General features: G+C 33.3%; 62 protein-coding genes and 1 pseudogene (2 of these 63 running past the window's edge). 42 read left to right on the top strand and 21 right to left on the bottom strand.

The window, feature by feature from the left end; genetic code table 11:
• Positions 1 to 35, top strand: partial view of a helix-turn-helix domain-containing protein gene (locus tag JK636_RS01145; RefSeq protein ID WP_202746997.1) — the final stretch only. The gene continues 826 nt to the left of window position 1, outside the view; 35 of the gene's 861 nt are visible here — the last part of the coding sequence; its start codon lies off the left edge, out of view; the stop codon is at positions 33 to 35.
• Positions 36 to 69: 34 nt separating this feature from the next.
• Here JK636_RS01145 and JK636_RS01140 read toward each other — a convergent pair whose 3' ends face one another.
• From JK636_RS01140 to JK636_RS01120, 5 genes are all read right to left on the bottom strand, one after another.
• On the bottom strand, positions 70 to 768 hold the full coding sequence (locus JK636_RS01140) for a DinB family protein (RefSeq protein ID WP_202746996.1): 699 nt from the start codon (positions 766 to 768) through the stop codon (positions 70 to 72).
• Between the two features lie 58 nt (positions 769 to 826).
• On the bottom strand, positions 827 to 1,582 hold the full coding sequence (locus JK636_RS01135; protein ID WP_202746995.1) for a Nif3-like dinuclear metal center hexameric protein: 756 nt from the start codon (positions 1,580 to 1,582) through the stop codon (positions 827 to 829).
• A 160-nt stretch (positions 1,583 to 1,742) separates the two neighbouring features.
• Positions 1,743 to 2,213 (bottom strand): NUDIX hydrolase, encoded by a 471-nt coding sequence (locus JK636_RS01130; protein WP_202746994.1) that lies wholly within the window; start codon positions 2,211 to 2,213, stop codon positions 1,743 to 1,745.
• Between the two features lie 65 nt (positions 2,214 to 2,278).
• On the bottom strand, positions 2,279 to 2,923 hold the full coding sequence (locus JK636_RS01125) for an NUDIX domain-containing protein (protein ID WP_202746993.1): 645 nt from the start codon (positions 2,921 to 2,923) through the stop codon (positions 2,279 to 2,281).
• 32 nt (positions 2,924 to 2,955) lie between these two features.
• Complete coding sequence (locus JK636_RS01120; RefSeq protein ID WP_202746992.1) at positions 2,956 to 3,600, bottom strand: HAD family hydrolase; 645 nt, start codon at positions 3,598 to 3,600, stop codon at positions 2,956 to 2,958.
• Positions 3,601 to 3,837: 237 nt separating this feature from the next.
• Here JK636_RS01120 and JK636_RS01115 point away from each other — a divergent pair, with 237 nt between their 5' ends.
• Positions 3,838 to 4,281 (top strand): NUDIX domain-containing protein, encoded by a 444-nt coding sequence (locus tag JK636_RS01115; RefSeq protein WP_202746991.1) that lies wholly within the window; start codon positions 3,838 to 3,840, stop codon positions 4,279 to 4,281.
• A 425-nt stretch (positions 4,282 to 4,706) separates the two neighbouring features.
• Here the strand turns inward: JK636_RS01115 and JK636_RS01110 are convergent, their stop codons facing one another.
• Positions 4,707 to 5,816 (bottom strand): acyltransferase family protein, encoded by a 1,110-nt coding sequence (locus JK636_RS01110; protein WP_243428084.1) that lies wholly within the window; start codon positions 5,814 to 5,816, stop codon positions 4,707 to 4,709.
• A complete protein-coding gene (locus tag JK636_RS01105; RefSeq protein WP_202746990.1) occupies positions 5,786 to 6,283 on the bottom strand; it encodes an HD domain-containing protein in 498 nt (165 codons plus the stop codon). Before JK636_RS01105 ends, JK636_RS01110 begins: the two co-directional genes overlap by 31 nt.
• 279 nt (positions 6,284 to 6,562) lie before the next feature.
• On the opposite strand from JK636_RS01105, the gene JK636_RS01100 reads away from it, so the two are divergent.
• The 7 genes from JK636_RS01100 (at position 6,563) to JK636_RS01070 (ending at position 14,309) form a co-directional block, all read left to right on the top strand.
• A complete protein-coding gene (locus JK636_RS01100; RefSeq protein WP_202746989.1) occupies positions 6,563 to 7,390 on the top strand; it encodes a GNAT family N-acetyltransferase in 828 nt (275 codons plus the stop codon).
• 579 nt (positions 7,391 to 7,969) lie between these two features.
• Positions 7,970 to 9,898, top strand: coding sequence for a ribosomal protection-like ABC-F family protein (abc-f, locus tag JK636_RS01095; RefSeq protein WP_202746988.1), 1,929 nt, complete (start codon positions 7,970 to 7,972; stop codon positions 9,896 to 9,898).
• 23 nt (positions 9,899 to 9,921) lie between these two features.
• Positions 9,922 to 10,647 carry a GNAT family N-acetyltransferase gene (locus JK636_RS01090; protein ID WP_202746987.1) on the top strand — a complete coding sequence of 242 codons (726 nt, stop codon included), beginning with the start codon at positions 9,922 to 9,924 and terminating at the stop codon, positions 10,645 to 10,647.
• 196 nt (positions 10,648 to 10,843) lie between these two features.
• Positions 10,844 to 11,566 (top strand): 4Fe-4S binding protein, encoded by a 723-nt coding sequence (locus tag JK636_RS01085; RefSeq protein WP_202746986.1) that lies wholly within the window; start codon positions 10,844 to 10,846, stop codon positions 11,564 to 11,566.
• Between the two features lie 14 nt (positions 11,567 to 11,580).
• A complete protein-coding gene (locus tag JK636_RS01080) occupies positions 11,581 to 12,117 on the top strand; it encodes a helix-turn-helix transcriptional regulator (protein WP_202746985.1) in 537 nt (178 codons plus the stop codon).
• 196 nt (positions 12,118 to 12,313) lie between these two features.
• Positions 12,314 to 12,835, top strand: coding sequence for a sigma-70 family RNA polymerase sigma factor (locus JK636_RS01075; RefSeq protein WP_202746984.1), 522 nt, complete (start codon positions 12,314 to 12,316; stop codon positions 12,833 to 12,835).
• Position 12,836: 1 nt separating this feature from the next.
• On the top strand, positions 12,837 to 14,309 hold the full coding sequence (locus JK636_RS01070) for a DUF4179 domain-containing protein (protein ID WP_202746983.1): 1,473 nt from the start codon (positions 12,837 to 12,839) through the stop codon (positions 14,307 to 14,309).
• Positions 14,310 to 14,370: 61 nt separating this feature from the next.
• Here the strand turns inward: JK636_RS01070 and JK636_RS01065 are convergent, their stop codons facing one another.
• Positions 14,371 to 15,255, bottom strand: a complete 885-nt coding sequence (locus JK636_RS01065; protein WP_202746982.1) for an AraC family transcriptional regulator — start codon at positions 15,253 to 15,255, stop codon at positions 14,371 to 14,373.
• A gap of 152 nt (positions 15,256 to 15,407) precedes the next feature.
• Positions 15,408 to 15,962, bottom strand: coding sequence for a DUF1697 domain-containing protein (locus JK636_RS01060; RefSeq protein WP_202746981.1), 555 nt, complete (start codon positions 15,960 to 15,962; stop codon positions 15,408 to 15,410).
• A 448-nt stretch (positions 15,963 to 16,410) separates the two neighbouring features.
• Between JK636_RS01060 and abc-f (JK636_RS01055) the strand changes: the two genes are divergently transcribed.
• From abc-f (JK636_RS01055) to JK636_RS01030, 6 genes are all read left to right on the top strand, one after another.
• Positions 16,411 to 18,051, top strand: coding sequence for a ribosomal protection-like ABC-F family protein (abc-f, locus tag JK636_RS01055; protein WP_202746980.1), 1,641 nt, complete (start codon positions 16,411 to 16,413; stop codon positions 18,049 to 18,051).
• Between the two features lie 156 nt (positions 18,052 to 18,207).
• Positions 18,208 to 19,590, top strand: a complete 1,383-nt coding sequence (locus JK636_RS01050) for a L,D-transpeptidase family protein (RefSeq protein WP_338025709.1) — start codon at positions 18,208 to 18,210, stop codon at positions 19,588 to 19,590.
• Between the two features lie 94 nt (positions 19,591 to 19,684).
• A complete protein-coding gene (locus tag JK636_RS01045; RefSeq protein ID WP_202746979.1) occupies positions 19,685 to 20,380 on the top strand; it encodes a 5'-methylthioadenosine/adenosylhomocysteine nucleosidase in 696 nt (231 codons plus the stop codon).
• 28 nt (positions 20,381 to 20,408) lie between these two features.
• Entirely contained in the window at positions 20,409 to 21,140 is a 732-nt protein-coding gene (locus JK636_RS01040) for an HAD-IA family hydrolase (RefSeq protein ID WP_202746978.1), read from the top strand.
• A 10-nt stretch (positions 21,141 to 21,150) separates the two neighbouring features.
• Positions 21,151 to 22,008, top strand: coding sequence for an aminoglycoside 6-adenylyltransferase (locus JK636_RS01035; protein ID WP_202746977.1), 858 nt, complete (start codon positions 21,151 to 21,153; stop codon positions 22,006 to 22,008).
• 262 nt (positions 22,009 to 22,270) lie between these two features.
• Complete coding sequence (locus JK636_RS01030; RefSeq protein WP_202746976.1) at positions 22,271 to 23,179, top strand: helix-turn-helix transcriptional regulator; 909 nt, start codon at positions 22,271 to 22,273, stop codon at positions 23,177 to 23,179.
• 48 nt (positions 23,180 to 23,227) lie between these two features.
• On the opposite strand, the gene JK636_RS01025 is transcribed toward JK636_RS01030, so the two are convergent.
• Positions 23,228 to 23,614 (bottom strand): DUF1523 domain-containing protein, encoded by a 387-nt coding sequence (locus JK636_RS01025; RefSeq protein WP_202746975.1) that lies wholly within the window; start codon positions 23,612 to 23,614, stop codon positions 23,228 to 23,230.
• Between the two features lie 233 nt (positions 23,615 to 23,847).
• Here JK636_RS01025 and JK636_RS01020 point away from each other — a divergent pair, with 233 nt between their 5' ends.
• Positions 23,848 to 24,828, top strand: a complete 981-nt coding sequence (locus JK636_RS01020) for a serine hydrolase (protein WP_243428083.1) — start codon at positions 23,848 to 23,850, stop codon at positions 24,826 to 24,828.
• Positions 24,829 to 24,935: 107 nt separating this feature from the next.
• On the opposite strand, the gene JK636_RS01015 is transcribed toward JK636_RS01020, so the two are convergent.
• Genes JK636_RS01015 through JK636_RS01005 form a run of 3 tightly spaced genes read right to left on the bottom strand, consistent with a single transcriptional unit; the run spans position 24,936 to position 26,357 of the window.
• Entirely contained in the window at positions 24,936 to 25,229 is a 294-nt protein-coding gene (locus tag JK636_RS01015) for a DUF4318 domain-containing protein (RefSeq protein WP_202746974.1), read from the bottom strand.
• Between the two features lie 14 nt (positions 25,230 to 25,243).
• Positions 25,244 to 25,909, bottom strand: coding sequence for a DUF4318 domain-containing protein (locus JK636_RS01010; protein ID WP_202746973.1), 666 nt, complete (start codon positions 25,907 to 25,909; stop codon positions 25,244 to 25,246).
• Positions 25,893 to 26,357, bottom strand: a complete 465-nt coding sequence (locus JK636_RS01005) for a LytTR family DNA-binding domain-containing protein (RefSeq protein WP_202746972.1) — start codon at positions 26,355 to 26,357, stop codon at positions 25,893 to 25,895. Before JK636_RS01005 ends, JK636_RS01010 begins: the two co-directional genes overlap by 17 nt.
• 402 nt (positions 26,358 to 26,759) lie before the next feature.
• Here JK636_RS01005 and JK636_RS01000 point away from each other — a divergent pair, with 402 nt between their 5' ends.
• The 6 genes from JK636_RS01000 (at position 26,760) to JK636_RS00975 (ending at position 31,837) form a co-directional block, all read left to right on the top strand.
• Positions 26,760 to 27,521 (top strand): DeoR/GlpR family DNA-binding transcription regulator, encoded by a 762-nt coding sequence (locus tag JK636_RS01000; protein ID WP_202746971.1) that lies wholly within the window; start codon positions 26,760 to 26,762, stop codon positions 27,519 to 27,521.
• A 245-nt stretch (positions 27,522 to 27,766) separates the two neighbouring features.
• Complete coding sequence (locus tag JK636_RS00995) at positions 27,767 to 29,626, top strand: FtsX-like permease family protein (protein WP_202746970.1); 1,860 nt, start codon at positions 27,767 to 27,769, stop codon at positions 29,624 to 29,626.
• Between the two features lie 376 nt (positions 29,627 to 30,002).
• Positions 30,003 to 30,548, top strand: coding sequence for a GNAT family N-acetyltransferase (locus JK636_RS00990; RefSeq protein WP_202746969.1), 546 nt, complete (start codon positions 30,003 to 30,005; stop codon positions 30,546 to 30,548).
• 58 nt (positions 30,549 to 30,606) lie between these two features.
• Positions 30,607 to 31,071, top strand: coding sequence for a GNAT family N-acetyltransferase (locus JK636_RS00985; RefSeq protein WP_202746968.1), 465 nt, complete (start codon positions 30,607 to 30,609; stop codon positions 31,069 to 31,071).
• Positions 31,072 to 31,218: 147 nt separating this feature from the next.
• Positions 31,219 to 31,653, top strand: a complete 435-nt coding sequence (locus JK636_RS00980; protein WP_202746967.1) for a hypothetical protein — start codon at positions 31,219 to 31,221, stop codon at positions 31,651 to 31,653.
• Positions 31,634 to 31,837, top strand: coding sequence for a helix-turn-helix transcriptional regulator (locus tag JK636_RS00975; protein WP_202746966.1), 204 nt, complete (start codon positions 31,634 to 31,636; stop codon positions 31,835 to 31,837). Before JK636_RS00980 ends, JK636_RS00975 begins: the two co-directional genes overlap by 20 nt.
• A 68-nt stretch (positions 31,838 to 31,905) precedes the next feature.
• Here the strand turns inward: JK636_RS00975 and JK636_RS00970 are convergent, their stop codons facing one another.
• A complete protein-coding gene (locus tag JK636_RS00970) occupies positions 31,906 to 32,727 on the bottom strand; it encodes a class I SAM-dependent methyltransferase (RefSeq protein WP_202746965.1) in 822 nt (273 codons plus the stop codon).
• 274 nt (positions 32,728 to 33,001) lie between these two features.
• Between JK636_RS00970 and JK636_RS00965 the strand changes: the two genes are divergently transcribed.
• From JK636_RS00965 to JK636_RS00955, 3 genes are all read left to right on the top strand, one after another.
• The gene (locus tag JK636_RS00965) at positions 33,002 to 33,730 is read left to right on the top strand and encodes an MBL fold metallo-hydrolase (RefSeq protein ID WP_202746964.1); all 729 of its coding nucleotides are present in this window, start codon (positions 33,002 to 33,004) and stop codon (positions 33,728 to 33,730) included.
• Positions 33,731 to 34,684: 954 nt separating this feature from the next.
• Positions 34,685 to 36,592, top strand: coding sequence for an acyl-CoA dehydrogenase family protein (locus JK636_RS00960; RefSeq protein WP_202746963.1), 1,908 nt, complete (start codon positions 34,685 to 34,687; stop codon positions 36,590 to 36,592).
• Between the two features lie 132 nt (positions 36,593 to 36,724).
• Complete coding sequence (locus JK636_RS00955; RefSeq protein WP_202746962.1) at positions 36,725 to 37,921, top strand: FprA family A-type flavoprotein; 1,197 nt, start codon at positions 36,725 to 36,727, stop codon at positions 37,919 to 37,921.
• 76 nt (positions 37,922 to 37,997) lie between these two features.
• Here the strand turns inward: JK636_RS00955 and JK636_RS00950 are convergent, their stop codons facing one another.
• Genes JK636_RS00950 through JK636_RS00940 form a run of 3 tightly spaced genes read right to left on the bottom strand, consistent with a single transcriptional unit; the run spans position 37,998 to position 38,890 of the window.
• Complete coding sequence (locus JK636_RS00950) at positions 37,998 to 38,195, bottom strand: hypothetical protein (protein ID WP_202746961.1); 198 nt, start codon at positions 38,193 to 38,195, stop codon at positions 37,998 to 38,000.
• A gap of 9 nt (positions 38,196 to 38,204) precedes the next feature.
• Positions 38,205 to 38,684, bottom strand: coding sequence for a DUF6442 family protein (locus JK636_RS00945; protein WP_202746960.1), 480 nt, complete (start codon positions 38,682 to 38,684; stop codon positions 38,205 to 38,207).
• The gene (locus tag JK636_RS00940; protein ID WP_202746959.1) at positions 38,681 to 38,890 is read right to left on the bottom strand and encodes a helix-turn-helix transcriptional regulator; all 210 of its coding nucleotides are present in this window, start codon (positions 38,888 to 38,890) and stop codon (positions 38,681 to 38,683) included. Before JK636_RS00940 ends, JK636_RS00945 begins: the two co-directional genes overlap by 4 nt.
• 350 nt (positions 38,891 to 39,240) lie before the next feature.
• Between JK636_RS00940 and JK636_RS00935 the strand changes: the two genes are divergently transcribed.
• Positions 39,241 to 40,161, top strand: coding sequence for a TraB/GumN family protein (locus tag JK636_RS00935; RefSeq protein WP_202746958.1), 921 nt, complete (start codon positions 39,241 to 39,243; stop codon positions 40,159 to 40,161).
• An 87-nt stretch (positions 40,162 to 40,248) separates the two neighbouring features.
• Here JK636_RS00935 and JK636_RS00930 read toward each other — a convergent pair whose 3' ends face one another.
• Positions 40,249 to 41,007 carry a DUF975 family protein gene (locus tag JK636_RS00930; protein WP_202746957.1) on the bottom strand — a complete coding sequence of 253 codons (759 nt, stop codon included), beginning with the start codon at positions 41,005 to 41,007 and terminating at the stop codon, positions 40,249 to 40,251.
• Between the two features lie 613 nt (positions 41,008 to 41,620).
• Between JK636_RS00930 and JK636_RS00925 the strand changes: the two genes are divergently transcribed.
• The 16 genes and pseudogenes from JK636_RS00925 to JK636_RS00850 all read left to right on the top strand — a co-directional run bounded on the left by JK636_RS00925 (position 41,621) and on the right by JK636_RS00850 (position 54,978).
• Positions 41,621 to 42,058 (top strand): hypothetical protein, encoded by a 438-nt coding sequence (locus tag JK636_RS00925; protein WP_202746956.1) that lies wholly within the window; start codon positions 41,621 to 41,623, stop codon positions 42,056 to 42,058.
• Positions 42,059 to 42,280: 222 nt separating this feature from the next.
• Positions 42,281 to 43,135 (top strand): nitroreductase family protein, encoded by an 855-nt coding sequence (locus JK636_RS00920; protein WP_202746955.1) that lies wholly within the window; start codon positions 42,281 to 42,283, stop codon positions 43,133 to 43,135.
• A gap of 55 nt (positions 43,136 to 43,190) precedes the next feature.
• Positions 43,191 to 43,499, top strand: a complete 309-nt coding sequence (locus JK636_RS00915) for a hypothetical protein (RefSeq protein WP_202746954.1) — start codon at positions 43,191 to 43,193, stop codon at positions 43,497 to 43,499.
• Between the two features lie 80 nt (positions 43,500 to 43,579).
• Entirely contained in the window at positions 43,580 to 43,807 is a 228-nt protein-coding gene (locus JK636_RS00910; protein ID WP_202746953.1) for a hypothetical protein, read from the top strand.
• Between the two features lie 119 nt (positions 43,808 to 43,926).
• Positions 43,927 to 44,073, top strand: a complete 147-nt coding sequence (locus JK636_RS00905; protein WP_202747405.1) for a hypothetical protein — start codon at positions 43,927 to 43,929, stop codon at positions 44,071 to 44,073.
• Positions 44,064 to 44,162 (top strand): annotated as a pseudogene (locus tag JK636_RS00900) (winged helix-turn-helix domain-containing protein); the annotation flags it as partial. The gene JK636_RS00905 and the pseudogene JK636_RS00900, both read left to right, overlap by 10 nt.
• Positions 44,163 to 44,465: 303 nt before the next feature.
• Positions 44,466 to 46,061 carry a serine hydrolase gene (locus tag JK636_RS00895; protein WP_202746952.1) on the top strand — a complete coding sequence of 532 codons (1,596 nt, stop codon included), beginning with the start codon at positions 44,466 to 44,468 and terminating at the stop codon, positions 46,059 to 46,061.
• A gap of 173 nt (positions 46,062 to 46,234) precedes the next feature.
• The gene (gene yhfZ / locus JK636_RS00890; RefSeq protein WP_202746951.1) at positions 46,235 to 47,161 is read left to right on the top strand and encodes a GntR family transcriptional regulator YhfZ; all 927 of its coding nucleotides are present in this window, start codon (positions 46,235 to 46,237) and stop codon (positions 47,159 to 47,161) included.
• 36 nt (positions 47,162 to 47,197) lie between these two features.
• On the top strand, positions 47,198 to 47,566 hold the full coding sequence (locus tag JK636_RS00885; protein ID WP_202746950.1) for a PRD domain-containing protein: 369 nt from the start codon (positions 47,198 to 47,200) through the stop codon (positions 47,564 to 47,566).
• 25 nt (positions 47,567 to 47,591) lie between these two features.
• Positions 47,592 to 47,951 (top strand): DUF2620 domain-containing protein, encoded by a 360-nt coding sequence (locus tag JK636_RS00880; RefSeq protein ID WP_202746949.1) that lies wholly within the window; start codon positions 47,592 to 47,594, stop codon positions 47,949 to 47,951.
• Between the two features lie 17 nt (positions 47,952 to 47,968).
• Entirely contained in the window at positions 47,969 to 49,261 is a 1,293-nt protein-coding gene (locus tag JK636_RS00875) for a YhfT family protein (protein WP_202746948.1), read from the top strand.
• Positions 49,262 to 49,337: 76 nt separating this feature from the next.
• Positions 49,338 to 50,453, top strand: a complete 1,116-nt coding sequence (locus JK636_RS00870) for an amidase (protein ID WP_202746947.1) — start codon at positions 49,338 to 49,340, stop codon at positions 50,451 to 50,453.
• A 2-nt stretch (positions 50,454 to 50,455) separates the two neighbouring features.
• Positions 50,456 to 51,334 carry a phosphotriesterase family protein gene (locus JK636_RS00865; RefSeq protein WP_202746946.1) on the top strand — a complete coding sequence of 293 codons (879 nt, stop codon included), beginning with the start codon at positions 50,456 to 50,458 and terminating at the stop codon, positions 51,332 to 51,334.
• A 170-nt stretch (positions 51,335 to 51,504) separates the two neighbouring features.
• Positions 51,505 to 52,596: an aminotransferase class V-fold PLP-dependent enzyme gene (locus JK636_RS00860; RefSeq protein ID WP_202746945.1), complete on the top strand. Its 1,092-nt coding sequence runs from the start codon at positions 51,505 to 51,507 to the stop codon at positions 52,594 to 52,596.
• Positions 52,597 to 52,615: 19 nt separating this feature from the next.
• Positions 52,616 to 53,800, top strand: coding sequence for a YhfX family PLP-dependent enzyme (locus tag JK636_RS00855; RefSeq protein WP_202746944.1), 1,185 nt, complete (start codon positions 52,616 to 52,618; stop codon positions 53,798 to 53,800).
• The gene (locus tag JK636_RS00850) at positions 53,785 to 54,978 is read left to right on the top strand and encodes a phosphopentomutase (protein WP_202746943.1); all 1,194 of its coding nucleotides are present in this window, start codon (positions 53,785 to 53,787) and stop codon (positions 54,976 to 54,978) included. The genes JK636_RS00855 and JK636_RS00850 overlap by 16 nt, the downstream gene beginning before the upstream one ends.
• 277 nt (positions 54,979 to 55,255) lie before the next feature.
• Here JK636_RS00850 and JK636_RS24090 read toward each other — a convergent pair whose 3' ends face one another.
• The 3 genes in view from JK636_RS24090 to JK636_RS00835 are tightly spaced (at most 1 nt apart) and all read right to left on the bottom strand, a layout consistent with a single transcriptional unit that may run on beyond the window.
• On the bottom strand, positions 55,256 to 55,528 hold the full coding sequence (locus JK636_RS24090) for a leucine-rich repeat protein (RefSeq protein WP_420839254.1): 273 nt from the start codon (positions 55,526 to 55,528) through the stop codon (positions 55,256 to 55,258).
• A complete protein-coding gene (locus JK636_RS00840; RefSeq protein ID WP_202746941.1) occupies positions 55,495 to 56,790 on the bottom strand; it encodes a TldD/PmbA family protein in 1,296 nt (431 codons plus the stop codon). The genes JK636_RS24090 and JK636_RS00840 overlap by 34 nt, the downstream gene beginning before the upstream one ends.
• A gap of 1 nt (position 56,791) precedes the next feature.
• On the bottom strand, positions 56,792 to 57,671 hold the 3' portion of the coding sequence (locus tag JK636_RS00835) for a TldD/PmbA family protein (protein WP_202746940.1). Its footprint extends 500 nt past the window's final position; 880 of the gene's 1,380 nt are visible here — the last part of the coding sequence; the start codon falls outside the window, past its right edge; its stop codon occupies positions 56,792 to 56,794.

Genomic DNA, 57,671 nt, shown 5'->3' with positions numbered 1-57,671 from the left:
AAACTGCCTATAATTTTTTGCAAAAGCTTATATAACTTTAAGTACTGAACAATAGGCAGTTTTTAATAATTACTTAGATAGTTTTCTGCATTTTTCCTTAAGCTGCATTGCTTCGTTAAGATGGACAATATTATGGCGTGTTATAGGCATTAGTAAAATACCGGCAGTATTTTTTCTGCCCCAAAAATCAATTAGCCATTTCGAAGCCTCAACATCTAATACTGCACCTTCATCTAAGATTCGCTGCAATCTAGATGCCTCCATTTTCTTTTTTATATCGGAAGGATTGAGGTTTTTGATAATTTCTCTGGTTTTTCTTCCTACAGCTTTTCTGTAATTTTTCAGCTCCTGCATGTCTATCTTTAGGCTGAAATCAATAATCTCTTCATTAGTCATGGCATTGCCCGTGTCGCAAATCCTTACTTTCATTTTTTCAAGCCATTTATCACTGTTTATAACTTGGATATCATCAGCTATTAATATGCTCATTGTTATATCTTCGATTCTGGATAAATGCCATAAACACCAAGCTATAGTAGACTCATCCTTTGGTGAGGGCATAGTTCTAAAAGCTGCATCGCTTAAATTATCCCATAAATCATCCTCAAAGGTTGTCTCATCAATTTGCGATACCTCAGAAAGGTGAACCATAGCATGCTGCTTTAAGCATAAATCAATTGCTTCATCAAACTTATCCTTCTTTGTTATTATACTTTTTAATAGATTTTGATTTGAATTCCATAATTGTTTTCTGTCATCTGTATTCATATTTATCACCTACTATCTTTACTATAATTTTAAATACCAATAGACTTCTATGAAATGCTTACTCAACGTGTTCTTCATGGATTCTTATAATCTCTAGCTCAGAATATTTTTCCTTTATCATTTTTCCTAAGCTTTCTAATCCAAATATCTCAGTAAAGGTATGACTGCCAACTATGAGATTAATTTTACTGAACTGAGCATATTGAACAGTGTAAAGTATCTTTTCACCGGTAAAATATGCATCGCAATCAAGGTTAACTGCGTCTTTTATGTCAATTGCAGAAAAACCTGCTCCTGTTACAACTGCGATTCTCTTTATTAATTTATCATTGTTCTTCCATTTTCGTACGGGTTCCTCTAATAGCACTTCTATTTTATTTACAAGCTCTTCGAACTTAATTGGTTCTTCAAGTTCACCTATCCTTCCGCAATACATTCCCTCTTCATTTGAAAATTTATCTACGGTCTTAAAGTTAAGTTTTTTTAATATTGAGCAATTATTGCCAAATTCAGCATCATCTAAAGGTAAATGAACAAAGAAGTGGGTTATGTTAGCCTGCTTTAGAATTTCTGTAACTTCTTCTTTTATTCCGCTCATCCATTCCCAGGCATCGTGATGTGTTATCAGCAAATCAACATTATTTTTAACTGCTTCTTGCACAGATTCTATGGTTAGATTTGTACAATATCCAAGCTTTGAAATATTATTTTTGCCTATATTAGTGAAGCCGTATTCGTTCTTGTTTTTAACAATTTCTAACTTTTCCTTTGTGAAAGCATCCATAATAAAGTTTTCAAAATCACTAATTAGCATGATTTCCTCCTTTTTGTCGGAACACTGGGTAGTCTAAAGCACTCGTTCCCTTTTGGGCACTGGGTAACTTAAAACATTCGCTTCGCTCATAAGTTACCTGCTAAAGTCCATTTAGGACTTCAACCTCCTTATTAAACTATTGGATATTTAATGACTTCTGCTATCTATATACGCCGCCATGATAATAGTTATCTATCATTATCCTATGGCTGTTAGGTATATTAGCAGGCAATTCTTCATAAGTGAAAAAATTCAATTCTTTAGTTTCAAAATTATCTATTTTTAATAAACCCTTAAAGTTTTTAGTAAAATACCCAACAGTTATAAAGTACACCTTATCACCATTTGGATGCTCCATGTAACATTTTTCTCCTGAGGTAGTCCCTAATAATGTTAGTTCTTTAATATCTAACCCTGTTTCTTCCTTAGCTTCTCTAACAGCAGTTTGTTCTAAGGATTCTCCCAATTCAGTGATTCCACCTATTAACCCCCATTTGTATGGAAAGGTGCCGCGTTTTTGGAGAAGGACTTGATTATTTTCATTTATTATTAATACGTTAACTCCTGTCAGATTTATTTCATCATGACCAACTCTGTCGCGTATGTATTTTACGTAATTAACTTCCTTCATTTGCTCCTCCTTATTTAGTCTTTAATTTGCAAGCCTATCATTGGAATCTACAAATTTATATATAATTAATCTGTTGTACTCTTCAAATTATAACCTAATTCATTAGCTATATATTCCAGCCACTGGTTTTGCGGAGCTACTATATTAGGCAACTTAGAAATTGGAGCCCAAAATAGTTTGAAATTATGGTTATCCGTAAACTGCGTCCACTCTGCTTGTGTATCGCTATTGAAAGAAAAGTGATAGAAATGTCGTACTAATTCCTGAGATAGGCACTCTTTAGGAACCCAGCCCATAATTTTATAGGTTACATAATTAGGATTAGGATATCTATCATCTTCTTTATATTCGACCTGAAAAAATTCATCCTCAGCTCTATTACATGAATTTACCCATATTCCTCTCCTGAATTGCGCCCAATCAAAGCTGGTTACATCTGGTCTTGAGAATACTTTTGTTCTATTTATGACAACAAATCTATCTTTAGGTAAGCTTGTCTTCATTAAACCGATATATGTTTTATTTTCAAATTCCTGTAGTCCTGTTTCTTCTTTTGCTTCTCTTAAAGCTGCTTCAAGTGGAGTTTCGCCTATCTCTACAGTTCCTGCAGGAATTTGTATACCTGCATTAGGATGTTTAAATAGAAGCAGCTCAGTTACTCCATTTCTAGTCCTAGTTATGAATATTGTTACTTTTTCTAAAGCATTCATTTTTTACCTCGCTTGATTTTAACTTTTAAGTATTAGTATGCTGACAATATATACTTAAGAATATCTGTTAGATCGTCTGTATCAATTGAATATAGTGCATTTTCTTGAACTTTAGGTGAACTGTTTATTGCTATAGATTTTCCACAGTATTTAAAAATTGGGATATCTGTTGAACCGTCACCTACAGCAGCACATTCCGTAGGTTTAATATGGTTGTTTTTACAAAAATCCTGAAGGCACTCTATTTTTTGTTCCGCTCCGACGTAATTGAGAATTTTTCCTGTAAACTTCCCTTCAACAACTTCGTAATCACTGCCGTAGTAATCATCAAAGCCCCAAATATCGCTTACAACTTTAGCTACCTGTTTTGGTCCGACGGTAATAACAATGCATTTAATATTGTTCTTGTGTAAGGCTTCAACAACATTTTTTATGTTCTTTAATGGTTTTGCAATCTCTAAAAAAGATTGAGCAATTTTGCATTCCTCAAGACCTAGAAGAAGTTTTGCTCTAAGATAGTCTGCTGATATATAGTCGATAAGACCAATATCCTCTTGGCTTTGAATAATTGAGTGCTCTTTTTCTTTTCCATTTAATATACATGGCAGCATAACCGAATGAATTTCTCTGATTAGAGTATCATCAAGATCAAAACAAACAAGTTTTAAACTTTCCATTTTATATATTCTCCTATTGAAAAAATTGGCTTAGTAAGATGAATATCCCAGTTCTAAAAGTTCAATATGTTTTATTAAATTATACCATAAAGGTATAAGTATGGAAGTTTTACTTTCAGTTATTGAGAAATGTATGTTATATAAAAGATTGTTAAAAAAGCCAATGAACTTAGATTATGCTATAATTGTAAGTAGTTAAAGTTGCTCTGTGAGCAAGCAAAGAGAGGTTAATAAGCTATGAATAGATATCCTGAACCAACAGTTAGTGCAATTATTTTTAATCCAGATGGAAAAGTGTTATTGTGTAAATCTCATAAATGGGATAATAAATATGTAATTCCCGGCGGCCATGTAGAGCTAGGGGAAAAGCTAGAGGAAGCTTTAAAGAGAGAGGTACGTGAGGAAACAGGCTTAGAAATATATGATATAAAATTGATTAGTTTAAAAGAAAGCATATATAGTGATACCTTCGTAGAAAAGAAGCATTTTATTTTTATTGACTATGTTTGCAAAACTTCATCAAGTGAAGTGTGTTTAAATGATGAAGCTGAAGAATATGAGTGGGCTGATTTAGAAGAAATTGAGCTATATGATTTAGGTGGATTTACGAAGGAATTATTAGTTGAGCTGAGAGATAGAAATGAATCTCAGCATAGCGTAAATATATTCTATAACTACTAGACTTATTGTTTAAAGATGGATTTTCTTTTGAGAATATAAATGAAAATGATTAATTGAGTAACTGTAACAAAAGGGGTTGAATATGTATTTAGCCCTCCCCTAATAGAGGAGTACAAACAAGTTATAATTCCATATATAGTCAGGATGATGGAGGCATAAAGGGTAAGGGCAATTCCGAAATGTTTCTTTAGGAATAGTCCTACAGATGATAGTATCATAAGTACTGATAACAGAATAAAAGCATAATTTGTATATATGCTTACCTCTATATCTAGCCAAAATGAAGCACTTTTAGTGTAAAGTGTAAATAATGCTTGTATTAAAATTATAAGACCTTGCAGGAAGTTAAACACGCTAATGAACTTCACAGGATACGCCTCCAAAATTAATGTTAATATACTTAAAATATTGTATATATTTTTTTACTAGCCATTTGTATTTTTTTTCTTAATTCCAAACATAAAGCAGGTTACTGAAAATCTTCTTAAAATTTCATAACAAAGCAATGTAATAATAAAGCTTAATAAAAGGATTAAAGCAAACTGCGTGGAAACTAGTTTTGTATACCTTACTGCATAGAAAGCAACAATAACTAATATAGACTGATGAAAGAAGTATATTGGAAATGCTGCTGGAGAGAAATACTGAGTAAATTTATTATTAAAATTGAGATATGTTTTACCGAGACCGAGTATTGCAAGTATACCGATCCAGGTAAGCATACGCTGTTCAATATCCCATATAAGTCCATGTCCTATATTATTCAGCTGCATAAAGCTTCTTATAGCCATAAGGATTATCCATGAAACTCCAAGTATCCAGCGATATTTTGCAAGTTTGTCCTGAACTTCCTCAAGACTGAGCAGAAAAAATCCAAGCAGGAAACATGCAAGGAACTCGCCAACACTTTTTCCGCTAAGTTCAATAATTGGAGTCATTAGCAATATAACAAGAAACATAGAAAGAAGCGTAGGCATTTTAATTTTGCCGCCATCGATTTTTTTATTTCTCTTGTTATACCACAGCATGAGTGGAAGTGCAATTATAGAAATCACAAATAGATACAGCACAAACCATGTATGTGCAGGGGTAAAGCCTCCATCATAGCCTGTTAAATCTGTAAGTTTCGTGAAAAATACAATATAATGCTCAAAATATCCTCCTGAGTAGCCATTATGAAACATATCAGCTAAGTAACTTTGCACAGGAATGATTAATACAATTCCGAATAAAAGTGGAATTAACAGCTTAAAAACTCTTTCTTTTAAATATTCCTTGCCGCTGCGCTTTTTAAGTGCGTAGGAAGAAGAAATTCCTGCAATAGCAAAGAGAAGTGCCATCCACCACGGATATATGATTATATTAAACTGTGAGAGAACGGTAACAGGTGTACTAAACACGTAAAAGGGCTCATTAAAGGTATTGAAAACCATACATGTATGAAATGGAAAAAGCAAAAAAATACATAGAATTCTTATGTTATCAATGTAATATTTCCTCATTTTTAATCCTTTATCATAAACATTTGTCTGCAAAGCTTTCTTCCTGACTCTGTTTTAAAGATTTTATTATAAACAGCCTGTATATTTTCTTTACCTTCTTGGTTTTCAAATAGATTTACAAGAAAATCAGCTTCCACTAAAATCTGATAATCAATTCCATCGATATTGGAGTAAGTATGATGATGTGCAACCAGGTAGCTTACTCTCTCAACAAGTTCTTTTCTAAATCCCAGCCTATTTAATAGCTCTTCTGCATAAGCAGGGCCTTCTTGTTCTTGAAGCTTTCCATTACACTCTCCGTACTTCTCCATGCAAACTTTGATGCCAATATCATGAACTATTGCTGCTGCTTCTATAACTTCTATGATATTATACGGAACACTCTCCATACTTCCAATAAGAAGTGCAAACTCATGAACTTTTATAAAGTGCTGAATAAGCTCTGGTTCTCCAGCGTCAAAATTAATCATTTCTAAAGTGAATTCACATATTTTAGTCATAATGGTTCTCCTTGAGTATTAAACTTAATCTAAAAACATTGCAGAATTCCTGAATATAAATGAATTATGTAGTGTTTAAAACAATTCTATTTTCAAAATAACTATATATTAAATTATATCATGAGTGTATAAATATGGAAGTATAAATATAGGAATAGAGCAATAAACTTAGGAAAGTTTTTTTATAATAAAACTTTCCCTTGAATTGCATAAAAAGTAGAGTAACAATAAAATAAGAGATGTATTATCTGGAAAATGTGATTTTATTGGGGGGATATAATGCATATAAAAGTAGTGAATCCAAAGGAAGATCAATACGGCAACAGCAAAGAAAATATTTTTTTAGCCTTTAATGACGATGGTGAGTTTTTGGGCAGCAGTTACGCGTATCCTTCTATAAATTATCACCAGACTTATGAAACACCTTACATAATATTTATTAATATTAATGCTGACGATAGCTTTAATGAATCCCTAAAAAATGAAGTTAAACAAGAGCTGTTTAGTAGGGTATTTGAAAGAGCTAAGGAGTTGAGAAATGAAAGATTGAATTTGATAGCAAGAATATATTCTGCTTTTGAATATGACGAGGAAAAGATGAGCTTTTATATTAATAATGGCTTTGAAAGAGACTACAGTATTATTATGGAGGCACATATTCAAAGTAACTTTAATAATGAGCTTCCTGATAATATTAAAATAATAGAGCAGAAAATTGAATCTGATCAAGATTTTACTGAATATAAGAATATATATGATAACATTTTTATAACGCGTTTAGATAGAGATGCTTTAGAAGAGCAAATGAAGTGTCCACACTTTAAGATATTATCATTCTTCATTGATGACAAGTTAGCAGGAGGATGTACTTTTTTTGAAAAAGACGGTTTTGGATATATTGAAACAGTTTTTGTTGTTGAGGAGCATAGAGGAAAAGGATTGTCAAAAGTTATAATGAATTATATATTAGGTTATTTTGATTTGGTTGGATTGAAAAAAACTAAACTTGAGGTTTGGGAGTTAAATAAGAGGGCGGTGGAGCTCTACAAATCCTTTGGCTATACTGAAGTGAGAAAAAACTTAATGTTTCCGGGTATAACAATGTAGATTTTGAGTTTATTAAAATAAGAAATAGAATTTTATACATTATTTGAGATTATTTACATCAAATGCAAAACATGATATAATAAAGAAAAACTGCGAAAGGGGAAAGTGAGTTATGATGCCTGCAAATTGCTAACATTAATTAATTCAAAATTAATATGTATTTTATAATGAGTTTTAATTTGCCTAATTATATTTAGGCTTGTTAGTTGTGCTCTTTATGGAATAAGGCAATTTAGAAGGTAACTTACTTTACTGAAATTAAATATTATAATTTATAAATGTAAGCTGAATTTTATAGTGAAATTTTGCGCATAGAGGATTTGCATAATTGGTACCTTAATATACAGAATTTTTGCTTATCTTAACAAGTGAATTGTAATAATGGAGTGTTTTCAGACTGTAGGAAGATTGTCTTCTTGCAGTCTTTTTATATAGCTTCAATTATCGAATTTATATTTGAATAGTTCTGATGAAAGATCTGCTTTAAAGTGTATTTGAAAATAGTAGTTGCAAGCTTTTCTGCCTGTCCATAAAATGCCTGACTTAAAATATGGAGGACAAAAAAAGGAGAAAAAAATTATGTTTGAATTATCGTTAAATGGAATAAAAAAATATATGGAAGCTACGCTTGTTTTAAAAAATATAACCTTTCAGGTTTATTCAGGAGAAAAGGTAGGAATTGTAGGTGTAAACGGAAGCGGGAAAACTACAATTCTTAAGTTAATTGCTGGAGTTCTGCCTATGAACTACTGGCCCGGTTATCCTCAAACATCTAGCCCAGGCTATGATGAAGGGCTTATTATGAAGCCTAAAGAAGCTACTTGCGCTTACCTTGAGCAAATACCTGAGTATCCTGAAGGTTTAAGGGTTATTGAGGTTTTAAACCTAGCCTTTGAGGAAGTTCATAGTATAGAAGTTGAAATGAGAAATCTTGAAGAGAAGATGAGGACTTCAGAAGGTGATGAGCTTAATAAGGCATTGGATCAGTACAGTCGTCTTACTCAGCTGTATGAGGTTAAAGGCGGTTATGAAATGCAGGAGAAATTAAGCAGGGTCTGCAAGGGTTTAAAGTTTGAGGACAGTTTCTTAAATAAGAATTTTAGTCTTTTAAGCGGAGGGGAAAAAACTAGAGTAGTTCTTGGAAAGCTTCTTATAGATAATCCTGATATACTTCTGTTAGATGAGCCTACAAATCATTTGGATATGGATTCAATTGAGTGGCTGGAAGGCTATCTTAAAAACTATAAGGGCATTGTAATAATAGTATCCCATGACAGATACTTCCTTGATAATGTAGTAAACAAAATTATAGAAGTTGAGGATATGGAGTGCATAACTTATAAAGGTAACTATTCTTCTTATGTTGCTCAAAAGGAAGAGAACTTAAGAATTCAATTTGAAAACTATAGAGAACAGCAAAAGAAGATTAATGCTATGGAAAAAACTATAAAGGATCTAAGAGACTGGGCCATGAGAGCCGATAACAACAAATTCTTCAGAAGAGCCGCAAGCATGCAGATAAAGCTTGAAAAGATGGAGAAAATAGATAGACCTGCTTTGGAAAAGAAAAATATGAAGCTTAACTTAAAGGCTGCACAGCGTTCAGGTAATGAAACTATAAAAGCTGAAGGGCTATCTAAAAGCTTTGAGGATAAGGTTATTTTTAAAAATGCTGAGTTGCTTGTAAATTATGGTGAGAGAGTAGCTTTAATTGGACCAAACGGAAGCGGAAAAACAACTTTCTTAAAGATGCTTTTAGACGAAGAAATGCCTGATTCAGGCAAAGTTGAATTAGGGGCCAGCGTGATGGCTGCATATCTTCCTCAAAGAATAACCTTTAATAATGAGGAACTCACTGTGCTTGACTGCTTCAGAGAAGATATTTATATACTGGAGGGAAAGGCAAGAGAGTATTTATCTAAATTCATGTTTTATGGAAGCACTGTATTTAAAAAGGTAAAATTCCTGTCCGGTGGAGAGAAAATCAGGCTTAAGCTGGCTAAGCTTTTATATGAGGATATAAATTTATTGATACTGGATGAGCCTACTAATCATCTTGATATTGATTCTATTGAAACTATTGAAGAGGCTTTGGATGATTTTAAAGGAACAATTTTTTTCATATCGCATGACAGATATTTTATTAATAAGATTGGTGAAAGGGTTATAGCTATTGAGGATAATGCCTTTAAGAGCTATCTAGGCAGTTATAATTATTATAAAAATATAAAGGATGAACAAAAACAGCAGCTTATAAAAGAGCCTGTTGTAAAGGTTGAGAAACCTAAGAAGCCTAAAACAGTGGATGAAAATAAAAAAAGAGAAGCTGAAAAGGCAAAGGTAGAAACAAGGGTTGAAAGCCTTGAAAATGAAATTAAAGAGCTTGACTTAGCCATGTCAGTTATAGGGCTTGACTACGAGGAACTTAATAAGCTGTTCTGCAGGAAAGAAGAGCTTTCGAAGGAACTTGAAGGTGTTATGGAAATGTGGCTGAGTTTTAGCAATTAATTTATAGTAAGAGGGGGAGAAATATGTATACAAAAAGTGAAGTTTTGAGGATTGCAAAAGAAAGGTTTGCACTTGATTATGGCTGTAAGATATGTGATTTTGAAACAGCAGAAAACATTATAGTTGAAAACAAAAGTAAAGATGAACCCATTAAAATATTATGTTTTTCTGGAAAGATTATCATAAGTGCTTCTAATGATATTATGCCTTGGTGTGAGGAAAATTTAAAAAATAGAGTTCCTGCCTGGTTTTTTGAGTATCCTAAGCTTAGAAGAATAGATAGAAAACTAAATGAATTTGGTTACGAAATAGAAGATGTTCATCATTACTATCTTCCTAATCCTGATATAAAATATTCAGAAACTGATATTAGTGTAAAATGGTATGATGCAGAAGATATTTTAAGATTTGAAAATGACAGCAGATTTGAAGAGGCTTTTGCCTTTGATAAAGATCGGCCTGATATCCTTGCAGTTGCGGCCTTAGATGGAGATAACATTATGGGTATGGCAGGAGCAAGTGAAGACAGTAAAACTATGTGGCAGATTGGTATTGATGTATTGCCTGAGTATCGTGGGAGAGGTATAGGTACAAAATTAGTAAACCTTTTAAAAAATGAAATTTTAAAACGAGGAAAGGTGCCTTTTTATGGAACAGTAGAATCGCATTTTCATTCGCAAAACATCGCCATTAATGCAGGTTTCTTTCCTGTATGGGCTGAGCTTCATTCTTCAAAAAAAAGGATTTAAATATATAACCTGTTTCACATTGAAAAGAGCCTTTGATATAAAAATGTAAATTTAGTTGTGATGAATTTTATTAACTTCTTGGGACGAAGAATATTCGTCCCTTTTATTTTAATAGTTGCATTGACATACTAAAATTTCCATGTTAATATATCTTTAAGATATATATCTAAAAGATATATTGATTGGGGGATTAATTATGAAAAGACAAAATGCTAGAAAGCTGGTTTTAATAAGCTCAATGCTGCTTTTTCCAATAAGCATATATTATTTATCGCCATATTTAATAATTCAAGGCGCAATGGAAGGCATAGTTAACGGAAGTTTCATCATATTTATTACAATGCTTTTAGGCTCCATTTTTCTTGGAAGACTATTTTGCGGGTATTTATGTCCTGCGGGAGGAATACAAGAATGTGCTGTGTTAATTAATGATAAAAGACCTAAGCAGGGGTGGAGAAACAATATAAAGTATGTAATTTGGGTGATATGGATAATAGCTATAATTATATGTTTTATATTTAGAAAGAAAGAATTAGCAGTTGATTTCTTCTATCAGACGGATCATGGAATATCAATAGCAAATATATATGGATATATAATATACTATGGAGTAGTGTGTCTAATATTTATTCCATCTGTAGTGTTTGGTAAAAGAATTTTCTGCCATTATTTTTGTTGGATGGCACCATTTATGGTGATAGGAAGTAAGCTTGGAAACATGCTTCACATTAAAGGACTAAGGCTATCTGCAGATAAAAATACATGTGTAAGCTGTCATATGTGCGATAGAAGCTGCCCCATGAGTCTTAATGTAACAGAGAAGGTGCAGAGAGAAAATATGTACGACAGCGAATGCATATTATGTGGGGCATGTGTTGATAACTGTCCTAAAAAGGCCATTACTTATAAGGTTAAATAAAGGAGAGAACATAAGTGAAAAAAACAAGATACGTACTGCTTGGACTTTTGCAGGAGGAAGAACTAAGCGGATATGAAATGAAAAAAGCTATAGATATAAGAATGTCCTTCTTTTGGCAGGAAAGTTTTGGACAGATATATCCTGAGCTTAATAAGATGATAGAAGAGGGACTAATTGATTTTTCCAGCAACGAATCAACTGAAAAAATGAAGCGTGAAAAAATAAGATATAAAATAACTCCTAAAGGAGAAGAGGAATTTAAGAAATGGATGGAAGCAGAAAATGAAAAAGATACTGCTAGAAGTGAATTCCTTTTGAAGATGTTTTTATCAACCGACAAAAATACTGAAGAAATGAGAAGACATATTATTCATTTTAAGGAACAATCGGAAGAAAAACTTAAATTATTTAACCTGTTTTATGGGGAACTAAGTAAAATTGTTGATATGCATAATAATCACAGACATATTCTTAGAGTATTAGATCTAGGTATACGCCAAGCGAAACTATATGTTGACTGGAGTAATGAGATTTTAGATTCTCTGATATGAAATATGTTCTTAATAGCTAGCTAAGTTATATTAAGTGTTATCTAATTTGATTGTATAAAAAATTTATGAATTTACATATAAAAATGAGCTTATAGCTCATTTTTTTTGCTATATTGTAAAACCGTTTGATGCTTTTTATTGTCTAATGGATGTAAAATATTAATTACATGTAATTTAATGTTTGAGGAGTTTAAAAATGAATTTTGAGGAACAAGTAAAGCTTGCAATTAAGGGAAATGAAAAAGCCTTTGAAAATCTTATGGATGCCTGTAAAGAGGGCTTATATAGAACAGCTTTTGCCTATGTTAAGAATGAGCAAGATGCTGTAGATATATTCCAGGAAACTGTGTATAAGGCATACATATCTATAGATAAGTTGAAGGAAGCAAAGTACTTTAAAACTTGGATAACTAAGATATTAATCAATAACGCTATTAACTTTATAAATAAGAATAAAAAAATAGTTTACACAACAGAGGATTTTTCAAATAGTATAGATTCTTATGAAGGCAATAGTATAGATGAAAAGCTTGATATTATGAGTTCTATAGATAAGTTGGAAGACAAATATAAGAGTGTGATAATTCTAAAGTACTTTCAGGATCTTACAATTACCGAAATTTCTGAGGTTTTAAATTATCCTGTAGGTACTGTAAAGACTTATCTTAATAAGGCTTTAAGCAAGTTAAGAGTATTTATGAATGAGGAGATAATTTAGTATGAATGATTTTGAAAATATAAAAAATGAAATTAAAATTCCACGAAGTGTAGACTTAGCAATTAAAGCGGGGATTGAAAGAGGAAGAAAAGAAAAGAGGTCAATAAAATTACAAAGAACATATAAAAAGGTAGCGGCGGCAGCAGCAATACTATTCGTTGCAGTAACAGCAGGAATTGTTCATCCTGAGATAGTCAAGGCTATTCCGGGTATAAATTCTATTTTTAAGCTTATCAATCATGGAAGCATGGGTGAAAGTTTTGATAAATTTGAGCAATTTTCATCCAGCGTAAATAAGACAATAGAAAAAAGCGGAATAAAGATAACTATTGATGAAATTGTTATTGACGATAATGTATTAGCCATTACTTCAACTGAAGAGGGGGAAAATCTTAAGGAAAACAGTGGATATATGGGACATATAAAGCTTAATGGAAATCTTATTAGAACCAGAAACAGCAAGGATAAAAAAGTAAATGATAATAAGCTTGCAACTGTAACCTATGCTAATGTCGCTGATTTAGATTTATCAAAGGATATAGCTGTTGATTTAAATATTGTATGGTTTGGTGATGTGAAAGGACCATGGGATTTTAAGTTTAAAGTTTCTAAAGCTGATAAACCAACAAATTCAAAAGTAATTAATTTGAATGAAGATGTTAAGATACCAAATAGTACATTAAAAGTTGATAAATTAGTGATGAGTCCTTTAGGAAATACTCTAAGTTATTTAGGTGTTTTTGATTCTTCCAATAATAGTATGATTAATGGTATAAAGGATTTTATAATAATTGATGACAAGGGTAAGTGTCTTCAGACTAAAAGTTCAGGCTCAAGTTCCAATAATCTAAAATACAATGGTAAAATAGAAATTCTTAACGATTTAACTGACATAAATTCAATAACTGTAATCCCTATATTTAAGCAATGGGGAATAAAATCAAAGCAAATAAACGAGGTAACCTATTCTATTCTTCAAACGACTGTAAATAATTCAGATTTTACAGTTCCGCAGGAGACGATAATAAAGAGCAGGCCTGTGACTGAAAAAGAAAAATCAAGCGGATATTTCTTAGATAATGTTACCCATATATTTAATATAGACAAGGGCAGGGAATTTGCAAATATAGATAAGCTAATAGGTCAGAGAATAAAGGTTGGAAGCAGTAATACTATTTTTATAAAAAATATTGAGGCAACTGATAAGGAAACAAAAATAACTTTTAAGATTGAAGGAAATGGACTATATTACTATAGAAATTTTGATAATGCTGTAATTTTTGATGAAAATTATAACGATGTCGAAAGGGCTGAGGACGGCTATACAGCAGTCATGGAAAATGCTAATGAAGGAATTGCATCTATTAAGCTTCCTCCTATTAATAAAACAAAAAAATATAAGATTGCTATTCCTATTATTGATGAACCTCAAATTGATGAAAAGTATAAAATAAATATAGATTTAGCAAAGTAATGCTATTAGGCTATAGCATTGTTAACTAGAATAGGGGCTGTTATGCATCAGCCCCATCATTTTATGCTTTCTTCCTTACAGGAAGCCAAATTTCACTGATATAATCAGCTTTACTGTTATCACCTTCAGGGTAATATTCAAAATCTATGCCTTGTGTAGGTTCATAATCTGATTGAGGAAAAAACTCGCTATATATTTTTTGCCACATATCTTGAATAGCGTTAGGCATAGCGCCTACACATTTGAATACAGCCCAGGTTGAGGCAGGAATTTCGATTATTGAGTATCCATCAGGAACTTCATTCACATCTGATTCCACACCAATGGAGTAATTAAAGTGTTTACTATCTACACTATTTACACTGTCGCAGATTCCGAGAACTGCATTTCCAATTACTTGGTTACTGCTCTTAATTAATTTTATAAGAGTTTCTAGAGTGCCATCCGAATAGCTTTCCGACCAAAACTTTGGGAGTTCTGCGTAGCTAATGCTGTTGTCGTTAGAAAAACTTCTTGCTTTTCCTATTACTTTAAAGGCCTCTTTTTTTACAATTTTATAATCCATAACATCTCCGCCTTCCATAATAATTTTTACTGACAGACGGCTAAAGGATTTTAGGTTAGCTCCCGGCTCTCGAGCTGCCGAAGGAGTTACCCCGTGGAATCGAGTAAAGGCTTTTGCAAAGCTCTCAGGAGTTTCGTAACAATATTTTAGAGAAACATCAATAATTTTTGACTTTGATATTGATAATTCGATGCCCGCAAGAGTTAAACGTCTGTTTCGTATATACTCGCCAACAGTCATTCCAGTAAGCAGGCTGAAGATTCTTTGAAAGTGAAAGCTTGATGAGTAAGCACATTTAGCAACTTCTTCATAATCAATGCTTTCTAAAATATTTGTTTCGATATAGTCAATTGCTTTCTGAAGCCCTGTTATCCAATCCATATAATCCCTCCTGTCATAATTATCTTATAATAAATGTAAAAAATAATCCTGTTATTGCGTGCTGGTATTTGTCCGAACAAGATATTGAAATTTGACTTGGATTAAGAATTACTAACAACACATGCACTAAGATGATTGACAACAGTTGAGTTTTATATATCCTTCGCTAAGTCAGCAAGTTTATTTATTGTCTTCCAATTACGCATAGTTGATGGTACCTCAAGTCTATGCAGATTAGCAGCAAGCTTTGAGTTTCGAACACTGTTTTTAAATAAAAGAAATACATCTCGGCCTATAATTTTGTATTCATCATTTTCACTTTTATAAGCTTCTAATATAGGAACCTTTTCTTCTAAAGGGGTATGCAGCAATAGTAATACATATAGGCTTTCCACTTGCGACAAGGCTTCTGCTTCTTTTATCTGAGCTTCTGAAAATGGGCAATTACGAATAATTTGATTTATTTCAGCAGCTGTTCTTATAACAACAGAAAGAGAAATTCCAAAAACTGCTTCTATTTCATGTTCAATTTTGTCTCTTAAGGCCTCTTCGCTTTCATCTGATTTAAAGAGTACATTACCGCTTTGAATATATGTTTTTACATTAAAAAGTCCGAGAGATTCAAATACTTTTTTTAGTTCAGCCATTTTGATAATATTCTTTCCGCCTACATTAATTCCACGAAGTAATGCTATATAAGTGATCATACATAAATTCTCCTTTATGAGATAACATTTTTTATTTAAGTATACTGTATACCAACTAAAGCCTCAAATTAATTTTGTAAAAAAGTTGCAAATATTATAAAGATAAGTTAAAATATTCATGAAAAGTAGGGAAGCAAAAGCTTTCTATAAAGAAAGGGTAAGGTATTTTTGAATTGAGAATGTAATCTGCTTTTAAATAGTTTTTTAAATGTAATAATGCTTATTTTAAAATCTTCTTAAAGAAGGTTTGTAAGTCGTACATTTTTTTGAAACTTGAGAGTGGATGGTATCTTAATTTAAATAATAGCTTGTGCTTTAGTATGGCTGCCTTTCTATATCTGGATGGATTATATCTTAAACTAGCTGGTCTATAAGTCTGTCCATATATAAAGATGATTATTTAATAAGAAAACTACTATCCTCTCCGGGTTAATAAGGAGGGTTTTTTTTGTTGTTGATTGAAGGGTTAAACATTAAAAAGTATTATGGTGATAGATTAATACTAGATATAGAGAATCTAAAAATTTATTCTGAAGACCGTATAGGAGTGGTTGGACTTAATGGTATGGGAAAGACTACTTTGATGAATATATTATGTGGAAAGCTTCGGCCTGATGAAGGCTTAGTCAAAGGTTATGGATCTTTTAGCTATATATCTCAGCTGGAATCTTCAGAGCAGGAAGAGGTAGACAGGGAGCTTGCAAGCAAATTTAATATTGAGGACAGTTGGAAAGATTATATGAGCGGCGGTGAAAAAACTAAATTTAAGCTTGCTCAAAGCTTTAACAGTAATAGTCAACTTATATTTGCGGATGAGCCTACATCAAACCTTGATATGGATTCTGTAAAGTTTCTTGAAGAAAAGTTCAAGGCTTATGATGGAGCTTTGATAGTAGTGTCTCATGATAGAGAGTTTCTTGATGTGCTTTGTAATAAAATTTTAGAGATTGAAAATGGAAAAGTAAAGTTTTATATTGGAAACTACACAGCCTACAAACATCAAAAGCAAATGGAGCGGGAAAGAGCTCAATTTGAGTATGAAGAATACGAAAGAGAGAAAGAAAGATTAGAAGTTGCTGTGGTTGATACAAAAGATAAAGTCAGGACTATGAAAAAGGCGCCCTCAAGAATGGGAAACTCAGAAGCCAGACTTCATAAGATGGGAAACCAAAAGGCTAAGGCAAACTTGGATAGAGCTGTTAAGAATATGCAGGCAAGACTAGAGCATTTAGAGGTTAAAGAAAAACCAAAAAATATTTCTAAGATAAAGCTTGATGTTCTAAGTACAGATAAGCTTTACAGCAAAATTCTCATAAGCGGAAGAAATATAAATAAAGCCTTTAATAATAAAATAATTTTCAGCGATGCAGAGTTTGATATATACAATGGCTCCAAAACAGTGCTTATAGGAGCTAACGGCAGTGGTAAAAGTACTCTTATAAGTATGATAATGAAAGGTGATAACTCTATTAAATTATCTCAGGGAGCTAAGATAGGTTATTTTAGTCAATCTCTTGATGTATTGGAGGATAAACTCAGCATAATCGAAAATGTTATGAAGGAATCTATTTATAATGAAACCTTTGCAAGAACACTTTTAGCACGGCTTCTGTTCAAAAATGAGGATATTTATAAAAAGGTAGAGGTACTTAGCGGAGGAGAACGGGTTAAAGCCTCCTTTGCAAAAATATTTCTTCAGGATATAAATCTTCTTATATTAGATGAACCTACAAATTATCTGGATATATATTCTATGGAAGCCTTGGAGGAAGCACTTAAGGATTATTCTAGAACTATTCTATTCGTTTCCCATGACAGAAGGTTTGTAAGTTCTGTAGCGGATAATATAATTTCTATAGAAAATAAAAGACTTATTTCCTTTAAAGGAAGCTATGAAGAATTTTTGGAAAAGAAAAATAAGAAGGTGGATGTTTCAAAGGAAGAAAGGGAAAAGAAAATATTAGTACTTGAAAACAGACTTTCAGAGCTTATAGGAAGACTTTCTATGCCAAGCAAGAAGGATGATGTAGAAAAGCTTGATAGGGAGTATAAAGAAACGCTTTCTGAGCTGAAGGAATTAAAAAAATAGTTTTATATGAGCTGCTTTAGGGCAGCTCTTTTTTATGTGTTGTATTTTTATGAAACTATAGATCCAATATTTAAATATTAGGTTTTAAAAGCAAAAATATAATCATAGTTTAAACTATATATAGTTACTATGTTTATATGAGAGGTTTAAAATATCGTGAGAAAAATTAGTTTTAAATCCAAGGCTTTTGGAAATCTTGCTATTTTTGTAGCATCAATACTGTTGATTTATATTCTTACTTCAGCATACTTTGCAAATCACTTCTTTTTTTACACAGTAATAAATGGAGTAAATGTATCATTAAAGGCGCATAAGGATGCTGATGATATAATTAAAAGCTATGTTAAAGATTATAAACTGCAATTAATAGAAAGAGGCGGAGAAGTAGAAACAATTATTGGACAAGACATAGGAATGGAATACAATGAAAAAAACAGTATTTCTAAAATCTATCATTGTAAAAGTGCCTTTAAATGGATTAGTTCACTATTTAAGAAACAAAATTATTACATAGATGATTTGTTTGTTTACGATGGAAACATTTTGGAGAACAAAATAAATGAGCTAAGTTGTTTGCATAAACCTGTTATAGAACCGCAAAATGTAAGTTTTAAATATTCAAATGGGTCCTATGAGATAGTTAAAGAAGTATATGGAAATAAAGTCAATAAGGATGAATTAAAAGCTGGTATACAATTTTGTGTATTAAAAGGTGAAACAAAATTAGATTTAAATGAAAAGAATTGCTACTTTAATCCAAGGTATACTTTAAGTTCTAGAAAGACTTCGGAAACAAAAGGTTTGCTCGATAAGTATGTAAAAGCAAATATAACTTATATATTTGAAGACAAAAAAGAAACATTAGATGGAAATGCGATAAATAATTGGCTCAGTGTTGATGAAAATCTAGATGTAGTATTAAGTGAAATAGCTGCCATGAAATATGTAAGAGAACTAAGCAAAAAATACGATACAGTTGGAATAACAAGAAAATTTAAAACTTCCGTAAGTAAAACAGTAGAAATTAAAGACGGACTTTATGGGTGGAAAATTAATCGGGAGGCTGAAGTAAAGGCATTGCTGGAGAATATTAAACAAGGAGCGGTGATTGAAAAAGAACCCATATATGCTCAGAAGTCTCTGCCTAGAGGTGAAAATGAAATAGGCAATACCTATGTAGAAATTAATATAACAAGGCAGCATTTATGGTTTTATAAAAATGGAAAAGTTATAGCTGAAGGACCCATAGTATCAGGAAATGTAAGGAAAGGGTACTCTACTGTACTTGGAGTTTTTATGCTTAATTATAAACAAAAAGGAGCTATTTTAGAAGGACCTGGGTATTCAACCTATATAACTTACTGGATGCCTTTCTTCGGAAATACAGGAATACACGAAGCAAGCTGGAGAAATTCTTTTGGAGGGGATATATATAAGAATTACGGAAGCCATGGCTGCGTAAATACGCCTATATATTTAGCTAAAATTATTTTTGAAAATATAGAAGATGGTACACCAATTGTTTGTTATGAGGAATAATGGTTTAACATGTTTGTGAGGTGGTGCTAGTATTTACAATATTTGTATTATATAATATAAGTAATGTTTTAAATGATTAAAAGAGGTTACTTTTATGAAAATTGGAATTATCGGGCCATCAGAAAATGAAATTATGCCTTTTATTGAACAAATACCAGATAAAAAGGTAACAAATTCTGCAATGTTAACTTTTCACAGCGGAAGATATGAAAGTTTAGAGGTTGTTGCATTATATTGTGGAGTTTGCAAGGTCAATGCTGCTATTGCAGCTCAAATACTGATAGATAAATTTGAAGTTACACATATTATTGTAACCGGAGTAGCGGGAGCAATAGATAATAGGTTGAAAATTGGAGATACCGTAATCTCAACTGAAATAGCCTATCATGATGTTGCTGAAGGAATTTTGACTGAATATCATCCATGGATGGAAAGCGTATATTTTAAATCAGATAATGAATTTTTAGAGTCGTGCAGAGAAATTGCTGGTAAGAATGCTTTTCCTCAAAAAATATTTTTTGGAAGGATAGTTACTGGGGAAGCATTTATAAGTGACAAGGGACGTAGTGAAATAAAAGAAAAATATAATCCTCTCTGCGTTGATATGGAAACAGCAAGTATTGCTCATGTATGCTATGTTAATAAAATTCCTTTCATAGCAATAAGATCTATAACGGATACTGAAGAAAACTCTGGAGCAGAGGTATTTGAAGAAAATTGTGTACATGCTTCTCTTAATTCTATTCATATAGTTAAAAAGATATTAGAGTCACTGACCAAGATATATTGAGATTAAGTTATTGAAGACTGAGGATATTATGAAACAAAAAATAAATAACAATAAAATAAAGGCAATTTTAATTGATTCGGGGAAGGTGCTTAATGGTCCGATTACAGGACATTGGTTCATAACCCCTAATTTTTTTAGCTATGTAGATGAAAATATATTTAAAGCTATAGATACAAAGCAAAGAAATGCGGCATTTAACAAAGCGAGCGATTATATTTCAAAACAGAGTTTAATAATTACAGAAGAGGAAGAGTTCCTTCACTTCTATGAGTATTACAAGATATTTTCAAGTGAGCTTCCTGAGTTAAAATTAAAGGATAATCAAATAAGAGCAATTGCTGAAGATTTGGTTTATAACTATAGTAAATATCAATTCTATAAGGATTCAATTGAGGTAATACCAGAGCTAAGTAAAAAATATAAGCTGGCAATAGTATCGGATGCATGGCCTTCGTTGGAGAATGTATTTAAAAGGGTAGGGATGAGAGAGTATTTTTCATCCTTCATTATCTCTTCAATAAAAGGAATTACAAAGCCCAATGAACTGATGTATAAAGCAGCTATTGAGGAACTTGAAATTCTGCCTGAAGAAGCAATTTTTATTGATGACAGCATTAAAAATTGCGATGGTGCAGCAAAGCTAGGAATTAAATCGGTTTTAATGTGCAGAGACTTAAAATCATATCTTTATAATAGACTAACTTGTAAAAGTCATCGTGTAATAAGAGATTTTAATGAGTTCAAAAGAATATTGAGTTAGGGGGGATAGCTTGCGAAGCGAAGAAGAAATACTGAACTTAATAATTAATATAGCGAAAGAGGATGAACGTATTAGAGCTGTTTATATTAGTGGTTCGAGGACTAATTCAAAGGTGAAGAAAGATATATACCAAGATTATGACATCGGTTATGTAGTTACTGAAACAAAATCATTTTTAGAAGATAAAAACTGGATTTCAGTGTTTGGAGATATAGCAATAGTGCAGGAACCTGACTTGGTTGATGTTTCTTTTGGCATAAAACGTGATTTTAAGAGCTCATATACATGGTTGATGCTTTTTAAAGATGGCAGCCGGATCGATTTGGGAATAGAAACTAAAGAAAAAATGCTAAATGAATATTCAAAGGAAAGGCTTAATATGCCTCTTTTGGATAAGGACGATTGCCTGCCTAAAACATCACCTCCAACTGATGAAGATTACTGGGTAAAAAGACCCACAGAGCTTCAGTTTAAAGGCTGCTGCAATGAATTCTGGTGGTGCTTGAATAATGTTGGAAAAGGTATTGCACGAGATGAGCTACCTTATGCCATGTGGATGTTTAATGTAGTTGTACGAGATATGCTTATAAAAATGCTTGAATGGTATATTGGCATCAACACTAATTTCTCTGTATCTGCTGGAAAGAAGGGCAAGTATTTTAAGAACTATCTACCAAATAAGTTTTATGAAATGTACTCAAGGACTTATTCAGATAGCAATTATAATAACCTTTGGGAGTCAGTATTTGAAGCATGTGAGTTGTTCAGAGATATTACACTTATTGTTTCAAAACATTTCGGGTACAACTACAATCAAAGTGAAGATATTAATATGATGGAGTATTTAAGAAAATGCAAAAGCCAATAGCAATTTAAATTTGTGAAAAAACTGATATTACATTGAATATATAAACTTGTCTTTTTAGGTCAAGAAAATAAAGTTGAAATTTGATATATTTTCTTTAAGGGTTAAAGGTCTAAATGACCTTTAACGGGTTGCTTGCGAGTGGAAACGAGCATGTTAAGCAACCCCGAACTAAAGGTCTAAATGACCTTTAACGAGCAATTAGCGAGCGAGAGCGAGTAATTTTTAATTGCTCAGTGTTTCCGACCAAAGGGAGGAAAAAGTAATGAATCAATGGGAAAAGGTAGCTGCGGTTCAGAGAATGCAGGATTATATTAGAAGTCATATAGATGAAGAAATCAAGCTGTGTGATATAGCAGAGGCATCTGGCTATTCCTTGCGGCATGCTGTTCGTATTTTTAAAGAACTTTTAGGTAGAACGCCTTCTGATTATATAAGGGCAATTCGTTTAACTGATGGTGCAAAGAATTTGCTGAGGAGTAAAGAAAATGTATTAGATATTGCTTTTGATACTCATTTCGATACTCATGAAGGATTTATACGAGCATTTTCTAGTGAGTTTGGAATAACGCCGCAAAAGTACAGACGAGAGAAACCGCCGGTAAAATATTTTGTTCAGTACCCCATTAAGCATTACTATTCCTATCTTAATAGTAAGGAGGAAGAAAATATGGAAAAGGAAAACTTAATAACATTGTGTACTGTAAGTATAGTTGAAAGACCAAAAATAAAATTGCTGCTTATGCGTGCAAAGAAGGCTCAGGACTATTGGAGTTTTTGTGAAGAATGCGGATGCGACTGGGAGGGACTTTTTAACAGTATAGAATGCAGATTGGATAATGCAGCTATTTTAGAGCTCCCGGAAAAGCTTATAACAGATGGAACTACTAACTGTGCTGCTGGAGTTGAGATTCCATTTAATTATGAAGGTAAGATTCCAGAAGGGTGTGATTGCATAGATCTTCCGGAGTGTAGTATGATGTATTTTCAGAGCGAACCTTTTGAAAATGAAGATGACTTTGGTAAGGCAATTGACAGTGTATGTAAAGCAATAGAAAATTATAATCCACAGCAATACGGATTTGATTATGCCTTTGAATTGGCACCTAAATATAACTACGGTGCTTCAAAAGAAATGGGGGCGAGGCAGGCTGTTTCTGTTAAAAGATTATAAATAATAAAAAGAAGACATAGGGTGGTTCACCCTATGTTTTTGTATGGTCTATTTCACTATTCCTTTTACTTTTACAATATTTTGATAATGAGAGAATATTGGCATGTTTATGCCATAAACCTTTATTTCATATTTTCTATTAATCCCCATTGCCCAATATAAGTCACCTGAATTGAATTTTAATTCAGTGAAATTATTAGCATCTTCAAATACTCTTAATTCTCCATCTTCCGTTTCAGTATAAATATAATAATAGCTAACATTATTCTGGTTTATTATTTGTTTATTTGTAACAGTTACGTTATAAGTATTTCTAATAAGGTGGGGAAATAGCAGAATTATACTGATCCCTGCAACAATAGCAATTAGAATTAATAAAAGCTTATATCTCATGAAATTATTATGTTTATATCTATAAAAGTTATTTCTCAGCATAAATCCTCTCAATTTTACTAAATTGATTCTTCTTAAATCTTACTCTTGCTTTTTTAACATTAGTACACAGTAGATATAAAAATCATTATGTTCACAATTTATTAACAATATAGCTATATTTCTCACACATTGTCCTGTTATCATTTTCTATGTCGTGTTGGAAGTTAAATATCAAGGGGCATAAAGATTAATAATCTTTATGGACTCTTAAGGAATACGAGGGGGTAAGAGGTTTGAATAAGAAAAGATTAATAAGACTAAGCCTTTTAGTTATAGGTATAGTTTTAATCATAGTATCAGCTGCAGGGTTTGATCCATATGTTAAAAAAATAAAGAAGACAGCTCAAGCCAGCGGTGAAGTATCCAATCAGTCGGTCCCTCCAGCAGTTTCAAATGATAATAGTTTAAGTTATGAGGAAGAACGGGACAAACTTAACGAAGAAAAGCTGAGGCTGCAGATAAATAAACAGAACGAACAAAAGAGACAAGCTCTTGAAGATCAAATTAAGAGTTATTTAGGAAAGAATATTGATAATGTAGGAATATCCTATTATGATATAAATTCAGGAAAACAGATTATTATAAATGGAGATAAAACTTTTTTAGCAGGAAGTACTGTTAAGGTACAGATGAATATGGTTCTTTACGATATGTTCCAAAAGGGCCAAATAAGTTCATCAGAATCTCTTAAGTACACTCCTGATTGCTACGAAGAAGGAACTGGAATTCTTCAGGGACAGAGTTTAATAAGTCCTATTCCTATTCAGACTTTAAGTGATTATTCCATATTGCATTCTGATAATATTGCAACTAATATGATAATAAAGAAATTGGGATATCAGAATATGCGTAATCTTATAGATGAAAAATTAGGTCATGCAACTGATCATTCAGAAAATTATATAACTGCAAATGATGAAACAGCATTATTAAAGCTTCTATACAGTAATCCGGAAAACAATCCTTTTTACAGTAAGCTTATCACAAATATGAAAATTACAGATTTTCACGATAGAATAGATTTATATATACCTCAGGAAATAGCAGCTCATAAGATTGGTGATTACAGCAATTATGTCAACGATGTGGGAATAGTGTATACTGAAAATCCTTATATTTTATCTGTGTATACACAAGGGGTTTCAAATGCTAGTGAGGTTATAGGACATATTTCTAAGATGATTTACGATTATCAAATTAGTAAAGTAAATTAGTTTTTATGGAAAAAGCTGCTGCACAACTAAGTAAATATTTAGAGTGCAGCAGCTTTTCTATTTCTAATAATAGTATTCAAGAAACGATATACAATTTTATAAAGTGGTTATTTGATGTTAAAGCGTTCTTTTATATCAGAATAAGAATCGTTGTCTGTAATATACAAAGTATAAGCACCACGTTCTTTATTGATATTAACTATATATTTTGTTTCCTCAAGTATAAAAGTAACAGGCTTCTCGGTACTTATAAATGTTATTTTTTTATTGTTATTAAAAGCCCAATCTTGAATAGTTTCTATAATTGTACTGCTGGAAGGAATCGAAGTACAATCTTTGAGATCAATTACCCAGGACTTAGATGTCAGAAAATATTTTTTAAGTTTATTCATCATTCCCATATAATTATATCCCCTTAACTGTTACTATTTACAGCATTAGAAAGTATACTGCGAAACTCTAGAGTATACACGACAGTTCCAACCATGGAATAATACTGCCCGAGTTTTACGAGGTATGGTGTATTATCCATTTTGATTTTTGCAGGCATTCCGTATTCAATAACCTCTAAAGTAAGATGATTCTTATTACAGTAAATTTCTATTTCCTCCATAAACATATTTTCTGTTTTAGGTCTTGATAACAAATCTTCAACAAGTGTTACTCTGTGATATTTAAGACCGGAATTTAATTCTTTAGCAATGTTCTTTAAATATAAATAATCCAAAACCCAAACTAATAATAATACTGCTGCGTTTGTAAGAATTATATATCGAATAGCCTGAGGTATAAAATAAGCGCAGACACTAAAAACTATACAGAGCATCCATACCCAATAATAAGAAGCAACACCTGAAAATAGATGGGAACTTTCCTTTTTTAGAGCACTTCGGTACACTAGCCATCGGATGATAATACCAATTAGAGAATAGCCTAAAAGAATTGGAACAAAAAAAGTACCTATATTTACTAAGGATTGTATGCTGCCATAAATAACTAAATATATAAAAGTACTTACAAATAAAATAGCTCCTAAGAGAGACCCCTTTATAATAATTTCTTTTTTATCTTCTCTCGTCATGATTTTTACCTCCTATCTTTGATCTAAGAAGACGCAGATATTTTCTGGATATATAGATTTCCTCACCGTTATAAAATGATGCTTTCATAAGTCCGTTTGCAAGCGGACTGTAGTGCTCCACCTGATTAAGATTCATTATTACCGACTTGGAAATTCGTGCGAAATTATTAGGAAGAATTTCTTCTAATTCATATAATCTTTTTTTAGCTTCGTATATTTTGCTGCCGGTGTGAACAAACAGCATCTCTTGTATAGTTTCAATAAATAGAATGTGTTCACAGGAAATTGAATATATCTGATCCCCCAGAAAACAAGAAATTTTTATCGTTTGATAGGATTCTGTTTCAATTATATCCTTAAGTTTAGCAATTCCAGTGTGATTTTCAAAAATATTAAGAATTGCACATTCCTCTTCTGGAGAATTGACGTGCCGTATTTCCACTTTCATATCTTATCAGCCTCCTTGCTTATAGAATACATGTTTTTCCATAAAATATCTACAGATTACAGGTTAGTGGTCTTTAATCAGGGGTAAGAGGCATGCTGATTCGCTAGATTATATTTGAATAAGCTAAAATAAATTAGGCATCTTCAAAGCAGACTGAAAGTACAGTCTGTTTTTGAAGATGCCTAAACATATAAAGTATTTCGCTAGGCATTACCCTATTACGCTAAATTATATGTCCTAATAAAAATATATTTTACTATCACTTGTTAGTGGTTATTATCATTTATTATCATTTTATATTATTTGAAGTTATTATTCAAGATGTTTTTGTGAATATTAATACTAATGTTATAATAATAATCAAGAGTAACACTAAATGAGAATAAGCGATGAGGTGCCTAAATGTTTACTGAAGAAAGAATAGAACAGATTTTAGACATGCTTAATAAAAATGGCAGAGTAAGGGTAAATGAGTTAAGTAAATTTTTTAATGTTTCAGAAGGTATGATAAGAAAGGATTTGCAAGGCCTGGAAAGGAAAGGCTATATTCGAAGAACCTACGGAGGAGCTATTTTAAATAGAGAGATTTCTAAAAGCAGTCCTATAACTTCGAGAATGAATGAAAACTTAAACAGCAAGGAGATAATATCTAAAAAAGCTTTTGATTTAATAGAAGATGGAGATGTGATTTTTTTAGAAGCTTCAAGTATAAATTTTATGTTAGCCAAATTAATTGCTGAAAGCACCAAAGAAATAACTTTGATTACTAATATGGTTTTAATTCCGCCGCTTTTTAAGGACAATGAAATTTCTAGGATAATATGTATAGGCGGAGTTTATGATAATAAATCCGGTGGAGTTATGGGATCAGAAGTACTTAAGAGTATATCCAAATACATATTTAACAAAGGTTTTTTAGGAAGTGCAGGCATTAATTTAATCACAGGTAGTGTAGGCACTGCCTCATTAGAGGATGGAAATGTTAAAGAGCTTATAGTTTCAAACAGCAAGGAAGTATTTTTGCTTGTTGAAAAGGAAAAATTCAATGTTGACAGTACATATAGATTTGCAGTTTTGGAAGATTTCGATGTTGTAATTACTGATACGGATATTGCTGATGAAATTAGAGATAAGCTGAAAAAATTGAACGTTAAGCTATTATAGATAGAGTGCTATATTAAAATGGCACTCTAATTTTGTCCCAAGTGACAAAAATGTAAGAAATGCATAAGGATATGTAAGTTAGAAACATGGATTGAATAACTATAATTTTATACAATAATATTATAGTTTAAAACAAATGAGAAAGGACTTAGAAAACGATGGGTTTATTTGATATTTCCTTTAAAAACATTAAAAGGAACTTTTACAATTATTTCTTATATTTTATGTCAATGGTATTCAGTATAATGATTTATTTTACTTTTACTTCAATAGAATATAATACACAAATTCAAGAGGTTGTGGGAGCTTCTGTACAGTTTTCCAGTGTATTTAAAGCATCAGCTATTGTCATTGCAGTATTTGTTGCGATTTTTATTTGGTATTCCAATTCTTTTTTTATAAGGAAAAGAAAAAAGGAAGTAGCTCTTTATTCTCTTCTTGGAATAAGAAAAAAACAAATAGGAAGAATGCTTTTTTATGAAAATATTGTTATGGGCATAGCCGCACTAGCAACCGGTATTTTTATTGGAGGTTTACTTTCTAAGCTTTTTATAATGCTTTTGGTAAGGCTTATGGGATTTTCGGCTAGCATTAAGTTTATGATACCTTTAAAGGCTATTTCCAATACCACAATTGTATTTACTGTATTATTTTTAATATCATCAGTTAACAGTTACAGGCTTATATATAGATTTAAGCTTATAGAGCTTTTTAAGGCAGAGACTCAGGGGGATAATGAACCAAAGACCTCTATACTAAAATCTGTACTCTCTATTATACTTATAGGAATAGGATACTTTATTTATACAAGGCCTGTGTCAGGATTTACTGCTTTTGCTATACTTATAACCTTGGTACTCACTGTAATAGGAACTTTTATGCTTTTTTCTTCATTAACTTTATTAGTTATTAAGCTCTCGAAGAAAAACAAGAGAAAATACTATAAAGGTATTAACATGATAGGAACTTCGCAGCTATCGTACAGAATTAAAGCTAGCGCAAGAACCCTGGCCGTAATTGCAGTATTAAGTGCTGCTACACTTACAGCTATGGAGGTATCTGCGAGTTTTCATTACGACCTTTCAGTAAATTTGCAAAAAAACTACGGGTTTACTTATGCTTATGCCAGTAATGACAGTTCTATAGATAAAAAGGTAGAAGCTGTTATTACAAAATATCCTAAAAATAAAATTATTAATTCTGTAGAGATGAATTATGCAAAAGTAAGCGGACAGTGGCCTGATCTATTTAATTCATCCTCAAAAAATAAAACTTCTGAGACTAGTTTTTATATAATATCGGAAAGCAAGTATAATGAAATTGCAAATGCACGAGGATTAAAGGATAATATAAAGCTAAAAGACAGCAGTGAAGCAGTTGTATTTGGTCAGATTTTAAATTTTACATCGGCCTATGATCATACAGAAAAAAACATATCAATAAACAAGAATAACGAGAAGTTTCCTATAAAGGTTGTAGACTTTAAACCATATGCGCTCTCAAATTCTGGGCTGATGAGATACTCCGTTGTTGTAAAAGACGAAGTTTATAATAAATATCATACAAAAGACAATAATTATAGAATAAAAGGATATATTACTGATAATAAAAAAGATAGTGAAGCCCTTACAAAAGAGCTTACAGCTTTATTAACAGAGCAGCTTCCTAAAACTGAAGGAGATTCATCAACATTTTCAGCCTATTATTCAGAATACAGGGGAGGCCTCACTTATTCAGGCTTAATAGTTTTTATAGGCGCATTCCAGGGACTTTTATTTCTAGCAGCTACAGGAAGTATAATATTCTTTAAACAGTTATCAGAAGCCAATGATGATAAAAACAGATATAAGATTCTTAAAAATATAGGTGTAACAAGTAAAGAAATCAAAGCTTCCATAAGCAAACAAATATTTGTTGTCTTTGCACTGCCTCTAGTAATTGGTATACTACACAGTTTAGTAGCTTCAACACTTTTAGCGCAAATGATTAGAATAAACTTAACACTGCCTATAATTATAACGGTCAGTGCCTACACAGCTATATACATGATTTATTATTTTTTAACAGTAAATTCTTATTTTAATATTATTAATTCGAACAGGTAAATAAAGTGTTTGAGAATAAATTATAAATATAAAAGCAAGAGAAAAGATTCTCTTGCTTTTATTGTGTGGAGTAGAATATAGGTTTTTGTATTGAAGCGATTTATATTTTCTCATCATTATAATTATTTATTTACTATAAGTTAAAAGTTTTTGCCGACGCACATTATATATTTTCCATCCTTTTTTTTGGATGGCTTCTTATTTGAGGTTTTAACAACAATCTTTTTCATATCTTTTACCCCCTTAATAAAACTTATTACTATATCTTCTATAATTATGGACATGCTTTCAAAAAATATTCAGCCAAATAAGATTCTTTTTAAAGAATATGGTACAATTTAATTAATATTTACAAGAAATGGCATGGGGGTATAATATGAGGGTTTTGAATTCAGAAAGATTAGTACTTAGAAACTTTACCTATGAGGACTGGAAGGATTTATACGAATATCTTTCTCAGGAAGAAGTAATCAAGTATGAACCATATGGAGTTTTTAATGAAGAAGAAGCTAAAAAAGAGGCTGTAAACCGCTCAAGAAATAATGATTTTTGGGCTGTTTGCCTTAAAGAAAATAATAAGATGATAGGCAACCTTTATTTTAGTCAGCAGGAGCCTGAAGAATTTATGACATGGGAAATTGGATATGTTTTTAATCCGTTATATTATGGAAAGGGATATGCTACTGAGGCATGCCTAAAAATATTTCAATATGCCTTTGAAGAAATTGGCGTTCATCGCATTATAGCTAGATGCAACCCAGAAAATACAGCATCTTGGAGGCTAATGGAGAGACTTTCTATGAGTAGAGAAGGGTATTACAAAAAAAGAGCTTTCTTTGAAAGAGACTTAGACGGAAAACCCAAATGGCATGATGCTTACGAATATGCGATATTGGAAGAAGAATGGCTTAAGTCAAATTAACTTTCGGATATATTAGTATGAAACAATAAACTATTTTAAATGCAGGGGAGAATTAAACATGAATAGATTTGAATTTATGACTGGAAGTATAGAATTACTTGATTATGTACAACCGTTATGGGAAAAATTAAATAAACATCATGAATCTAAATCAGTTTATTTTAAGGATAAGTTTAAGAATCTTAAATTTGATGTTAGAAAAGGTAAGTTTGTTAATGATAATAATTTAGAAGTCAAAGTTGATTTAATTAAAGAGCTAGAAACAAATGCATATATAGGCTATTGCATAAGCACTGTTAATAAAGAGTTAATTGGGGAAATTGAGTCTCTTTTTGTTGAAAAAGAATATCGTAAGTACGGTCTAGGAGACAAACTAATGGATAGGGCAGTAGAGTGGTTAGATAATGCTGAGGTAAAAACTAAGATTATCGGCGTAGCTGAAGGAAATGAAAATGTATTAGATTTTTACAAAAGACATGGTTTTTATAAGAGAAGAGTAATCTTAGAACAGATAAGTGAATAAATTTCAGTTTGAAGCAGCGTTAGGTACCCAATAAGGTAAATAATGAAAATTGTTATAAATATATAACAATAATGGTTGATTTTATGTTTTTCATGTTATATAATTATAACATAGAGGTTATAATTATATAACATTAGGAGGTTTATTATGAGAACAAAAACAGTAAGGCTGTCACATCAGTATTTTATTAACATGATGATCTTCTTCTTAGTAGCGCTTGTATTTATTGTAAGCAAAGCCAATATCATACCTCAGGAGTATAAGAGTATTTTTATGTGGATCTACTATGCAGCATTGGTTTTGTGCGGTTTCACAGGAGTTTTTAGGCAGGAAAAGGTTGATGAATCTGCGGAGAAGGCCTTGGGTAAGGTTTACCGTATAATTTGGAATGTTGTACTAATAGGCTTGCTGATATTAGCGGTTGTTATTGGAGCACCTGGATTTCAAGAAAGAATAAAACTTACAAGAGATAATATTTGTTTAATTATTCTTATATTTCTATTTTTCATTACATTTTTGAGATATACACTTTTTGTTTATTACGATAGAAGGGGATTGAAAGATGCCGGTGCTAAAGACTAAGATAAAATACTACAGAGATAAGAATAATATAAAACAAAGTGAATTAGCAGAATTGGTAGGAGTACGTCGTGAAACAATAATTCACCTTGAAGGTGGAAAGTACAATCCTTCCTTAAAATTAGCTATGGATATAGCAAAAATATTTGGAGTTGCAGTTGAAGAATTATTTGAATTTGAAGAATAACAAGATAAAAAGGGCTAAAGGAAATCTTTTTAGAATTCCCTTAGCCTTTTAAATTTACTCTATTATTTTCATTTCTTGGGCCTTTTACATATAAATATTCCGCTGCATTTAGGTATATCAATGCTTCCATCCCTTAAAATCATTTCTTCTAAATACTCATGAAAATCCTTTATTTTATTCTCGGTCATTATATCGTGAATGTTTACATGACCCTCTAAAGACAGAACATAATCTGCTAAAGGCTTTGCTTCTGTTATATGGAGAGAATCCTCATATACTGCCTTTTCAACAGAATCAAAATGCTTAGACAACTGCTCGATGCCATTTTCTAAGCCAAATTCCTTTGCAACAGAAAAAGATGCATAATCAAGTCTTGAATCAAAGTTTCTCACTAAATCCTTAAGACCTGCCAAACTATAAGTGCTGTTAGTAGTAGCATAAAAGGTTCCTTCTGGTTTAAGTATACGAGCAATTTCGCTTATTGCTAGATCTCTGTTTGGAACATGATAAAGCATATGATTGGCAATGACGCAATCAAAGGAATTGTTTTCATATTCAATGTTTTGTATATCCATAGTACAATAATTAACTATCTGATTAACTCCTGAAAGGTTATTCTTTGATGTTTTAAGCATTCCTTCTGACAAATCTGTAAGTATTATCTCAATGTTCTTTGGCAGTTTATTTTTATTATGTGCCCATATACTTCCGTTTCCACAGCCAAATTCAATAACTTTATCATTAGGATTAAATATGTATTGGTCAAATACCCAATTTTCCCATCCATATTTGTTTGTACTAAAGCCTCTATGAAGGGCTTGTCTTGCATGTAAGTTCTTATCTGAATTATACTGCAGGCTAACTATCTCTCTGTCATTTGCTCTGGACATAAAATCACTCCATTCTGTTCTTCAATCTTTAATTAGGTAAATATAAACAAATTATACCATACATTTACTTTTGTTTCATATAGTTACATCTTAGTTATGGCAATATATAAAATTACAGATTATAATCAATATATAAAACGAATGCGCAATACTTTCTGGCAAGGCTGGTTTATATTTGAGGAGGTTGAAGTCCTAAATGGACTTCAACGGGCAACTTGCGAGTGGAAACGAGTAAGCTAAGTTGCCCAGTGTTCCGACTGAAAGGAGAAAGTTTTTGGACAATATAGTTGTTTTAAAAATTGATTATAATTTTGGAAATGGAGAGGATGCAATATATCCTGTTATACTAAATAGTGAAAATGAGATGGTTTTAATAGACTGCGGATACTCGAATTTTCTCCCAATGTTAGAAGAGGCTTCTAATAAAATGAATATAGATTTTACTAAGTTAACAAAAGTAATTATTACTCATCATGACCATGATCATATGGGTAGTCTTGCTGCTATTAAAAAGAAGTATCCAAATATAGATATTATTGCTCATGAAAAAGATGCTCTATATATAGAAGGGATAGAAAAATCTTTGCGACTTAGGCAGGCTGAACAAATACAGCCGACTCTGCCGCCAGAGCAGCAGGAGTTTGGAAAGATATTTCAAAGCATATTGAAAGCTGTTGAAAATGTAAAGGTAGATATAACTGTTAAGGATGGAGAGTGTTTTCCTTGGTGTGGAGGTATAGAAATTATTGAAACACCCGGACATATGCCAGGTCATATATCAATTTATCTAAGAAAGTTTAAAACATTAATCAGCGGAGATGCTCTTGTAATAGAAAATGGAAAATTAGAAATTGCAGCTGCCCAGTATACGTTGGATATCGAAGAAGCTAAAAAATCTGTTGCAAAACTTCTTAGATACGATATACAAAAAATAATTTGTTATCATGGTGGAGAATACGAAGGAAATATACAAGACGCTCTTAAAAATATAGTTAAGGAATAAACCTAATAATGAAAAGTTATTGAAATAGGGAATTAAATTTATTATCGCGATATCTTCTTATCATGAAAAGAAGATATCGCGATAAGTTTTTTTATTGGTTACTCATATCTTATTATAAAGCTTAAGAGCTGCTTACAAACCTTTCTAAATTTAAAGAAACTTTGAATAAGCTAATTCCAATACATATGCCGCCAGTGCCTCCTATAATTAGTAATAAATAAACTAGATCTAGTGTGCAGAATGATACTTTAAATATAAGCAGCTGTGCCATTGAAGAACTCTTAGCGCTGGATTGCTTTGATTTACCTATGGCTTCAAGAAGAATAAGAAGAGTAGAATTTTAAGTTTATCATGATACTATTGGAATACTACTTTGTTAAGTACCTAAAATTTTTATTTTTGACTAAGCTATATACGTCTTTAATTTTAGAAATTTTTTGGAACGAAACTTTTATTATCAATACATAATATGGTATAATAAAAATAATTACCAGACAAAAAATTTAAAATAATCATTTTAATTATAGTATGCAGGGATTAATAGAAGCTTAAAGTTAAAATACTGATAATTAAGGCTGCAGGAATAAACTTCTATCAGCCTTTTTGTTTTTTGTCTGAAGTACATACAAAGTTTAGACTCAAGTTTTTCAGCTTCAGAAAAAAGTATGATAAAGAATAATGGTTATGATTATACAATATATATCATAATGTGATAAAAGTTGTAAAATAGCCTGATTAGATGACCTTCAAAACTAAAGCAAAAATTAAAAAGTGCCTTTTAATAGATAAATTTATCTATTAAAGACTGGGCTGTTTATCAACTTTCATAATTATATATCCATGAAAGTACATTGCTTAAAAGGAAGTAGGAATCCTAATGGATTTCAACGGTAGTCTGCAAGCTAAAGCAGTCAATTTAGACTACTAGTGTTCCAAGTGAAGGGAGGAAAATTTATGTTTTTTAAAACTACAGAGCAGCATGAAGATTTGAGAATGAAGATTAGACAGTTTGCAGAAGAAGAGGTCAAGCCTATTGCATTTATGCTGGACCAGGAAAACAAGTTTCCATCAGAAGCTGTAAAAAAACTTTCTGAAATGGGAATGATGGGCATACCTTATGGAAAAGAATATGGTGGAGCCGGCCTGGATGTAATAAGTTATGCAATTGCTGTTGAGGAGCTATCAAGGGTGGATGGTGGAACAGGAGTAATTCTTTCTGCCCATACATCACTAGGTACGTATCCAATAGCAGCTTATGGAACAGAGGAGCAGAAGCTCAAATACTTGGTTCCGCTAGCTAAGGGAGAGAATCTTGGAGCTTTTGGCCTTACTGAGGAGAATGCAGGAAGTGATGCAGGAGGAACAGAGACAACTGCTGTTTTAGATGGAGATTACTACATCTTAAATGGTGAAAAGATTTTTATTACTAACGGTGGGGAGGCAGATATATACATTGTTTTTGCAGTTACAACGCCCAATATAGGAACTCGCGGTATCAGTGCCTTTATTGTAGAAAAGGGCTATGAAGGCTTTAGCTTTGGAAAGCATTATGACAAGATGGGAATTCGCTCATCAGCAACTGCAGAACTTATCTTTAACGATGTAAAGGTACCTAAAGAAAACCTGCTTGGCAAGGAAGGTGAAGGCTTTAAAATTGCCATGTCTACCTTGGATGGCGGTCGTATCGGTATTGCAGCACAGGCATTGGGCATAGCTCAAGGCGCTTATGAACATGCACTAGAGTACTCGAAGGAAAGAATTCAATTTGGAAAACCTATTTGCCAGCAGCAGGTTATTGCTTTTAAGCTGGCTGATATGGCAACAAAGCTTAGAGCGGCAAGATTGCTCATATACAGCGCTGCCGAACTTAAGGAAAACCATGAAAAATACGGCATGGAAGCTGCTATGGCTAAGCAATATGCTTCAGATGTTTGTCTTGAAATTGTAAACGATGCCCTTCAAATATTTGGCGGGAGCGGTTATTTAAAAGGTATGGAGGTTGAAAGAGCCTACAGGGATGCTAAGATTTGTACAATATATGAAGGAACTAATGAAATTCAACGACTTGTTATATCATCTCAGATTATAGGTAAACTTCCTAAGAACGAGAGTGTAGTTAAGGCTGTTCAGCAAGGACCTATAACAGGAGAACGCAAGAAAATAATTTTCAAGAAGGGTACTGCTGAAGAAAGAGTAAAGGCTCTTGTAGATGCTCTTAAGGCAGAAGGCTATGATTTTACTGTTGGAATTCCAATTGATACTCCTATAAGCAAGGCTGAAAGAGTAGTAAGTGCTGGTCTAGGCATAGGAAAGAAGGAAAATATGAAGCTTATAGAGGATTTGGCAGTCCAAGCAGGTGCTGCTATAGGATCTTCTCGTCCTGTGGCCGAAACACTCAAATACTTACCACTTAACCGTTACGTTGGAATGTCTGGGCAAAAGTTTAATGGAAACCTTTATATAGCCTGTGGTATTTCAGGAGCGGGCCAGCATTTAAAAGGCATAAAGGATGCATCAACAATTGTGGCTATAAATATTGATCCTAATGCGAAAATTTTCAAAAATGCTGACTATGGTATAGTTGGCGACTTAGTTGAAATTCTGCCGCTTTTAACTGCTGCTCTGGATAATGGAGAAACAAAGAAGGAAGCACCGCCTATGAAGAAAATGAAGAGGCCTGCACAAAAGAAAGCACTTCCTTCTTGGAGTCATTATGCTTGCAATGGCTGCGGTTACGAATATGATCCTGCCATAGGTGATTTAGAGGGAGAAGTAGTTCCAGGTACGTTATTTGAAAAACTTCCTGAAGAATGGACTTGCCCTGCTTGTGGGGAAGACAAGAATATGTTTATAGAAGTATAATTAATATTATAGATGACATAACTATGCTTTTAAGAGGTTAAAGGTCTAAATGACCTTTAACGAGCAATTAGCGAGTGGAAACGAGTAATCTTTAATTGCTCAGTGTTTCCGACAAAAGGAGGAAGAAAATCGATGCATTGTGTTAGAAAAGTAACTGAAGATTTATATTGGATTGGGGGAAATGATAGACGTCTTGCTTTATTTGAAAACATTCATCCTATTCCAAGAGGAGTTTCCTATAATTCATATTTGCTTTTAGATGAAAAAAATGTACTTTTTGATACAGTTGACTGGTCAATTTGCCGTCAATTTCTTGAAAATATCCATGGTGTTATAGGAGATAAAACTATAGATTATATGGTAATCAACCATGTGGAGCCAGATCATGCAGCTTCCATTGAAGAAGTATTACTTCGTTATCCGGATGTAAAAATAATATGTACTGAAAAAGCTCAGCTTTTCATGCGTCAGTTTGGCTTCAACATAGATGGCAGAGTAATAGTAGTAAAAGAAGGGGATACAATGTCCTTTGGAAAACATGAGGTTGTATTTGTGACTGCTCCAATGGTACATTGGCCTGAAGCTATGGTGACATATGATAAAAAGGATGGAATACTGTTTTCAGCTGATGCGTTTGGAACCTTTGGGGCTTTAGATGGAAAGCTGTTTAACGATGAGGTAGATTTCAAGAGAGATTGGATTGACGATGCTAGAAGATATTATACAAATATAGTAGGAAAATATGGGCCTCATGTTCAGACTCTGCTTAAGAAGGCAAGTACACTTGATATAAAAATTATCTGTCCTTTGCACGGGCCGGTATGGCGCAATGACTTGGCATATTTTATAGATAAGTATGACAAGTGGAGTCGTTATGAGCCTGAAGAAAAGGGAGTTTTGATAGTTTACGGAACAATGTATGGCAACACAGAGGCTGCAGCGAACTACTTGGCAACAAAGCTTGTAGAAAAAGGAATAACAAACGTAGCTATGTATGATGTATCAAAAACTCATGTATCATATTTAATTTCAGAAACCTTTAAATACAGTCATTTAGTTCTTGCTTCAGTAACCTATAATCTTAATATTTATCCACCTATGCATGATTACTTAATAGATATGAAGGCGCTGAATCTGCAAAAGCGTACTGTTTCACTTATTGAGAACGGCTCATGGGCACCTCAGTCAGGAAAGTTAATGCGTGAGCTATTAGGCAAAATGAAAGAAATGACAATTCTTGATAATGAGATATCTTTAAGCTCAAGTCTTAAAGAAGAAAATGCAAGTTCAATAGATGATCTTGCCGATAGTATAATTGCTTCAATTTAATTAATGAGATAAATGCAAAGCTGGTCAAATGGCTGCTCTCTTCTAGGAAGGGAGCAGCCATTTTTAATTATTAGTCTTATCTGCTAAAGGGATTTTTATGCTTTCCTAAACACCAGCCTGAATAAGCGGTTCCTATTAGCATTAGTGAAACTGAGACTATAAACATAGGATAAGCAACTGCATCACTAATTTTTACATAATGGTTTGCTAGCTTATATATTAGAAAAACAAATAGGCCAACAATTGAACAAAAACTCAATATTTTATTTTTCATAATACTGCCTCACATTTTACCATTGTAGTACTTATAGGCTATTGCATAAGCTATTATGAAGGTAAAGATAACAAACATAAAAGCTTGGAATAATATTTGATTAAATAGTCCACCTATTAATGCAATTGCATATATCACTATAATTATTACATAAGTGGCAGTGCGAAGAGCTCTATTTCCAATTTCCTGAATTCTCTCATCAGTATTACTAAGTCGGCTTTCCTTTAACTTATCCTCGTTACCAAGCAGAAGTTTGTTCTTTATCCATAAAATTATTCCTCCTACAAAAAGACCTGTGCCAACTCCGGTATAAACGCCAAGCATATGCTCATTAATTGAAAGCTTTAAATAAGATTCTGCTCCAAAACCGACTAGTGCAGTTATAAAACCTATAATGATTAATAACACCATAGTTCTCATGCGTTTTTTAATAACTTCCCTATACTCATCATTAGTTTTTGCTGTAGTTGTGCAAAAAATTTCTTTCATAAATTCTCATCCTCCTTATCGAAAATAAATACGTCTTCAATAGAAACTCCAAAAAACTGAGCAACCTTATGTGCCAGAACCAATGATGCATTATATTTTCCGTTCTCTAAAGATATTATTGTCTGCCTTGTTACATTGACTGCATCTGCAAGCTCACTTTGAGTTACTTTTCTTGCTTTCCGCAAATCCTGTATTTTAGTCTGCAAATTATCACTACCTTTCAAAAGTATAGTAAGCTTTACATTTATAGTATAGTATGCTTTACATTTAGTGTCAAGTGGGCTTTACATTTAATTTTAAATTAATTAGACAAATCATTTGACAATAAGTGAGAGTTTTACTGATTTGATATTAGAATTTTGATGTGCTTGTCACGCGTATAGTCATCAATAAAAGAAGATAAGGTGAGATTAAGCATGCTAACGCTTTGATGTAGACTAAGATTATCCATATTTTATCAATTATAACCACATAGTAAGTTTTACTATATATTATTGTAAGTATTATAATGTACTTATTAATGTTAATGTTAACTATATTGTATGGGGGAAAATTTATGAAAAAGAAAAGGATATTTTTAATTATTTCTATTATCTTTGTAATGCTTGTAACGCTGCTCACCGGATGTAAGTCAAATCAGACTTCAGGTGATCTTACGCCATTGGGAGAGAAGAAATATGGGGATGTAAAGGGGTGTATATGGGAAATCAAAAATGATAAGGCTACTGTATATCTATTTGGATCAATACACATAGCGCAAAAGGATATGTATCCCTTTGAAAAAACAGTAGAAGATGCTTTTAGAAGTTCAAACAACCTTGTTGTTGAGGTCGATGCTAATAAAAGTGCTAATACAAATAAGTCACAAAGCAAGATGCTTTATTCTAAAAATGATGATGTTTATAATCATATTTCAAAAGAGGGAAATGAAAAACTTGATACCTTTACTAAGGAGCTTGGGATGGACATGAATAACCTAAAGAAGATGAAGCTTTGGGTGATTGAATCTACTATTATGCAAGCTCAGCTGAAAAAGTCAGGCTATTCTTCAGAAGCTGGAGTTGACTCATATTTCTTAAATGAAGCTCAAAATAGGAAGAAGATATTGGAACTTGAAAGTGTGGACTTTCAGCTCGATTTGCTAAATAGTTTTACTGATGAACAGCAGGAAAAGTTGTTTTTTTCAGACATTAAGTATTTAGCTGAAAGCAATGATAATTTTAAGAAACTTTATGATGCTTATAAAGCTGGAGATGAAAATGCTTTGATTAACTTAAATGTAGATTCTAATAAGCAAGATCCCGAAATCTATCAAAAAATGATTGTGGATAGAAATATAGGCATGGCTAATAAAATAGATGGATATCTAAAGACTAATGACAGCTACTTTGTTGTGGCAGGACTCGGGCATTTCATTGGCGATGATTCTGTGGTTAAACTTTTGGAGAAGAAAGGGTATACTGTCACAAGGAAATAAGCATGAAAATGTAATTAGCTGATTTTTATAATGTAAATAAAAAATGCTTAGTGATGCCAGCACTAAACATTTTTAGATTATTTATTGTTACCATATATTATTATTAACAGTGATTGGATTACTTAATAATAAATCTTCACTGATGCATAAGTTGCTTTCTAAAGCATTTTTTCTTAATATCAAATACAACTCGGCATCTGTAGCATTCTCATAAGGCATTACAAACAATATGCCTATTCCAAAAGCTAATGCACCTAACAAATACCATCCGATAAAGGATAAGTCTAATACAAACATATCAAATTTGTAGCCCATAGTCATTTCATTACTTAGAGCAATGGCTTTTTTTACACCGATGTTAGGATTGTCTGCAAGAATATATGGCACCATACTGTAAGCATAGGATTTTATGATACCTGGTATTATTAATAGCAGACTCCAAAGGAAAATGAAAATATTTTTTAAAAGCATTGTCTTTACTATTTGCATATAGTTTTCCTGATCAAAACTGAAACTAAAGCATCTTTTATTATCTCTGTATTGAGCAGATTGAACAAAATATCGTCTTCCGCCTACTTCTAAGCAATACCCGATAAAAATACGAAGAGCAATTATTACTAAAGCCCCAACCAATACCATAGTTAAAAGATCCCAGTTTACATAATTACCATTATGGATATTTGAGTAAAAAGATTCTCTTGAATCTCTAGAGTGTGAGCCTCCGCCTCCGCCCCAGCCATCGTTGGCGCCAGCTAAGGCCATGACTATACTAACTCCAAATGCACTCCAATAAATCCTGCTTAAAACCGTTTTAGCTCTGTCCTTTAATTCTTTTCTAGACCACATATAAATCCCCTCAATATTTATTAATTTATTACTTTTACATTTTAATAACAAGCTAAATATAAAAGCAATTATTATAAATATATTATAGGTTATATTATACTATATAACAAGTTAATTAAATTTACATATTTGGTTTTGATGGCTTACTTTGTATGACAGATACACTTAAGCTCAGTATTACATAGAATTACTTGCATTTTCTTATTACTCCTTATTAAAACAAAATATTTTAGCGATGATATTTGATTAATAAAAAAGAGCTCTAATATGAGCTCATAAAACATCTGCTTTACTGGCAACTTTTATAAAGGTTTTCTTATATTATTAAAACCAAACCCCATGAAGGCAGTGATTAAACACATAACACCTACTATAAAAACCAGACACCACGCCAATGAAGGGGTGATTTTAATGTGTTTTCTTACTTTTGCTTCTAAAACTACTGTTTTTGTATAGCAGAAGTTTGTATTAAAAAACAATAACAATAACTTTACTTTTAGGACACTTCTAGCTAGAAATGTATGGTATAATTTGGTTGGAGAGTATTATAAGTTAGCTGTTGATGGATTGTAATTAAGTTTATACAGTTATTTTTATTGGGGAGGGTATAAAAATGAAAGTGGTTTATCGCTTTTTATTTGCATTACAACTATTTGTAGGGATTGGAGCTATTGGTGGAGGTATGATGGCTATTCTTAATCCCCAAGGGCCAGGAGGAATGCCGGCAGATGCGTTGAAAAATTCGCCTTTTAATAATTATCTTATTCCAGGTATTATTTTGTTTAGTGTTATAGGGCTTGGCAGCATCTTTAGTTCTGTAATGATTTATCTTAGGTCAAAATTTATTGGTTATATAAGCAGTGTGTTTAGCTGGGCTTTAGTAATTTGGATTATTGTTCAATGCATAATGCTCAATGCTGTAGTCTCACTGCATGTTATATTTTTTATCATTGGATTAGTCGAAGCTGCTTTGTCAGCAGCAATACTATTTGAGCAGAGGTTGTTTCCTGCAAATATAATTTTAAGATTTTATAAACGAATGAAAGAATAATTAAGTATAAAATAAGTTCAATCGGAGCTGCCTTCAGGAATGCTGCAAATACTTGATTAGACATGCCGCGCGTTTTACTAGAGATTAATATACAAAAGAAATTATTAAGTCAAAGACCTCAGGCGCTTAATTTTCTGTCTGATTACTTTAAAACTTGATATTTATATTTGTTGAATATAATATTATATATATTTAAATAACCAGAGAAATGGAGAGGTATTAATGGAAAATAGTATGATTTTTAATAAACCGGTCACAGAGATAATAAAGAAAAGAATATCAGTTAGATCTTATGACTCAAAAGCTATGGATAGCAGCTTAAAAAGCAGCTTGGAAGAGTGTCTTATAAACTTAAAGGGACCTTTTGATTCTAAGGTTCGCTATAAGCTTGTAGACATTAAAGATTTTGAAAGCAAGGATGTTAAGCTTGGCACCTATGGAATTATACGAGGTGTATCCTCCTTTGTAGCAACATCAATTAATAATGAGGGAATGAGTTTGGAGCAGCTTGGCTATGAACTGGAGCAATTTGTTTTATATGCAACTTCTATAGGTCTTGGAACCTGCTGGCTTGGAGGGACTTTTAAAAAGGGAGAATTTGCAAAAGCGATGGAGCTAAAAGGAAATGAAATTTTACCTATAGTAACACCAATAGGCTACCCTAGAGAAAAGGAAGGAGTAATAGGTTCTTTAATGAGAACTGTAGCAGGTTCAAAGAACAGAAAAAGCTTTGAAGAATTGTTCTATAATGAAAGCTTCGATAAGACTTTGACAGAAAGTGAAGCCGGAGTTTATAAAGATGCTTTAGAAATGGTAAAACTTGCTCCTTCAGCTTCAAACAAGCAGCCTTGGAGAATAGTAAAAGAAGGGGACAGCCTTCATATCTATATTAAACATACACCAGGTTACAGCAAGGGTATGGGATTCGATATGCAGAGAGTAGATATTGGGATTGCTATGTGCCATCTTGATTTAACTTTAAAAGAAGCTGGTATTAACGGAAGCTTTAAGAAGGTTCAGCCTGACATTAAAGCTTTGGACGAAAATACAGAATATGTAGTCAGCTGGGTAAAATAATTCTTCTCAATTAATAACTGTAAGGTATTATTAAGTTATATAAGGTGGTTGAAGGGTGAGATTTAATAAAAAGGTATTGGAAATTTTAGATTCAGTAGAAAACTTAGAGGATGAGTTTGAGGATATACTGGAATTATCTAAGAATTGCAGATTTTCTAACTGTACTCATACTATTGAACCTGGCTGCGCAGTTAAAGAAGCAGTTTCAGTAGGGATCTTGTCTGAGGAAAGGTTTAATTACTATTACAGAGTTAAGAACGAGGGAGAATATGTTTCAGAGCAAAGGAATAAAACCAAGGCTATTGACTATATGAAGCAAAAGAAGCTTTTTTACAAAGCAAAGGATGCTGCAGCTAAGAAATAAATAGATGCTGACAGGAAATCCCATTTGATTTTATATTCCAGTATGTTATAATTTGGTAAATAAGTATTGGGGATGGTTTTGTGTCAGAAGACAAGGGAAAAGAAGTATCGGAACAGACAAGAAGAAACTACTCGGGAATTCATGCTATGACAGGCAATATCGTTAAAGAAAAGTCTAACAGAGCTTCAAAACACTATGATGAAAATGAAGTTAAGAATCCAATCAAGGCTGTTGGAATTCTTGCAGGAGCTACTCTAATTTTAATTGCTGCAGTTTATGTTTTATATCATATTATTTTGTTATTTTAAATTAAGTTATTATGCTAGTTAAAATCAATAGCATTATTTACAAATAGAAAAACTCTAGTAATCATGCTAACTTATCATTAAAAAAGCACGCCCAATCTTAATGATAGGAGGAAGCATATATGCTAGAGTTTTACACTGAAGATTCTACTACAGTTATAGAAAATTTAAAAGATTTATTTCTAAGCCCCTGTAGTCAAACTGGATTCAAGAGAACCCGCAGAGCATTGTATAAAGGCACGGAACTAATAAGATATAAATTCATATAGCAAGATTAAGAAATAAGATAGAATCGGATATATCTAATCCGCAGTATATTGAGACTGTATGGGTAGCGGGATATAGATTCATAGTATAGATATAAAAGGTTAAGGGGATATTGAGATAAGAATATGGAGGACAGGCTTGCGTGTTAAGTGATATATTTATAAATCGGGATGAATGGGCTGTACTTTAAGCTGTATTATGGGCTTTGAGTACAGTCTTTTGTTTTTGCATAACAACATTAATAAATATAAACATAGAGTTATTCCAATAAGTTTGTAAAAAAAAGAGTTAGGGTCATTAATTTTAAGAATGACTCATAAATATGTTATAGGAGTATATCTCCTTTATCAAAGTACAAAATTTTGTACGATAGAAATTTTTAGGGGGAAAGGGAATGTTAAAGAAAAAGGTTATTGGTCTTTTAGTAGCTGCTGCACTAGTCCTTACAACTTCTGTAGCTACACCTTCTCATGCTGGAACTGCAAATACAAATGATTTCTCAAAATTGTCAGGTCAGATTGTAGTTAGCTTGGATCGAGAGAACACACAGTATTCAGGCAAATTTCTAGGACACAAAGGTGAAGGAAAGATATATATTCAGGATAAGCAAAAGGGAATTATGCTTTTGTATGTTAATGATCAGAAAGTAAACGTTTCACCGTATATTCATAAGCCCTCAGGGGAGGTAATTGAAGTTAATATAGGTCAATATGTCAATGAAGGTGAAAATAAAATAGAAATAAGAACAACAGGAAAAGACAGTACAAAGGTTGTTGTTCCGTATTTGACATTGAAGGATGGTGTACCATCTGAAGCAGGCATGAATAGCGATATATTAAATAAAATAGATTCTGCAGTAAATGATGGCATAAATAGCGGAATTACTCCCGGAGCAGTAGTGCTAGTTGCTAGAAACGGTATTATCGTTAAGAATGCCGCTTATGGTTATGCGCAAAAATATGATATGGGAAAGTTATTAGATAATCCTAGAGTGATGACAACCGATACGCTTTTCGATATGGCTTCATGTACCAAGGTAATGGCGACAACACAGGCCATAATGAAATTAGTTTCGGAAGGTAAGTTAAATGTTGATGATACGGTTACTAAGTATATACCCGAATTTGCAAAGAATGGAAAAGAAAATGTAAAAATTAAAGATTTGCTGACTCATACCTCTGGACTGACACCTTGGAAGCCAACCTGGTATTATGGTAATACCCCAGCGGATGAATTGAAGTTTATTTGCAACCTTCCTTTGGAGTATCCAACTGGATCACAGTATAAATATAGCGACTTTAGCTTTATGACACTAGGGTTTGTAGTTGAAAAAATAACAGGACAGACCTTAGATCAGTATGTGGAGAATAAAATTTACTCACCTCTTGGAATGAAGGACAGCATGTTTACTCCTCCGGTAAGTCTAAGAGATAGAATAGCAGCTACCTCTTGGGGAAATCCATATGAAGAGAATATGGTAAAGACAGGCAAGCCGTATCCTGTAGATGTTAATTTTGAAGATTTTACTCAATGGAGAAAATATACACTAGTTGGTGAAGTTAATGATGGAAACAGCTTTTATGCAAATGGTGGTGTAGCAGGGCACGCAGGCTTATTCTCAACTACAGGAGATTTGGCTGTATTAGGTCAGGCAATGCTTAACGGTGGCGGCTATGATACAACAAAGGTATATGATAAAGCTGTTATTGATGAGTTTGCTACACGTCATTACAGCAACCGGGGATATGGTTTTGAGTTTGATATGTCCTATATGGGTTCCTTTATGGAGGGAGGTAAGCCTTCATCAACTGCTTTTGGACACAATGGTTTCACAGGAACACACGTTATATTCGACCCTCAATATAATCTCCAAATCATCGTTCTTACTAATAAGCAAAATAATGGTTTAAATAGCAAGCAGTCATATCCAAGCACATTTACTTTCTGTAAAAATATTTCTAACTTAGTTTACCAATCCATTAATAATTAAACAAAATAAAAATAGGGTTGTTGCAAAACACCATAAATCTTCCGTGTTTTGCAACAGCCCTTAATTTTTTATTTTGATACCAATGACATAAATTTTAGTAATTAATCAGCTCATTTATTCATAGACATATTACTAGAAAACAAAATACAAAATTTTGTACATTAGGTGATTAAATGAATTCAGATGTAAAACTTATGCAAAAGAGCGGCATGGTAACTATAAACATAGCAAAAGAGCTTTTGACATTAAAGGAAGGGGACAGGATAGGAACGGTAAGGGACTATTCCGAGAAGTTTGAGGTTGCAAGAGGTACTGTTCAGGCTGCAATAAAGCTACTGGAAAAAAGCAGAGCTATAGGACTTGAGCCAAGAGGACATTTAGGAACCTTTATTACATCAATAGACTATGAGAAGCTTTGCGAGTTTGCGGATATAGGTACAATAATGGGGGTAATGCCTCTACCATATTCAAAGCTTTATGAAGGGCTTGCAACAGGATTGTATAAATCTGTGGAGGATAAAAAAATTTCCTTTGGTCTTGCCTATATGAGAGGGGCGGAAACAAGACTTAGAGCTCTAGAAAAAGGAAGATATGACTTTGCAATAGTATCAAAGCTGGCAGCTCTGCAGGGAGTAAAAGAGAATATAAATTTGGAAGTAGCAATGAAGTTTGGCAAATATAGTTATGTTAATGAGCATGTAATTGCTTTTGGCGACAGCAGTAAAAAGCTTATCGAAGATGGTATGAAGGTTGGAATAGACAAGAGCTCCATTGATCATTACATTTTAACTTTAAATCAATGTATAGGTAAAAATATTCAATTGGTTGAGATGCCCTATAATCAAATAATTTCTAAGCTGCTTAACAGAGAAATTGATGCGGCTGTATGGAATCTGGATGAGATTATTGAAAGAAAAATCAATATCAAATATTGCCCTTTAAACGAAAATAACTATGAAAAAAATGATACAGAAGCTGTTCTGGTCGTTTGCAGTGGAAATGAGCTTATAACAAAGATATTAAAGCAGTTTATAAGTGATGCTAAGGTTATTAATTATCAAAGACAAGTTATAAAAGGTGAAATAATCCCTAATTATTAGCTTAAAAATAAGTAATACGTAATGCGGAGGACTAAAATGGATTTGAATTTTAGATTAGAAATACTTAAAAACAGTAGTCAGATAAGCGACGATACCATGAATAAAATGCTGCAAACCATTGAAGTAATTGATAAGCTTTGCGGCATAAAACTTAATGAGGAAAATGGTTCAATGCTCATTACCCATATGGCAATTGCTATCGAAAGAATTAAAAAGGAGGAGTTTATTGAATTTCAGGATGAGGATATGCATGGGCAAATCAAAGCGCATCATAAGTTTTACATAGCTGAAAAAGTACTTTGTGAACTTGAAAAAAATTTAAAGATACATTTTCAAAAAGGAGAACAATGGTTTATTTTAATGCATCTTTGCGCTTTACTTGGCGGGGATGATGTAAAGGTTTAAACAAATCTTTGAGGGGGAGTTTTAAATGCTGAGGATTGTAGTCGGAGGACAAATTGACAAGGACATGGTGGCTGGGATTATTAAAAAAATAGGAGGTGATAAAGTAACAGTTGTAATTAAATCGGATATTGAAGCTGCTCTTGCGATAAAAACCAATCAAGCTGATTACTATTTCGGTGCCTGCAACACAGGGGGTGGCGGAGCTCTAGCAATGGCTATTGCACTATTAGGCTATAACCAGTGTGCAACAGTATCAATGCCTGGGAAGATAAGAAGCGATGAAGAAATAGTAAAGGAAATAGAAAAGGGAAAGAAAGCCTTCGGGTTTACTCCGGAGCATGCTGAACAGGTTATTCCTGTTATCATGAATAAAATATTAGGTTAATTAAAGGGGGAAAGGTTATGAAGTATGTATTAATGGCTTTGATTGGAGCTTTAGCTTCAATTTTAGCGAACAAAGGTGTAGCAGTCTTCAATGATGGACTTAGGCCTATTATGCCTGAATACCTGGAAGGAAGAATGGACAAAAAGGCGCTGGCAGCAACAAGCTTTGCATTAAGCTTTGGACTTGTTATAGGCTTTGGACTCCCAATGTCCGTAGCAGCAGCAATTATATTAATTCATAGTATACTTCTGGGAACTGATATTATAGGTACTTGGATTCCTTCAGGCAGGAAGGGTGTTATCGCATCAGGTATTGTGGGTGCGGTTTATGGTGTTGGTATAGCAGTTGGCTTAAAGTTTGTCGTAGACCTGTTTGCTAAATTGCCAGTAAACTTTTTATCTCAATTAGGCACAGTAGGTACTCCTATAGTTGCAGCCTTTGCTGCATTCCCAGCTTTGGTTGTGGCTTATCAATATGGCTTTAAGAAAGGCGGAATTACTCTTGTAGTAACCTTCGTAATTAGACAGATAGTTCAATACTATGGAAGCTTTAATATAGGAACAGCAAAAGTAGCTTTAAATCCAGAAGGTATGGCCCTCTTAGCCGGTATGATTGTTATGCTTGCATTTGCAATTAAGGAAAAACCAGATCCAAAGGCGCAAACTGTAGATTTGACAGCTCTGTTTAGCGAAAGAGTTAAAAGAATAAGAAAGAATATACCTTACCTTGCTGTAATGGGTGGACTTGTTTCAGCAGCTACAAGCTTATCTTTAGTTGCCGGAGATCCTATATCCCTAAATTTACTGGCTAAAGGCAAAAATGTAGAAGCTGCTTTAACAGCTTTGGCTAGAGGAATAGGCTTTATTCCTTTAGTTGGAACTACAGCTATAGCAACAGGTGTATACGGACCTGTAGGAATGACCTTTGTATTTGTTGTTGGTCTTCTTGTTAAAAACCCCATACTTTCCTTTGTTTTAGGTGCTGTTGTTATTACACTTGAAGTTTTATTACTCGATGCACTTGCTAAGCTTCTTGATAGGTTCCCAGGCGTTAGAAAATGCGGGGATAATATTAGAACAGCCATGTCAAAGCTCCTTGAAATAGCATTGCTTGTAGGCGGAATGATGGCTGCTCATGCTATGGCTCCAAACTTCGGCTTCCTTGTAGTAGGCGGTTTGTATCTATTAAATAAGACTTCTAAGAAAGCAGTTGTTGATATGGCAGTAGGACCTATCGGAGCAATTCTGGTAGGAGTGTTAATAAACATTTTATATCTTGTAGGATTATATTTACCACCTGCAGCTAAATAAAGCTAATAAACTATAGAATACATTATAAAGGAGGCTTAGTGCCTCCTTTGATAAATAATTTTGAGTGGAGTGAAAAATGAAAGAAGACGTACTTGAACAATATCTTAAAATAGCAAAAGGAACTTTAAAAGCAAGAGAGCTTTTAGGAAAAACTGTTGTAAGCATTAATGAGGATTTATTAATTCAGGAAGCGGAAAGCTTGAAGATAAAAGATAGGTTGATAACAGTAGGGGTAAAAAATACAAAGCAGATAGATAGATTATATGTAAAAAGATTAATAGATACTGAAGATTTTATATGGCATACCATTGACGGCATGTCAGATGGAGGAAGGGCGATAGATATAAACCTTATCAATCCTATCACAGGAAGAGTTATGACTGGTTCTTCCAGCGCCTCGGCTATCAATGTGCTTTATGGCATTAATGACTTGGGCATTGGGACAGATGGAGGCGGTTCAGTACTAGCACCGGCTTTAAGCTTGAATTTGTTTTCTATCATGGCAAAGGGTCTAGGCTTAAAAGGTTCGGACGAAAAGGTTTCTACAGACAATATATCCTTTGTTCCTGGGATTGGAGTAATAAGCCATTCCTTTAAAATAGCGAAAAAAAGCATCTTAAGCATGCTGAATATAGAGGACAAGCTAGAAATTAACAAACAAATTAAAATTGCAGTTTGTACTAGGAAAAATACTATCCTTCCAACAAAAGAAGACATGAGAGAAAAGTTAGCACCAATAATTAGAAAAATAGAGAGCCTCGGAATTGAGATTAATGAGGAGAATTTTCCGGATTTTGAAAACAGGGAAGAAGCTATTAAAAGAGTTAAGGAATTATACAAAAATTATTCCATGCTCATAACCTATGAGGGGCCAGTAGATTTATTAGGCACTGGAGATTCTGTCTTTGGGATGCTGGGAAGCTTTGCAAAATCACTACAAAATCAATCGGGAAAATACATGGTAAAGATAGCAAACATGGTTAATGCTACAGCTATAACCATACCCTCTGACGAAGTTTCCTCAGGAGTAGTTATTTGTGCAAGAGATGGAATTGAGGATGGCCTCTCTGCTTTAAAGCTGGCAGAGCAATTAAAAGACATTTATGAAATGCCTGTTTTATATAAAAATTATTTTGAAGAGTCATATAGGAGAAGGAAGGACAATATTATATTTTCTTTGAGAGGAGTTTAGACATGAAGTTAAAGGAAGGTATAACCTATATCCATGAGCATATAACCATTGATTTGTCAGGCATTAAGCAGGATTTAGACTGCCGGCTTGATTGTGAAAAGGAAACCATCGAGGAATTTATTAGACTAAAAAAACAGGGAACAGCAAATGTTGTTGATGTTACTAATAGAGGAATGGGAAGAAATATAGAATATGCATTAAGAGTACAGGAGGCAAGCGGAATAAATATCATTTTTTCAACAGGTTATTACAAGGAACCCTTTCTTCCTGAGGAAGTTTATAGGCTTTCAGAGAAGGAATTAAGCAGGATTATGTGTAATGAAATTCTTCATGGTATAGAAGGAAGTTCTGTAAAGGCAGAGTTAATTGGTGAAGTTGGAACAAGCCTTAATAGAATTACTGAGATGGAAGAGAAGGTATTAGAAGCAGCGGCCCGTACGCATTGTGAAGTAGGAAAGCCTATATCAACTCATACAACTCTTGGAACAGTAGCACTTGAACAGATAAACCTTTTTAAAAAATATAGAGTGGATTTAAATAAGGTTATTATTGGCCATGTTGATTTAAGTGGAGATATTGAATATATTTTAAGGATTATAGATTCAGGAGTATATGTCGCCTTTGATACAGTGGGAAAGATTAACTATATGCCTGAGGAAAAAAGGCTTGAAATGCTTAAGGAGATCTGTCGAAGAGGGCTTTCTGACAGAGTGATGATGTCAATGGATATAACACGAAAATCACATCTTAAGAATCAAAATGGACTGGGTTACGATTATTTATTAAATAGCTTTATTCCATATATAAAAGAAAACGGCATTAGTCAAGAGCATATAGACCTTATGACTAAGTATAATCCAGTTAAGTTTTTTGAGGGTTAAAGTCCTAAATGAATTTTAAGGAACAATTAGCGAGCAGAAGCGAGTAATCTTTAATTGCTCAGGCTTCCGACTGGAAGGAGGTTGAAGTCCTAAATGGACTTCAACGGGTAATCTGTGAGTGATAACGAACACTATAGATTACCCAGTGTTTCGAATGAAAGGAGAAAAAGATGAATACCTATCCACTAGAGTCTATTACCCTTGAACAGGCTAAAACACTTCAGTTTAAGCTAATTGATTTGATAACAAGTGAATTTAGAGGAAAAGAAATATTGTCCTTAGGAGACCTAGGGGTGACATCAGGTATAAACAAGCCTACAGCTACTTTAAAGGCGGAAAAGGTCCTAGCCAAATTTTTTGAAGCAGAGGAAGTAGTGTTAGTTAGAGGAGCAGGAACAGCAGCTATAAGATGGGGACTTTTAAGTATGATTAGACCGGGACAAAACCTTCTCGTACATGATGCTCCAATTTATCCTACAACTAAGGTTACTATTGACTCTATGGGACTTAACCTTATAAAAGCCGATTTTAACATCACTGATAATATATTGGAAGCTTTAAAGGTAAATAAGGTGAATGGAGTATTAATACAGTATACGAGGCAGAAAATTGATGACAGCTATGATATCACCAAAGTAATAGAAACAATAAAAGGCTTTGATAAAAGTCTGCCTATATTAACTGATGACAATTATGCTGTTATGAAGGTAAGAAACATTGGAGTTCAGTGCGGGGCTGAGCTTTCCGCCTTTTCCTTGTTTAAGCTTTTAGGGCCTGAAGGTATAGGCTGTGTTGTTGGCAGGAAGGAATATATAGATAAGATAATTAGCTGGAATTATTCAGGAGGCGGACAGGTTCAAGGACATGAGGCTATGGAACTATTAAGAGGGCTTGCATATGCTCCTGTGGCCCTTGCAATCCAAGCTGAGGTAAGCGAGGAAATAGTAAGAAGACTTAATAAGGGTGAAATTGAGGGAGTTAAAAATGCTTTCATAGCTAACGCACAGTCAAAGGTTGTGTTGGTAGAATTTGAAAAGGATATTGCAAAAGATGTACTTAGAGAAGCAGAGCTTCTAGGAGCTGCACCAAATCCAGTGGGAGCAGAATCCAAGTATGAATTTGTGCCTATGTTTTACAGGGTATCAGGTACCTTCAGAGCAGCAGATAAGGCCTTGGAAAACAGGATGATCAGAATAAACCCAATGAGAGCAGGAGCAGATGGCGTATTAAGGATATTAAATGAAGCGTTAGATAGAGTGTAGCTTAAAGGAGGCGGTAGATTTGTTTTTAGATGTAACCATGCGAAGAAATCCAAATTTAATGAAAGCAGCCTTTGAGTTACATCAGGAAGGCAAAATTAGCCCTGATACTTATGTTTTAGATTTAGATGCGATTATAATCAACGCGAAGAAAATAAAGTCTGAAGCTGATAATTACGGAGTAAAACTATATTTCATGACAAAGCAGTTTGGAAGAAATCCCTATGTAGCCAATGAGCTAATGAAGCTTGGATATGATGGGGCTGTAGCAGTAGATTTCAGAGAAGCAGAGGCTCTAGGAGAAGCCGGGGTTAAGCTTGGCCATGTCGGTCATTTGGTTCAAATCCCTTCTAATAGGATAGAAGGCATATTAATGAAAAGACCAGAAGTTATTACAGTTTACTCTTATGAAAAAGCAAGGGATATTTCAAAAGCTGCCCGCAGGCTTGGTATAAACCAAAAGCTTATGCTTCGAGTGCTGGATTACAATGATATCCTATATCCGGCCCAGTACGGCGGTTTTTATTTGGAAATCCTTGAACAGGAGGCAGGAAGAATAATGGAGCTTCCTAATATAGGCATACATGGAATAACAAGCTTTCCATGTTTCTTATATGATGAGGAGTCAAGGCAGATAAAAGAAACTCGAAATATAAACACAGTCTTAAAAGCTAAGGATATATTAGAAAAAAAGCTATCTATTAAGTTAGGCCAGGTAAATCTTCCATCAGCAACCTGCGTAAGCAGTATAAAGGAAATTGCTAAATTCGGTGGAACTCATGGAGAGCCGGGGCATGGGCTGCTTGGTACTACCCCTTTTCATGCAGCTAAGGATGAAGAGGAAATACCGGCTGTGGTCTATGTAAGCGAGGTTTCTCACAACTTGGATAATCATGGCTATATCTATGGGGGGGGGCATTACAGGCGCTCACATATGAAGGAAGCTTTAATAGGCAGCTCCTTTGAGGCTTCAAATAAATTCACATTAAGTGAAATGGACAGCCAGAGTATAGATTATTATTTAACCTTTAATGGCAATTCAAAGATTGGTAGTACTGCGGTGCTTGCTTTTAGAACTCAGATTTTTGTAACAAGAAGCGAGGTTGCCGTAATTAAAGGAGTGAAGGCTGGAAAACCCGAGCTTATAGGTATATATAGCAGCTTGGGTAAATCGATAAGGAGGGATGCTAAGTGGGCAGGTTTATAGTTATTGTCTTAGATGGTTTTGGTGTAGGATATACAGATGATGTTATGGAAGTAAGGCCCCAAGACTTAGGAGCTAACACTTTTCAGCATATACTGATGAAAGTTCCAGGTCTTAAGCTTCCCACACTAGAAAGAATGGGAGTAATGAATGCCTTGGGCAGCGAATCTAAAGAAATGAAATACAGTCCTAAGGCAACCTATGGAGTTTCCGGGCTGATGCATTTTGGAGCAGATACCTTTCAAGGGCATCAGGAAATCATGGGTACGAAGCCTAAAAGGCCAAAGATACAGCCTTTTTCAAAGGTTATTGATAGGGTGTATGAAGCATTGATTTCAGCAGGGTACAAAGTAGAATATGTGGGAGACAAACTAAAATTCCTGCTCGTAAACGGATGTGTAACCGTTGCGGATAACCTTGAGGCAGACTTAGGACAAATCTATAACCTCACCGCGGCCTTAGACCTTATAGATTATCAAGAAGTACTCAAAATTGGAAGGGTAGTTAGAGGCGCTGTTGATGTATCAAGGGTTATACCCTTCGGAGGAAAGAAAGTAACTGTTGATGATATATTTAAGGCGGTGGAGATAAAAGAAGATAAGTATATTGGAATAAATGCTCCTAAATCAGGAGTGTATAATGAAACCTACCAGGTTATTCATTTAGGCTATGGGGTTAATTCGGAAACGCAGGCTCCAACTATACTTGGCAGGGCAGGTATCCCTGTTGTACTTCTAGGAAAAGTTGCTGATATAGTTGAAAACAGATACGGAACCAGCATACCCTGTGTAGATACTGAAAAGGTTATGAAGTTTACAATTGAGGCTATAGAAGGAACTAATGATGGCTTTATATGTACCAATGTGCAGGAAACAGATCTTTCAGGACACGCTGAAGATCCTTACAGATATGCGGAAAAGCTTACTGTTGCAGATAAATATATAGGCGAAATAATAAAGTATATGAATAAAGAAGATATTTTAGTAATTATGGCTGATCACGGAAATGACCCAACCATAGGCCACAGCCACCATACAAGAGAAAAAGTACCGGTTTTGGTTCATGGCAGCAACTTTAAAAAAGGATTTATTGGATATAGGGGCAGTCTTTCTGATGTTGGTGCTACGGTGGTTGATTATTTTGGACTGAAAGGACTGGAGAATGGGCAGTCTTTTCTTTAAGTATAATCAAAAAATAAAAATTATTACATTTTTTCAGTTAAAGATAGTTGCAATTATTCAAGTTATAAAACCCAGTATAACGATTCAATATGTACCTCAGCTACAGATACTTGTTATAAACATAAAAAATTAATTAATAAGCAGCACTAGACTAAGTTAGATTAATCTAGTGCTGCTGATATTATTTATTTGCAAAACTACCTAAGTTCGCAGGAATGTACTTATTGAGAACATATATATATATCCAGTCACTTTGCATATAAGGTTGTATCTGAGGTTATCCTATCTGCTGCAAAATCCCAGGTAGGGTGGCTTCTATTAATGAGTACACTTTAAATTGCGGGGTAATGCCGCCAAATACCTTTGGCTCTACAGACGGGGCATTTCCTAAAAACTTTGCAGCAGTCAAGTTATTACAATATGAAAATGCTCCATAATTAATAACAGTTACACTTTTAGGGAGCGTAATATTTGTCAAATTGCTGCAATTAGAAAATGCAGAGTCACTAAATTTAATTATTTTCCAGAAATAGTTATCCCTGAAACACATATATAAGGTAGAACTGTAGAGCCGTAGTCTATTGTTTCAGATGAAATTCTCCTTATATTATTGAAGGCTTCATAAAGATTTCCGGAAACCATAGTTTCACTTATAGGATATTTAATTTCTCCGTTTTCTATATAGTAGCTGTTTTTTGCAACTCCTGAGAAGTCGCCGTTGGAGCTTGGCTGACCGCCAGAAAATCTTGCAAGCAGTATGCCTTTTTCAATACCTTTAACAATATCATTAAAGCTTTCTGTTCCAGGATCTATAACATAACAGCCACCTTCATTTTTAGCTCTCTCACGACCAGTTTTCTTTGAGCCGTAATTGCTTAGCATAAAGCTCTTTAAAATTCCAGTATCAATTATTGTCACATCCTCAGCTTCAAAACCCTCAGAGGTTACATGATAGCCATCGCTTATTTCCTTAGAAACAGGCTTTGAATGTATTGAAAGTACTTCACTTGCAACCTTTTCGTTCAGCTTATCCTTAAGTATGCTTGTTCCTGATATTAAGGAGCCGTCTCTTAAGAAGGTATCAATATATGCATTTAAAAGCTCGCTTAGGCAATCTGGAGTTATAATAACATCTCCTTGGAATTTTCCTTCTAAGGTTTTTGTATCTAGTTGTTCAACAGATTGCTTTAAGAGAGTCTTTACACTTCCGCAGTCCATTAATTCCTTTTCCAGTTTGAGCATTGAACTTCCGCTGGCATTAAAGGAGGAACTCTTTTCTCCTTCCTTAGCAGCAAACATAGAGCTGAAGTTATATACTCCTGTGGACTCTTTAAAATTTACTCCATTAGAATTTGCTAAATACATAACACCTGAATCAAAGGACATAATGGTATCCATGAGATTTATAGATGGATAATTTTCTTTAACAGTTCTTATATAACTTTTGAGAAGATCATACATTCTGTCCATGACAGGCTCGCTGTCTCCATTTGTAAATTCCTTAGGTGCCTGATAAGGAGCTATATCGTAAGCTTCGTCAGCATCTGAGTTTGAGCTTAATTCAAAAACAGTTTTTACCGCTTCCTTTATTGAAGCTTCATCGGTTTTATTTATAGAAATGGTGCCTTTCTTATTATCCTTTATTACGGTTAAAACCAAAGCAGTATCAAGGGTAGTACGTAAAAGTGATATTGCTCCGCTTTCAACATTCATTTCATATTTTTTATTTCTATACAGCATGCATTGAGCCTTATCTGCTCCAAAATCTTTAAGAGAATTTAGGCAATAGCTTACTATTTCTCTATCTATCATGTTATCTACCCCCTATATTAACTTTGCATTTGATGGCAGGGCCGCCCATTCCAACAGTTATAGGCTGTTTCTTGCCGCACATTCCGCCGTTTAGCCAAACCATATCATCGGAAACCATAGTTGTACTCTTTAAAACATCAAAGGCAATTCCTGATATAGTTGTATCTTTTATAGCTCTTCCAAGCCTGCCGTTCTTTATTTCATAGCCCAGCACAATCCCAAACATGAACTCGCTTGTTGTATCAGCCTGACCATTGTTTGTATTCATAAGATAATAGCCATCTTCTATGGAGGCAATCATGTCCTCAAGCTTGCTTGTTCCGGGAAGAATTGCGGTATTTCTCATTCTTATAAGGGGCTCATCATTAAATTTAAAAGCTCTTGCATTGCCCTTTGGAACATCCCCAAAATGCCTTGCACTTTCTTTGTTGTGCATATATCCTTTAAGAGTTCCATTTTCTATGATAACAACATCTTCTGCTGTAGTTCCTTCATCATCCATAAAAATAGGAACAGGGCATATTTTCCCCTCATAGGTATGAGCATAGTCAACAAGGCTTACAAGAGGGCTTGCCACCTGCTTATTCATATAGCTTCCTGCAATTGAACCCCCAAGTACGAGGTCAGCTTCTGTAGTATGTCCAATAGCTTCATGTGCAAGAATTCCAGCTAAGTTAGGATGCAGCACACATTCCTTTAAGCCTGCTTCAGCATAAATACCTTCACTTTTATTTATTAAGTGTTCATATAAGCTGTCTATTTTTTTGTAAAAGTCCTTTGGAGATGAAAAGTTATCTTCAAACTGGCCAAGTCCTCCGAAAACATCGTATAAACTTATAGGTTCCTCATTTTTTACTACAGTCATAGAGATAATAAAGTTA

This window comes from Clostridium rhizosphaerae (genome assembly GCF_016765585.1).
Taxonomy (GTDB): Bacteria; Bacillota; Clostridia; order Clostridiales; family Clostridiaceae; genus Clostridium_AT; species Clostridium_AT rhizosphaerae.
Note: the sequence above shows the minus strand (reverse complement) of the source record. Positions and strands in the feature narration are given on the sequence as shown.

Excerpts from the sequence above, each read along its gene's own strand:
- JK636_RS01140 (WP_202746996.1), bottom strand. The coding sequence starts at position 768 with ATGAATACAGATGACAGAAAACAATTATGGAATTCAAATCAAAATCTA.
- JK636_RS01135 (WP_202746995.1), bottom strand. The coding sequence starts at position 1,582 with ATGCTAATTAGTGATTTTGAAAACTTTATTATGGATGCTTTCACAAAG.
- JK636_RS01130 (WP_202746994.1), bottom strand. The coding sequence starts at position 2,213 with ATGAAGGAAGTTAATTACGTAAAATACATACGCGACAGAGTTGGTCAT.
- JK636_RS01125 (WP_202746993.1), bottom strand. The coding sequence starts at position 2,923 with ATGAATGCTTTAGAAAAAGTAACAATATTCATAACTAGGACTAGAAAT.
- JK636_RS01120 (WP_202746992.1), bottom strand. The coding sequence starts at position 3,600 with ATGGAAAGTTTAAAACTTGTTTGTTTTGATCTTGATGATACTCTAATC.
- JK636_RS01115 (WP_202746991.1), top strand. The coding sequence starts at position 3,838 with ATGAATAGATATCCTGAACCAACAGTTAGTGCAATTATTTTTAATCCA.
- JK636_RS01105 (WP_202746990.1), bottom strand. The coding sequence starts at position 6,283 with ATGACTAAAATATGTGAATTCACTTTAGAAATGATTAATTTTGACGCT.
- JK636_RS01100 (WP_202746989.1), top strand. The coding sequence starts at position 6,563 with ATGCATATAAAAGTAGTGAATCCAAAGGAAGATCAATACGGCAACAGC.
- abc-f (WP_202746988.1), top strand. The coding sequence starts at position 7,970 with ATGTTTGAATTATCGTTAAATGGAATAAAAAAATATATGGAAGCTACG.
- JK636_RS01090 (WP_202746987.1), top strand. The coding sequence starts at position 9,922 with ATGTATACAAAAAGTGAAGTTTTGAGGATTGCAAAAGAAAGGTTTGCA.
- JK636_RS01085 (WP_202746986.1), top strand. The coding sequence starts at position 10,844 with ATGAAAAGACAAAATGCTAGAAAGCTGGTTTTAATAAGCTCAATGCTG.
- JK636_RS01075 (WP_202746984.1), top strand. The coding sequence starts at position 12,314 with ATGAATTTTGAGGAACAAGTAAAGCTTGCAATTAAGGGAAATGAAAAA.
- JK636_RS01070 (WP_202746983.1), top strand. The coding sequence starts at position 12,837 with ATGAATGATTTTGAAAATATAAAAAATGAAATTAAAATTCCACGAAGT.
- JK636_RS01065 (WP_202746982.1), bottom strand. The coding sequence starts at position 15,255 with ATGGATTGGATAACAGGGCTTCAGAAAGCAATTGACTATATCGAAACA.
- JK636_RS01060 (WP_202746981.1), bottom strand. The coding sequence starts at position 15,962 with ATGATCACTTATATAGCATTACTTCGTGGAATTAATGTAGGCGGAAAG.
- JK636_RS01045 (WP_202746979.1), top strand. The coding sequence starts at position 19,685 with ATGAAAATTGGAATTATCGGGCCATCAGAAAATGAAATTATGCCTTTT.
- JK636_RS01040 (WP_202746978.1), top strand. The coding sequence starts at position 20,409 with ATGAAACAAAAAATAAATAACAATAAAATAAAGGCAATTTTAATTGAT.
- JK636_RS01030 (WP_202746976.1), top strand. The coding sequence starts at position 22,271 with ATGAATCAATGGGAAAAGGTAGCTGCGGTTCAGAGAATGCAGGATTAT.
- JK636_RS01025 (WP_202746975.1), bottom strand. The coding sequence starts at position 23,614 with ATGCTGAGAAATAACTTTTATAGATATAAACATAATAATTTCATGAGA.
- JK636_RS01015 (WP_202746974.1), bottom strand. The coding sequence starts at position 25,229 with ATGGGAATGATGAATAAACTTAAAAAATATTTTCTGACATCTAAGTCC.
- JK636_RS01010 (WP_202746973.1), bottom strand. The coding sequence starts at position 25,909 with ATGACGAGAGAAGATAAAAAAGAAATTATTATAAAGGGGTCTCTCTTA.
- JK636_RS01005 (WP_202746972.1), bottom strand. The coding sequence starts at position 26,357 with ATGAAAGTGGAAATACGGCACGTCAATTCTCCAGAAGAGGAATGTGCA.
- JK636_RS01000 (WP_202746971.1), top strand. The coding sequence starts at position 26,760 with ATGTTTACTGAAGAAAGAATAGAACAGATTTTAGACATGCTTAATAAA.
- JK636_RS00995 (WP_202746970.1), top strand. The coding sequence starts at position 27,767 with ATGATTTATTTTACTTTTACTTCAATAGAATATAATACACAAATTCAA.
- JK636_RS00990 (WP_202746969.1), top strand. The coding sequence starts at position 30,003 with ATGAGGGTTTTGAATTCAGAAAGATTAGTACTTAGAAACTTTACCTAT.
- JK636_RS00985 (WP_202746968.1), top strand. The coding sequence starts at position 30,607 with ATGAATAGATTTGAATTTATGACTGGAAGTATAGAATTACTTGATTAT.
- JK636_RS00980 (WP_202746967.1), top strand. The coding sequence starts at position 31,219 with ATGAGAACAAAAACAGTAAGGCTGTCACATCAGTATTTTATTAACATG.
- JK636_RS00975 (WP_202746966.1), top strand. The coding sequence starts at position 31,634 with ATGCCGGTGCTAAAGACTAAGATAAAATACTACAGAGATAAGAATAAT.
- JK636_RS00970 (WP_202746965.1), bottom strand. The coding sequence starts at position 32,727 with ATGTCCAGAGCAAATGACAGAGAGATAGTTAGCCTGCAGTATAATTCA.
- JK636_RS00960 (WP_202746963.1), top strand. The coding sequence starts at position 34,685 with ATGTTTTTTAAAACTACAGAGCAGCATGAAGATTTGAGAATGAAGATT.
- JK636_RS00955 (WP_202746962.1), top strand. The coding sequence starts at position 36,725 with ATGCATTGTGTTAGAAAAGTAACTGAAGATTTATATTGGATTGGGGGA.
- JK636_RS00950 (WP_202746961.1), bottom strand. The coding sequence starts at position 38,195 with ATGAAAAATAAAATATTGAGTTTTTGTTCAATTGTTGGCCTATTTGTT.
- JK636_RS00945 (WP_202746960.1), bottom strand. The coding sequence starts at position 38,684 with ATGAAAGAAATTTTTTGCACAACTACAGCAAAAACTAATGATGAGTAT.
- JK636_RS00935 (WP_202746958.1), top strand. The coding sequence starts at position 39,241 with ATGAAAAAGAAAAGGATATTTTTAATTATTTCTATTATCTTTGTAATG.
- JK636_RS00930 (WP_202746957.1), bottom strand. The coding sequence starts at position 41,007 with ATGTGGTCTAGAAAAGAATTAAAGGACAGAGCTAAAACGGTTTTAAGC.
- JK636_RS00925 (WP_202746956.1), top strand. The coding sequence starts at position 41,621 with ATGAAAGTGGTTTATCGCTTTTTATTTGCATTACAACTATTTGTAGGG.
- JK636_RS00920 (WP_202746955.1), top strand. The coding sequence starts at position 42,281 with ATGGAAAATAGTATGATTTTTAATAAACCGGTCACAGAGATAATAAAG.
- JK636_RS00905 (WP_202747405.1), top strand. The coding sequence starts at position 43,927 with ATGCTAGAGTTTTACACTGAAGATTCTACTACAGTTATAGAAAATTTA.
- JK636_RS00895 (WP_202746952.1), top strand. The coding sequence starts at position 44,466 with ATGTTAAAGAAAAAGGTTATTGGTCTTTTAGTAGCTGCTGCACTAGTC.
- yhfZ (WP_202746951.1), top strand. The coding sequence starts at position 46,235 with ATGAATTCAGATGTAAAACTTATGCAAAAGAGCGGCATGGTAACTATA.
- JK636_RS00885 (WP_202746950.1), top strand. The coding sequence starts at position 47,198 with ATGGATTTGAATTTTAGATTAGAAATACTTAAAAACAGTAGTCAGATA.
- JK636_RS00880 (WP_202746949.1), top strand. The coding sequence starts at position 47,592 with ATGCTGAGGATTGTAGTCGGAGGACAAATTGACAAGGACATGGTGGCT.
- JK636_RS00875 (WP_202746948.1), top strand. The coding sequence starts at position 47,969 with ATGAAGTATGTATTAATGGCTTTGATTGGAGCTTTAGCTTCAATTTTA.
- JK636_RS00870 (WP_202746947.1), top strand. The coding sequence starts at position 49,338 with ATGAAAGAAGACGTACTTGAACAATATCTTAAAATAGCAAAAGGAACT.
- JK636_RS00865 (WP_202746946.1), top strand. The coding sequence starts at position 50,456 with ATGAAGTTAAAGGAAGGTATAACCTATATCCATGAGCATATAACCATT.
- JK636_RS00860 (WP_202746945.1), top strand. The coding sequence starts at position 51,505 with ATGAATACCTATCCACTAGAGTCTATTACCCTTGAACAGGCTAAAACA.
- JK636_RS24090 (WP_420839254.1), bottom strand. The coding sequence starts at position 55,528 with ATGTGTTTCAGGGATAACTATTTCTGGAAAATAATTAAATTTAGTGAC.
- JK636_RS00840 (WP_202746941.1), bottom strand. The coding sequence starts at position 56,790 with ATGATAGATAGAGAAATAGTAAGCTATTGCCTAAATTCTCTTAAAGAT.